Source organism: Rhizobium sp. AN73 (assembly GCF_030757975.1).
GTDB lineage: Bacteria > Pseudomonadota > Alphaproteobacteria > Rhizobiales > Rhizobiaceae > Agrobacterium > Agrobacterium arsenijevicii.
In genome coordinates this window covers 2,099,951-2,156,748 of the sequence record NZ_JARWME010000002.1, presented here as the reverse complement: position 1 = coordinate 2,156,748, position 56,798 = coordinate 2,099,951, and the positions used below count along the sequence as shown (strand labels likewise).

Sequence of the window (56,798 nt, the reverse complement as noted above, 5' to 3'; positions counted from 1 at the left end):
ACTTTTGGACGGTAGCGGCGCAACGGCTGCGCCAAGGAGTTATGACATGGCAGATGTAACGGTTGAACTGGACAATCTCGATTTAGCTGGCGACGACAAGGTTGTGCCCTTTCAGGTCGAAGGTCTGGACGTGCGCGGTCGCGCCGTACAGGTCGGACCGCTGTTAAATGCCATCCTTGAACGGCACGAATATCCCGAGGTTGTCGCCCGCCTGCTGGCGGAAGCGACGGTTCTGACGGCGCTGATCGGCACATCCCTGAAGTTTTCCGGCAAGCTGACCGTGCAGACCAAGGGCGACGGCCCGGTTGACCTTCTGGTGGCGGATTTCACCGCGCCTGAAAGCATGCGCGCCTATGCCCGTTTCGACGAGGAGCGGCTGGCGGAAGCAATCGCTGCGGGTGAGACCTCGCCCGAACAATTGCTCGGTACCGGCATTCTGGCCTTCACCATCGATCAGGGCGTCGGCATGCAGCCCTATCAGGGTATCGTGCCGCTGGACGGTTCATCGCTGGAAGAAATCGCCGGGGTTTATTTCCGCCAGTCGGAACAGCTTCCCACCCGCGTGCGCCTCGGCGTCGCCCAGTTCTTCGACCGTGATGGCGAAGGCAAACCGCGCCATGGCTGGCGTGCGGGCGGCGTGATCGCCCAGTTCCTGCCGCAGGCGCCCGAGCGTCTGCGCATGCGCGATCTGCATGGCGGCGATGGTGACGAGGGCGATTATGACGTGGCGGAGGACGATGCCTGGACCGAGGCAGTGTCGCTGCTGAACACGGTGGACACCGACGAGTTGACCGATCCGCAGGTGCCGGTGGAGCGTCTGCTTTACAGGCTTTTCCATGAGAGCGGCGTGCGCATCTACGACCCGCAGGTCATTTTCGACCGTTGCAGCTGCTCGCGGGACAAGATCAAGGGCGTATTATCAGGCTTCACCGCCGAAGAGATCAAGGCGAGCGAGGAAGACGGCGCAATCGCCGTGACCTGCGAGTTCTGCTCCACGACCTATCGCTACGATGTCGGTGAGTTTGAAAACGTCTGACAAGGAGAGCCGCGCTTGTGAATGGCGCGGCTTTTCGTCAGTTCAGCACCCGCAACAGGCCGGGTGAATCCAGTGAAAAGGCGGGAATGGTGACGTTGAACACCTCGCCTTTGTCCGTTTCCATTTCATAATGGCCGAACATAAGGCCAGACGGCGTATCCAGCGGACAGCCGGATGAATATTCGTAACTGTCGCCGGGGTTCAGGTGCGGCTTTTCGCCGACGACGCCGGGTCCATAGACCTCATCCACCTGTCCGTTCTGGTCGGTGATGTGCCAATAGCGGTTGACGAGTGTTATCGGAACATCGGAATTGTTCGAGATCACGACTTTATAGCCCCAGACGTAACGATCGTCATCCGGGTCGGATTGTTCCTCGAGATAATACGGATCGACCGTTACCTCGATATCCCTTGTCAGAGCACGATACATACGCGCCACACCTCGATATTATGCCTGCTGCCATCATCCTACACTACAGGTTCTGGCTATCGTCAAGAAAATGAACGACTTGACGGGCAGGGGCATCTTCTGTTGCGCCGTTTTCCACCGTTAGGGATAACGGTAAAGGTAAATATTGGTTGCCTGACGCCCGGACTTTGCCACGGCCCGACGTGGAAGAGGGGCCGTGGCAATGTGTCGGGTGCGTTCTCAGGCGGGAACGGCTGCGAGAGCCTTCGCCAGATCCTCCAGCAGATCGTCCGTATCCTCGATACCGCAGGAAAGGCGCAAGGTGCCGCCGGAAATACCGAGTTCGGCGCGAGCCTCATCGGTCAGGTTCTTGTGCGTCGTCGTGCCGGGATGGGTAATGAGGCTCTTGGCATCGCCGAGATTGTTGGAAATCTTCACGATTTCCAACGCGTTCTGCAACGCGAAGGCCGCATCCTTGCCGCCCTTCAGTTCAAAAGCCACCAGCGTCGAACCGCCGGTCATCTGCCGGGCGATAATATCGGCCTGCGGGTGATCGGCGCGGCCGGGATAGATGACCTTGGCGACCTTGCCGCTGTCGGCGAGGAAATCGGCGATTTTGCCGGCATTGGCCGTCTGCTGCTTGACGCGCAGCGGCAGGGTCTCGATGCCTTTCAGAAGCGTCCAGGCGTTGAACGGCGACATGGCCGGGCCGGTATGGCGGAAATAATCCTGCAGCTCTTCCTCGATCCACTTCTTGTCGGAAAGGATCACGCCGCCAAGGCAGCGGCCCTGGCCGTCAATATGCTTCGTCGCCGAATAAACGACGATATGGGCGCCGAGTTCGAGCGGCTTCTGAAAGAGCGGTGTCGCAAAAACATTGTCGACCACCAGCTTCGCGCCGATCTGGTCGGCGAGCTTCGCCACACCGGCGATGTCAACCACTTCAAGCGTCGGGTTGGTCGGGCTTTCGAGGAAAAACAGCTTGGTGTTCGGCTGGATCGCCTTTTCCCAATTTTCGAGATCGCGCCCGTCGATCAGCGTGCATTCGATGCCGTATTTGGGCGCAAGCGTCTCGACTACCCAGCGGCAGGAGCCGAAAAGAGCGCGGGCGGCGACGATATGGTCGCCAGCGCGCAGCTGGCACATGATGGCGGCGGTAACGGCGGCCATGCCGGAGGCAAGCGCCCGGGCATCTTCGGCGCCTTCCAGCAGACACATGCGCTTTTCAAACATGTTATTGGTCGGGCTTGCATAACGGGCGTAGATGAAACCATCCGTTTCGCCCTTGAAGCGCGCTTCGGCGGCTTCGGAGTTTTCGTAGACGAAACCCTGGGTCAGATAGATTGCTTCCGACGTTTCACCATAGGGTGAGCGTAGCGTACCGCCGTGAACGAGCTGGGTTGCCGGGCGCCATTTATTGCTCATGTGATCACCTTCAAAACAAAAAAACCGGCCGCAAAAGCAGACCGGTTCCTAGCACCCGGTCTTTTTAGCCACTTATTTAACGTGGCTGCAAGCCGACCGGCCAAATCACCACGGGATAAGCTTGCCATACTGCCGTTACCGGCTTGCGTCAATGCTTTCCTTTTGGTTTTGTCGCCGTAAAAAGGAATGATGATCATGACCAGAACCACGGGCATTTTGGCGGATGGCGCGATCAGGGCGCTGTTTGCGGGCGGCAAGCTGAAAAGCGAGGCCGATCTCGATGCGGATCAGGTGCAGCCCGCCAGCCTCGATCTGCGGCTGGGCTCGAAGGCCTATCGCGTACGCGCCAGTTTCATGCCCGGCCCTGGAACCCGCGTCATCGACAAGCTCAACCGTTTCAGCCTGCACGAGGTCGATCTGAGTAACGGCGCGGTGCTGGAAACCGGTTGCGTCTACATCGTTCCCCTGATGGAAAGCCTTGAACTGCCGGCGGACATGTCGGCTTCGGCCAATCCCAAAAGCTCGACAGGCCGTCTTGATATCTTCACCCGCGTCATGACCGACAATGCGCAGGAATTCGACAAGATCCCGGCGGGATATTCAGGTCCGCTCTATCTGGAAATCAGCCCACGCACCTTCCCCGTGGTGGTGCGCCGCGGCTCGCGTCTGTCGCAGATCCGCTTCCGCATCGGCCATTCGTTGCTCAACGAAAGCGAGCTTCTGAAACTGCACGAGACGGAAATGCTGGTCGCCAGCGAAACCCCGAACGTGACCGGCGGCGGCATCGCGCTTTCCATCGATCTCAAGGGGTTCGGCGAAAACGGGCTGATCGGCTATCGCGGCAAGCACCACACGGCCGTAGTGGATGTCGACAAGAAGGCTCAGCACGACGTTCTCGATTTCTGGGAGCCGCTTTATGCGCGCGGCCGCGCCGAACTGATCCTTGATCCGGATGAGTTCTATATTCTCGTCTCGCGTGAAGCCGTGCATGTGCCGCCGCTTTACGCGGCCGAAATGACGCCCTTCGATCCCCTGGTGGGCGAGTTCCGTGTGCATTATGCGGGCTTCTTCGATCCCGGTTTCGGCCACGCGCAGGCGGGCGGCACAGGCAGTCGCGCCGTTCTCGAAGTGCGCAGCCACGAGGTGCCCTTCATCCTCGAACACGGCCAGATCGTCGGCCGGCTGGTTTACGAGCACATGTTGCAGAAACCGGAAGGCCTCTATGGCACCGGCCTCGGCTCTAATTATCAGGCGCAGGGCCTGAAACTTTCCAAGCATTTCCGTGCGGAATAATGAACCTGCCGGGTGCTTGACACCCGGCGCGAACTGTCCGATGTCTTGTCCGCGCGCGGGTGTAGCTCAATGGTAGAGCAGCAGCTTCCCAAGCTGAATACGAGGGTTCGATTCCCTTCACCCGCTCCAGCTACCTTTCCAACGAGATCAATGACGTCCAGGAAGCGCTGATTTTTCAGCGTTTTTGCCTCGCGCGCGCGTAAGGTCGTGCAACGGTATGCAGTGACATCCAGCAATTTTGTCGGTAAAAATCACGGTATTCATCATCGTGGTAGGAAGCCGATACCGTAAAATGGCACTGACAGACATTCAGGTTAAGAACGCCAAGGCCGATAGCAAGCCGCGCAAGCTGTCTGATGAGAAGGGGCTTTACCTCTACATATCAGTTGCCGGCGGCAAGTCTTGGCGCTTCGACTACGATTTTTTTGGCAAGCGAAAAACACTAACGATTGGGGCATACCCGATGGTGGGGTTGGCGGACGCCCGACGGCTGCGTGATGAGGCCAAGAAAAAACTCTCTGAGGGCCTGGACCCGTCGCTGGCCAAGAAGCGTGATCAGCTTGCTGCCAAGGCCGCTGCCGGAAACACCTTCGGCGTCATTGTGGATGAGTTCATTGAAAAGCTGAAACGCGACAAGCGCGCAGAGCCCACAATCACCAAAAACAAATGGATGTTGAAGGACCTTGCCGAAAAGCTGGGGCCTTACCCGGTTACTCAGATCACGGCGCGTGACGTTCTTGCCGTGCTGACCAGTATTTGAAAAGAGCGGCCGAGTGGAAAGTGCGCTGGCAACGCGCGCTGCCATTGGTCGTGTGTTCCGATACGCCATCGCAACAGCAAGGGCCGAGAATGACCCGACGTCGGCACTACGTGGGGCTCTCCAGCGCCATGTTCCTATCAACCATGCCGCATTGACGACGAAGGCTGAAATGGGCGGTTTGATGCGGGCCATTTACGGTTACGAGGGATGGCCTTCCTTAGTCGGGGCATTAAAAATCCAAGCCCTGTGTTTTGCGCGGCCCGGCGAAACGCGCTCGATGAAATGGGTAGAGTTGGATCTAGGAAAGGCTGTATGGACGATACCCGCAGAGAAAACCAAAATGCGCCGAGAGCATCATGTGCCGCTTTCGAAACAGGCGGTGGAAGTTCTCATGGAGATGAAGGAGTTGTTTGGCGATAAGCCCTATGTCTTCCCTTCAATGATGTCAGGCAAGAAGATTCTTTCCGAGAATTCCATGAATTCAGCTCTGCGGCGCATGGGGTGACGGAGGCCCAGTATACCGCCCACGGCTTTCGGTCTTCCGCCAGCAGCATATTGAACGAGTCTGGAAAGTTCAGCATCGATGCTATCGAAGCTGAACTTGCCCATCTCGATACGCGGGCCGTTAGACGTATCTACAATCGGGCCACATATTGGGACGAGCGAGTGCGAATGATGCAGTGGTGGGCCGACTTGCTGGAGAAAGTGCGTATCCAAAGCCCAAGCTCGATTGAGACCACTGACAGAAAACTTTAAAGTCGAGGGACTTTGGCAACCGGGAGACTCCGACGGTTTCGTATTCGTTCACTGACGATTCGGAATCCGCTGTGCACGAATGAGTGCTTGCATTGCCTGAATCGGCCCAATGCTAGAGGCATTTTTAGTTTCCCTTAACTTTGGTCTTCATCTGGGTCTTGCAGAGAGATGTGCATTGCAGTAACTTCTGGTTGTTGTTTGACTCAAAGAACCGAAGGGCTTGAAATTGGCGGATCGCGCTTAAAATTCACGGATGAAAAATAATATCCATGCCATGGTGTTGGCAGGATTGATTATTACGCGAATTTTTAATGTGTACGGTTCTTTGAGCAGATGACTAGAGGCTATCGTCTCGTAAAGAAAGTTACTACTTTAACGCTTCTTGGGTCAGATGAACTGATCTATGTACCCGGTAGGGGATCGACAGCAAGGACAGCTGCAGAGTGAAGCATGGTCGGCATTGCCGCGACAAACTTCATTTCAAATGCAGGCCTCCGAAATATGCCACTTGCTGCTTTCATTCCTGGTTTCCGACGGCTAGTCCCTCCTGACTTTTGTCTCGCAATTGTGCCGGCCGCTCAAATCTTAGCCAATTCTCCGAAGAGCGCGCGAAACAGTTTCAAGGGGACCTTTTGTTGGTTTCCATGCGGAACTATGCCAACGTCTCCGAACAAAGTGGCATAGTCGCGGGCTCTGGCGGTTATAATGTCAGGGTCGGTGGTAATGTCGATCTCGCCGGTGGCGTCATAGGTTCAATAGCCGATCCCGCCAAGAATTCGCTTTCTGCCAATTCGCTGACCTGGTCGGATATAAGCAACCGCTCCGAGGCGTCGAGCTCCAGCCTGGGAGTATCCCTGACGCCTGGCGGCATTCCTGTTCCCGTGGTGGGCCAGCCAGCCAAGGAGGAGGACAAGGGTGTTGCCCGTGCCACACTGACGCCGGGTCAGTTGACGCTCACCAATCAGACACAGGATCTGGCCTCACTTAACACGGACCTCTCTAAAGCCAACACAACGGTCGACCCGTTTGACATAGAGCGCCTGAAGGCGAAACAGGAGAGTGCAGCTGCCCTCTCGGCGCTTGCCAACATCGCCGTTGGTGACATCTCCGCTAAACTCGGTTTTGCCGAAGGCAGTCCGGCGAAGATTGCCCTCCATGCTGCGGTCGGGGGCCTTGTCGCGCAGCTTGCAGGCGGCAATGCCGGATCGGGAGCGTTGGCAGGTGGATTGAGCGAAGTCGTCAATGGCGTCTTGCAGCAGGTGTTGAGCGCCAATCCGAACCTGACCGACGACCAGAAAAGCGCCATCACTCAGTGGGTGGCGGCAATAGTCGGTGCGGCGGTCGGAGGCGAAACCGGCGCAGCCGCCGGGCTAGACAACGTCAATTATAATTTCCTGACGCACAAACAGAGTGAGGATCTCGCCAAGGAACTAAAGGGCTGTGACGGCGCTGGCGATCCTGCTGCGTGTAAAGCTGCCGTGTCAGACAAATATAGCCAGATCGACTTCGATCAGGACCGTCAGCTTGATGCCTGCCGGACAAGGCAGTGTGTACAGGACCTGTTGGGTGATCTGAACGATGACCCGCGTTTTGCATACCTCGATGTGATGAGACTGCAGGAACTTGGCGTCAGTGAGTCACTGGCGCAGCGCCTGCTCTCTTATCAGGTCATGGAACGATGGCTAACGGGAGATTCCACCGTCTTCGAGCAGAAGATCATGGATGTCGCTTCTGGTGTGGGTTACTGCGAGGACCATGGTCAATCGAGCGGCTGTTTCGCAACCGGTCAAGCTCTCAAGTACGTTTCTTCGACCGTAACCGAATTCGCTTATGGCGCTATCGGATTGCGGGTTGGGCAGTTTGGAGGGGCCGCCCCAGCACATGCAACAAAAGAGGGAATTGTAAATTACTATGGCCCATTGAAAGAAGGGCCGCTGCCTGCGAAGATAGCGAATACATTTAGGAGTGGAGCCTATTATGAGGTTCTTACAACCCAGCCAACTAAGTTGTACAGAGTTTATGGCGGATCGGCGGGCGAGATAGGCGCATACTGGACGCGTACTAAGCCGTTGGGGCCAGTACAGTCGATTTCCGATAGTGCCCTTCTACCTCAATGGGGTAACAACGCTACAAAAGTTGTAGAAATTGACGTTCCAGTTGGGACGAAGTTCTATGAAGGAGTGGCGGCCCCTCAGGGAGGCCTGGTCGGTGGTGGCAATCAGATATTTTTTGATACCAAAGTTGATCCTAGTTGGAAGGTCGGTCAATGAGTTGCCATTGGGAAAAAATAGAGAGCTTTCGCTCGCAGAGCGAGTTTAATAGATTTGTCGACTGGATAGAAGCTCAAGTAACAATAGGGCGTGCAGCTGAAAGTGTGGTCGAAAGCCACTATGCCGGTGAAATGATATCGGAAAGATGGTTCGTTTGCTTGGAGTGTCATTCAAAATGGCGGCTTGTGTATCCAGACCCTGGATATTTTAGCGGGTTGTTTTGCTTGGTAAAAGACAAAGTATGATAACAAGATTTATTGTGGTCCCGGCGTGTTAAACACGACCAAGTGTTCGGTCGAGTAGATAAAGGCTGGGCCGATGTTAAGCCATTATACCGATTTAGAATCGCTCATTGCTCCTGCGGATTGCAAACAATCTGTAGAGTTGGATTACGGTTCCATAGAACTCTACACAGGCAAATCGGCAGACAGGCTTTCGGCTGCAGGTCTCCTGAATTTGGTGCTACGTGAACCGACGGGTTGTCTATTAGCATGCACTCTGGCTTCAATTAAGAATACTAATCTGACGATTAAGTATCAAGAGGCAGTAAAAGAGCCAAATACCAGCGCGGTGATTGAAATTTGGTTGGAAGGGCCGGAGCTTCGTGCCCAGCATTGGGACGGATTTACATCCCGGTTTGATAAGAAGAATATGAAACTTCTTTCACAAGAATTCACAAAATAGCCGGTCGTACACCCGGGCACCGAAACCTAGTTCGGATAACCGGAGCGGTGTCGGCTTGATTGTTCCTGCAGTCTGTCCGTTTTGACAAGAAAAGTTCAAAAGCAAATAAATGGAAATAACAGCTTCCGATTTATTCAAGAATATCGAAATGGAGTATATTCGTTATCGCAAAAATTGGGGAGAAAATGTCGATCGTTTCCCATTGGAAACGGTTCAACACGGCACTGGCGGTTACCATCTGGAATTCCATGATGACGGCAAGATGGCGCTTGTTGGAACAGATCGAGATATGGAGACGGAGAGGCGGGAGACCTATTCAATAGACGAACTGCTGTATTGGATATTTCAAGGCAATGCGAATTCCAGAGCCGGGATGTACGAGCCCTCCGAGATGAAAGATCCTCGGCAGGCTTGGTTTCCCAAGGCCCTTGACGAAATCGAAAAACTCAATCCGGCCTGGCGCAACCGGTTGGAGCGTGAGCAGCAGGAGATCTTGCGAAAGCACCCGTTTTCCAATTGATAATCGGCTCACGGAGATTGAAATATCGCAAAGTAACTCGTGATGGGGCCTAGCAGCGTCGAATTTGAAAAGATGTGATGTAGATTGCCAAGAAATAAACTCCAGTGAAAAATAAAAGATAACCTACTGGAAGAAGTAGGCCGCCGCGCACTCGGCCATTACACGGGATAGTTACGGGATGGACCATTGTGTGGGTGCCAGCGACATCAAGTTTTTCATTCTTATTGAGGATATCCACGCTATCTCCGCGTGATCGTTAGAGAGGCCACTTTTAATTAAATGACAATGTCCGAATCATTCTCAACTATTATTGTCGGTTCTCTCTTCCTGACTGGATGCACCGCATTGAACCAGACATCGTCGGCGATCAACGACGCGAATAGCGGTGTCGTCACTGCGATGCTGTCACCATACCGAAAACTTGACTCCCAATGGCGAGGCAAGACACTCGCAGACTTTCAGAGCAGGTTCGGGGCGCCGACAGGCAAGGACCAGGAAGGGAACCGTGTGTGGTCTCGCAACATTGTTGCGCATATTCCGGGACAATACGTTGAGACAGCGGACTATATGCCACATATGACGATTAGACGTCGGGAGTTCGTTCCTGCCCACGACGCGGAGAAAAGTTGCGAGATCGCCGTCAAGGTGCAAGCAGGACGGATAACAGCGATCAATGCGCGTCGTGATATCGGCATTCCAACGGACGGCAATCGAATGTTTTCAGGCATGGTGTCGACGTGCCAGCGGATATTTGGTCTGTAACCCTCTGAATTCCATCTGCCCCGCCATGCCAGGAACAATCAGAATAATCTTGCCCACTTCACTTTTGTTTGAAACTTGTGGTTCAAGGACGGCGACGTGCGTGCCACGCTGCTCACATTCGTGCGCTATGTTAAGAACGTCGCGGCCTTGGCGATCAAGTCGAGTGACAATCAATTCATCACCTTCCTGGAGAAACTCGACGATCGTTGCCAACTCGGTTCGGTCTTGGCGACTCGCACCGGCTGATCTGACAACCTTCGGCATCGAGCCATTGCTGCTGAATTTCCAAATCCTGATTAATGTACTGACGCGGGCGTATTGCTGATGATTGGCCCCATTTCGCCGGCGCATGTATGGTTTCGCGATTTAGCTTGACTACGATTTAATTGCACGTAATAGTTGATGCAGTCGTAGCATTTTGGGATGGTGTTATGAGTCGCAAGCTTCTTTCAGAATTTCTTGGAACGTTCTGGCTCGTTTTCGGAGGTTGCGGCAGTGCGGTTTTCGCCGCCGCTTTTCCTGAACTCGGCATTGGCTTTCTCGGTGTCGCTTTCGCCTTTGGTCTGACGGTTTTGACCATGGCCTATGCGGTCGGGGGCATTTCAGGCGGTCATTTCAACCCGGCCGTTTCCGTCGGCCTGTCCGTTGCCGGCAAGTTCCCGGCATCGAACCTCGTTCCGTATATAGTGTCGCAGGTTCTCGGCGCGATCGTCGCGGCGGCAGCGCTCTATGTCATCGTCACCGGCAAGGCGGGGGCCGAAATTGGTGGTTTTGCCGCCAATGGTTACGGCGAACATTCGCCGGGCGGATATTCACTGGTATCGGCGCTGCTGATCGAAGTCATTCTGACGGCATTTTTCCTGATCGTCATTCTGGGGTCGACACATGGCAGGGTTCCGTCCGGTTTTGCACCGATTGCCATCGGCCTTGCCCTCACGCTTATTCATCTGATCTCCATTCCCGTCACCAACACATCCGTCAATCCGGCCCGCTCGACGGGACAGGCGTTGTTCGTTGGCGGATGGGCGCTGCAGCAGCTCTGGCTGTTCTGGCTCGCTCCGATCCTCGGCGCCGCCATTGGCGCTTTGGTCTGGAAACTTTTCGGCGAGGAAGAGTAAGGCTCAACGCTAGCTCTCTTCGGCCCGCGCAGACATGAATGGGAAGCATTGTTTCCCCGAATGGTCGGGGAAACCTGTGAGGAGGATGACATGGATCTTACTTCGATATTGACCCAAATCGTCGGCGGTGCGGTTGGTGGCTCGGCTGGCGGAAAAATACTGAAGGATTCCGATCTCGGCTCGCTCGGTAACCTGATCGCTGGCGCCATTGGTGGCATCGGCGGAGGAACCGTGCTCGGATCGCTGCTCGGGACAGCGGGAACTGCGGCAGCCGGCGGCATGGATATCGGCGCTCTTGCCGGCCAGCTCGTTGGCGGCGGCGTCGGCGGCCTGATCGTTCAGGTCATTGTCGGCCTGATCAAGAACAAGCTCATCGCCAAATAAGGTTGCTCGGCCACTCTTGTGGTGAAGCGATGGACCTTGCCGGAGGAGAGGCCTCGTTCGGCAGGGTATTCCGGTTTATATCGTAACGACAGCGACAGCACCGCCGAAACCTGAAACCGTTTGCAAGTTGTAGCAGCGCTCGCTGAAATGGTGAGACGCCTCCTGTGTGTTGCGAAAAAGAAGCGCAGGGAGTTCGCTCTCCAGTTGCCCATGCCTCGTCAGACCGTATTCTTGACGACCGGCACGTGTGGGGTCTTGTTCCAGACGAAGGGTCTGGTTTTCAATTCCATCACGGCGCGCCAGGCCGCGACAGAGAGCATCAGCCAATAAAGCGGGATCGCCAGCCAGCGCTGCCCAATCTGACGTTTCTCGTAAGCTATCATCCTGCGTCGGCCCATCAGCACAAAGATGGCGTAGCTTCCGAAAATATTCAGCGTATCGATGAAAAACAGAAGGCCTTGCCAGGAAAGCAGCATATCCGCGCCGTTTTCCCGGATTGCCATGGCCATGAAGGCGAAGGAAACGAACAGCAGGGGGTGGGCCAGTGACGACAGAAGCATGCCGCCGATCAGCAGTTGAAAGACGATATAGGCGATCCATCCCATGTGGCGCGCTGTTGTAAAGGGCGCGCGGGTCATCACCAGCCAGCTTTGCAGCCAGCCCTTGTACCAACGTGCACGCTGGTTCAGCCAGATGGGTAGCGAAGTCGGCGCATCTTCCAGCGTCTGCCGCCGGATGACGCCGCAGCGATAACCGAGCCTGTGCAGCCTGAGACCCATATCGGCATCTTCCGTCACATTATAAGGGTCCCAGGCGCCGGAGCGGCGCAACACGGCAGTCCGGAAATGGTTGGACGTGCCGCCAAGCGGCAGCGGCAGTTTGCGTGCGGCGAGAACGGGCAACATGCAGCGGAAGAGGCCGGAATATTCCAGCGCGAAACAGGCGCTGAGCCAGGAGGAGCCCGCATTGCTGATGATAAGCGGCGCCTGCAGGCAGGCCACCTCGTCCGGTTGGTCGCGGAACGCGGCATAGGCTTCGCGCAATTGCTGCGGATGCGGGCGGTCTTCGGCGTCGTAGACGGCAAGGAATGCGCCGCGCGCACCTGAGAGCGCATAGGTAAGCGCCTTGGGTTTGGTGCGCGGCAGAGACGGTGGCACCTTGACGACCTCGATATGTGGACCGAAATTTATTCGCTGGATGGCCTCGATGGTGGCGTCGTCGTCGGCCTCGCAGACGAGCTTGATATCGAGCCGGGATCTGGGCCAGTCCAGCCGCTCCAGCGCACGAATGAGCTGCTCGACGACGGCCTCTTCGCGGTACAGCGCCACAAGAACGGTGTAGACCGGCAGGTCCCTGTCCTGTGGGAGGGGCAAAACGGTTCGCACTTCGTTTTCCATGGGCGTGTGGACGAGTGCGAACAGCCTGAAAAGCAGGGTGGAGAGATAAAGTAGCGTCAGGGTGATGTGAATATAGGTGAGGGCCGCCTGCGTATAAAACAGCAGCGACAGGATGAGCAGGGTCACGAGAATACCGCTCACAAACCCCTGCTGGCCTTGCAGCGTGATCCTGGCGGAATGGTGCGGCGCCGCGTTGAAAAGCTGCTGACGCGCCTCCCGGCAGCGGCGTGTTTCGCCCGCCTTCCAGATTGCATTGCGCATGGCCTGCGGCGTGGTCACGGCAAGTTCATCGAGAAGATGTGGATGCTCATCAAGCATGTTTTTCAGCAATTCCATCCGTCCCAGTTCCGGGACGATCAGAAGCGCTGGTTTGCTGCTTGACGCTATCAGCCGAAGTATTCGTGGTTCGGCGAGTTGCGTATCCAGATGGTTTATGTCCGCCACCCGTTCCGGATTGATTTCCGGGAGAAACGGCAGCTGCAGAGACCTGGCAAAAGCACCGAAATATGCATCCGCATCGACAAGTCCACTCGCCAGCAACTCGTCTTCCACGGTCGAGCCGTTTTCGAACGCTTGTTCTTCGAATGCGGCAATATAGGGCTTGCCGAATCCGAGTGACGAAAGAAGGCGTGCCGGCCCCGTCTCGTTTTCTTCGGACAGGGTCCAAAGCGGATTGTCGCCCAAAAGTGAGAACGCAATTTTTCGTTCCAGCGGCGTCGTGCGAAACGATTCTCGTGTATAGTGTCTAAAATAATCCATGCATCGCCGCCGCTGTCATGGTAACGCGCCACTTCCTGATACGGACAGTATAGATGAGAATTACGAATGTAACGCGGAATATAGGCTTTGTTTTTACTTTAGCTTTAGCTTTCGCTTTACAATTTGTTGGTGTTTTTGGAAAGCTTCATGCGGAAGGTCTGTCGGACGGGAACCGCATGCCGGTGCTGTTCGATGCGCAGGAGCGGTTTCCGGGTGGCGATCTTTCCTCCGTGCCCCGGATCAGATTTCTGATGTCCGTCGATTTCCCGCCCTTCAATTTTACCGATCAGGAAGGCCGGCTTGCGGGCTTTCATGTCGATCTGGTGCGCGAAATCTGCGCCCAGCTGAAGGTCGAAAGCAAATGTCAGGTGCAGGCATTGCCGTTTGACGAGCTGGAAGCGGCTCTGGAAATGGGAGAGGGTGAAGCGGTGATTTCCGGCCTCGCCACCACCGCCGACCTGCGCAAGAGTTTCACCTTCTCGCGGCCCTATCTGCTGTTGCCCGCTCGGCTTGCCGTCAACAAGGCGGCGAAATTCACCGGCTCCGGTGCTGATGCCCTGTCGGGAAAGAAGGTGGGCGTGGTCACGGGCTCACGGCATGAACAGATGCTCAAGGCATTTTTCCCAAAAGCCACGGCCGAAGGCTTTAACGGGTACGAACCCATGTACGAAGCGTTGAAGGCGGGCAAGGTGGACGCCGTTTTCGCCGATGGCCTGCGCCTGCCTTTCTGGGTTTCGGGAAGCATGTCCGAAGGCTGCTGTACGCTTTTCGGCGGCCCTTATTTGTCCGACAGATTTCTTGGAGAAGGCCTTTCCATCATGGCTGTCGATCCGGACGATGTGCTTGTGCCGGCCTTTGATCAGGCGCTGGCCGCACTTTCCCGTAATGGCCGGCTGGAGGAAATCTATCGCCGTTATTTCCCCTACGGGCTTTATTAGCGAAACCCGGTTTCGTTCAGATCGTCTCCAGCAGCAGCATTCTATTTGGCGGGCGCAAAGGCTTCTTCATTGCGTCGCAGCCGCAAAAGCGCGATCCACACGGCGGCGGCGATGGCGGCTTCCACGAAGAAATAGCTGCCGATCGTGCCCGAAATGCTGAAGGACCAGGTGAAGAAGGCAACGATGACGGAGCCGATGAGGTTGCCGCTGTTCCATATCTTGGCGCGAATATCCTGCCGTCCGGAGGCGCCGAGCGCCTCAAGCGCGGTTGCCGCAACGGCCATCGGCAGCACGACCCAGCAAAGGATGCGGGTGATGATGGGCAGCGAGACATATTCGTCGCCGAACAATAGCGGCAGGAAGGGCGCGATGATGAAGATCACCAGCGCGCTGCCGACTGCGATGACAAGCGCTGCCTTCAGCACATTATAGGCGCGCTCTATGGTCTTGGTGATGCCCTGCAGGGCGGCCGAGGCCGAACCCGGATAGATCAGCCGGTTGAGAGCCTCGACGGAGAGATAGGAGCTGTCGAGAATCCGCCGGGCAATGGAATAGCTGCCCAGAACTTCGGCGCTGGCAACGGCGCCGAGAACGAGAATATCGGCATTGCCACGCACGGCCTTGAACAGGAACTGGGTGGAAAACAGGATGCCGATGCGGATTTCGTCACGCACGATCCGGAAGACCGGCCTGCCGAGCCTGCCGATCGCTTTCAGCGAAATAACCGCCGCAATGGTATGGGCAGCCAGGTTCCAAAGGGCCCAGGCCTCCACCGTTTCCACTTTGAAGACGAGGCAGGCAACCACGGCGGCAATCGTGCGGGCGACGGCGAACATCACTTCCAGCTTGTTGGCCGAGGCGAAGTCGGAATGGGCGATGAAGCTTTGCGTGGAAAGCGAAATGACTTTCAGAAGGATGAGGTTCGTCACCAGGATTACGAAGGTGGTGATGAGGGTATGCAGCAATGTTTCCGACGTCGGGAAAAACACCGGGATCGTGACCATGCCGATGATGGTTAGCACGACGCCGGTCGCGGCGCTTAGAAGATAACTATGGCCGAGCATGACGGGAAACATGCTGCGATCCTGCGCCACGCGGCGGATCAGCGATTCCTGCGAACCGAAACCGCAAATCTGGACACCGAGATTGGTCACGGCCGTGATCGAGGCGTAAAGCGCGAATTGTTCGACGCCGAGATGGCGGGCTAGCAGGGCGAAGGTCAAAAGCTGGGCGGCGCTGGACATCAGAAGTGCCCCGCCGGATGCCATATAGGTCAATCCCAGTCTGACTAGATGGCCGAACCGCGGCGTATTCAACGACACCTCATACTCCATGCTTTCCGGCGTTGCCGGGCGAATTTAAAAAATAACTGCCCTGTTTTTAAATTTGATGAACTGAAAAACCGGCAATCGGGCAATAATTAGAAGGCCGGTGACCTGAATGAATGGCAGTTCCCCCAAGTCTTAGCCTTGTTGAGGTAAGAGAGGGTTAAAGCAATTGTATAATAATGATGATAATGACTGTTTATGGTTATTTGGACATGGCCCGGTTTCAAAAGGGTTTCGTTGTTCTTCACAAGGCAGGCCGATGATCCGATTATCCGTTTCCGATGTAGGCGATTATGCCGCCTGTTGCTGACACGCAGTCCATTCCTGTACAAAGCGATGTCATGTCCCTTTCGGGCGGTCGTCGCGACGCGATTTTTTTCGTCGCCACGATGCTCTACATCTGGATTTCCGTAGCGCCTTTCGAAAATCTTGCGGCTACACCCGTGCCGCACGCCGCCGCAAACCAGCTGACGGGGCTTGTGATCGCACTGATGTTGGGCGTTTTTGCCCTGCGTCATCGGCTGACGGGGCTTTTGCTGCGGCCGCGTCTGCCCATTCTGCTGTTGTTTTCCTGGCTGGCGATTTGCTCGGTGCTTGGCACGCAACCCGGCACTTCGCTGCAACGATTGCTCTTTACGGGCCTCCTTTGCTTCATCACCAGCGTCCTTGTCGTTATGCCGCGGAACCGTCGGCAGTTCGACCGGATGATGGCCGTCTTCGCCATCATTCTGCTCGCACTCTGTTATTTCGGGGTGATCTTCCTGCGCTCACGCGCGATCCACCAGCCCTATGATCTTGATGAAAAAGCGCTTGCGGGCGATTGGCGCGGCATCTTCAATCACAAGAACGCCGCCGCTCCGGCCATGATCATCCTTTTCATGATCGGGCTTTACCTGCGCAACGCCTGGTCGACGGTTGGCGGCATTGTGATCACGCTCCTGGCGGGGTTCTTCCTCTGGAAAACCAACGGGAAAACCGCAGCGATGCTGTTGCCCGTCACCGTCGCGCTGGTCTGGGTCATGGAAAGACATGCCGGACGGACGTTGCTGATGATCGGCGGTCTTCTGGCTTTCCTCAACGTTCTCGCGCTTGGCTCCACCTATTTTCCGAGCATAAGGGATGTGGTCGAAAGTCTGGGCATCGATTCCACCTTCACCGGTCGAACGGACATATGGCGCCTGTCCTTCGATACGTTTGCGCAATCGCCGATCTTCGGGCAGGGTTTCCAGGCATTCTGGACGAGCGACCGGCTTCTGGCGCAGGCCGATATTGCCGGCACCTGGGCGGTCACCGCCTTCCATGCCCATAACGGCTATGTCGAAAGCCTGTTGAATGGTGGCCTGCCAGCCTTTATCCTCATCGTCATATGGCTCGTCATCATACCCGCAAACGACTTTCGTATAGCTGTGAACAAGGGTACGGATCCGGGGTTGACGCGACTTTTTGCGCGAATTTGGGTGTATGCGCTGCTTTCTTCGTGTCTTGAGAGTAATTTCTTTACCGGAACCGGGCCTATCTGGTCTTCTCTACTCATCGCAATCTATTGTTTGAGGCATCAGGCATACGACATACTTGAACAGGGACAGTAGTTTGCAGACAGGCCGGGGGGCTATGCATGGCGCAAAAAATCGGGACATTTGCAGACCGGATCAATAACCGGCTGGTGCAGTACTTTCCAGGACCAGCGGCGCGGATCAAAACCTCCGAACCGATCGTCTCCTTTACATTCGATGATGTACCGGCGACCGCCTGGACAAAGGGCGCACGCATTCTGGAAGACGAGGGCGTTCGCGGGACATTTTATCTCGCAGGCATTTTCATCGACCAGCATTACGAACAGCAGGACATGATTTCCACAAAAGGCTGTTCGGAACTGGCAGCGGCCGGCCACGAGCTTGCCTGTCACACCTTTTCCCATCGCAAACTCTCGAGCTTTTCACGACGCGGGCTTGAAGAGGATCTCGATCACAACGAAACCGTGCTGGGTTCGTTCGACAAAAACCGGGACAAGCGGAATTTCTCCGTTCCTTTCGGCATGGCCTCGCCCGTCATGCAACCCCTGTTGAGGCGCAGGTTCAAGACCGCTCGGGGCATCATGCCCGGTATCAACCGGGGCAGCATCGATCCGTACAATCTTGCCGGGGTCGAGTTGCGCGCGGATCAGAACTATCTCGATGCCGCCGACCGCTGGCTCGAGGATGTTTTGCAAAATGGCGGCTGGCTCATCATTTTCACCCATGATGTTTCACAGACGCCGAGCTTTTACGGTTGCCCGGAAGGCAAACTTCAGGACCTCGTTCGCAGGGCAGCATCCGGCGGTGCGAAGATCATGACGGTCGATGCCGCCGTAACGACACTTGGTCTGTAGCGGAATATTCTAGGTGCGCGTTTCCTGGCCGTAATGGCGCGCACGGGAAGCCTGTCTCCGCAATTGCGGGGACTATTGGCTGGCCCATATGATGCGGGCGATCCATTCCACATCGGCCATGTCGAAGCTGCGGTTCGGGTGTTCGGGATTGAGCGAGAGAAGCTCGATATTCTTGGGGCTTTGCCGCGCCAGCACCTTGGCCATCACCTCGCCATCACGGCTTTTGAGCACCACGCGGTCGCCGCGCCGCACCTGCGCGCCGGGCTCCACGATCAGGATGTCGCCGTCGCGGTAAAGCGGCATCATGCTTTCGCCCTGCACTTCCAGCGCGTAGACGCCCTGCTTGCGTTCGGGAGAAGAGGGGAACTCCACCACATCCCAGCCTTGACCGGCCGGGAAACCGCCATCGTCGAAAAAGCCGCCGGAACCCGCCTGCGCAAAACCGAGCAGGGGAATGGCATTGTCTGCCCCGGAAGGCTGCATCGTCTGGGCGGCCTTGCCGAAAGCATAGCCGAAAAACTGGTCGACGCTTGCTCCCGTCGCCTCGAGCACCTTGGATACGGATTCGGTCGAAGGCCAGCGTTTGCGGCCATCCGGGCCGAAACGCTTCGATTTATTGAACGACGTAGGATCGAGACCGGCGCGCTTCGCCAAGGCCGAGGGCGTCAGCTGGTGACGCTTGGCAAGCGTATCGATGGCGCTCCAGATCGTCTCGTGTGAAAGCATGGTGAAAGCCCGCAGGTGGAGCCGGTGGCAGAAAAGCTCCTGTCGTTTACTCGACGGAATCTAGACCATATCCCGTCAGGAGTAAAGAAAAGAAAGGAATAAAATCCTTAATCACGCCACCATGGCCGATGTGTTTATCTTGGCGAGCTGGATCACCGCCTGCGTGCGACTGTCGACCTTGAGCTTCAGCAGAATGGCGGAGACATGCGCCTTGACGGTGGCTTCCGAAACATTCAGCGCATAGGCGATCTGTTTGTTCAGCAGGCCTTCGGCCAGCATGCCCAGAACCCGGCTCTGTTGCGGCGTCAGCGTTCTGAGCCGGCCGATAAGGTCCGCCACATCAGGGTCATGTTCCTTTTCGCCCTGGTAGCTTGCCGGTATCCAGACATCGCCTTCCAGAACGGCGCGGATGCCATCCCTGATGTCATCGATACCAGAGGATTTGGAAATGAAGCCGGAAGCGCCGAGTTCGATGGAACGGCGAACGGTGGTCGCGTCGTCCGTTGCCGAAACGATGACGATCGGCAGGCTGGAGAATTCCGCTCTCAGCGCCATCAGGCCTGAAAATCCGCTCACCCCCGGCATGGCGAGATCGAGAAGCAACAGATCGGCATCGTTGCGCGCCGTCGCCGCACTTCGTGCTGCCTCAAAATCCCCGGCTTCCATGATGGTCTGCTGCCCGTCGAGACCAGTTACGGCCTGTTTGAGGGCGCCGCGAAAAAGCGGGTGGTCGTCTGCTATGATAATGACAAGTTCCGACATTCTGGCCCCCTCCCAAGGGCGTTATGCGGTTCTTTAGAAGATCTGGTGCACTCCCGTTTGCCGGCAGTCTAAACGCTTCCGGCTCCTCCGCCCAAAGGTTGCTCTAATCAGTTCCGCATTACAAGAAAAAGCTTGGGAACAGCCGCAACAGTAATAAAAATGCCGTGGAAACTGTGGACAATCGACCTGCTTTGCGGCAAACCGCCCAGACTGAAAAGCCTTGGAAGCCTTCGGAGAGCCCCATGCAGGAAACGCCCGCGATCATCTATAAAATCGTGCCGGAGACGTTGTGGAGTGCGGCCAGGGCAAAAGGCGTTTTTGAAGGTGCCGCCATCGATCTGACCGACGGCTTCATTCATTTTTCGACAGCGACACAGGCCGCCGAGACCGCAGCCAGGCATTTTGCCGGCCAGACCGACCTGCTTCTGATCGCGGTCGATGGTGCAGCCCTTGGCGACAAGCTGGTCTATGAGCCTTCCAGAGGCGGCGATCTTTTCCCCCATCTCTATGCGTCTCTTCCCCTGACCGCCGTGCTTTGGGAAACGCCGCTTTCACTCGGCCATGATGGCCAGCACCAGTTTCCGGAGATTTTGTGATGAGCGGATTATTTTCCTCGATTGGCCGCAAGGGCCTGTTTCTGGTCGATCCGGAAAAGGCGCATGGCCTTTCCGTTGCGGCGCTGAAAAGCGGCTTCCTGCCCACCTGCATGGTGCCGCACGATCCGCGCCTGCAGCAGACCGTGGCGGGCCTCGTTTTTCCAAACCCGCTCGGCATGGCGGCGGGTTACGACAAGAATGCGGAAGTGCCGGGACCGCTTTTGCGGCTCGGTTTCGGATTTACCGAAATCGGCACCGTCACGCCGTTTGCGCAATCCGGCAATCCCAAACCGCGCATCTTCCGTCTGGTCGAGGATGAAGGTGTCATCAACCGCCTCGGTTTCAACAATGAAGGCCATGTCGCCGCGTTGGAGCGCCTGAAGCAGGCGCAGCTGCGTGGCATCGTCGGCGTCAATATCGGCGCCAACAAGGATAGCGAAGATCGCATCGCCGATTACGTGCGCGGCATCGAGGCCTTTTATTCGGTCGCCTCCTATTTCACCGTCAACATCTCCTCGCCCAATACGCCGGGCCTGCGCGACCTGCAGGCGCGCGAAAGCCTTGCGGCACTTCTTGCCGCCGTGCTGGAACGCCGGAAAGTGGAAGCCGAACGCTTTGGCAAACGCATTCCGGTCTTCCTCAAGATCGCGCCCGATCTGAGCGAGGAAGGGCTGGATGATGTTGCTGAAGAAGCGCTCGCCCATGATCTCGATGGCCTGATCGTGTCGAATACGACCCTTTCGCGCGAAGGCCTGCGGCCCGGCCCGCACAAAAGCGAGGCCGGTGGGCTGTCCGGCAAGCCGCTATTCGAGCTTTCGACTACGGTTCTCGCCAAGATGCGCCGGCGTGTCGGCGAGAATCTGCCCATCGTCGGTGTCGGCGGCGTTTCGTCCGCGGAAACCGCGCTGGAAAAGGTGAGGGCAGGGGCTGATCTGGTGCAGCTGTATTCCTGCATGGTCTATGAAGGCCCCGGCCTGCCGTCGTCCATCGTCAAGGGACTGTCGAAGCTGGTTTCCCGCGAGGGCGTGCAATCCATTCGTGAGCTGCGCGACAGCGCGGTCGACCGCTGGGCCGACCGCAAGCTCGGCTGAGCGTCTTAGGCTGCTGAAAAAAGGCTTCAAACCCTCAGTCGTCATCCTCGGGCTTGTCCCGAGGATCCACGCACGTTTTGCAATATTGGTCCGTTGCAGATCCCCGGGACAGGCCCGAGGATGACGTCGCGTGTGGAGGAGGCTTTTTCAGTACGGTTAGGTGGGATGGCGAAATGTATCAGCGTTCTTCACCTGAGACCCTCCGCCTATTATCTCACGCGCAGAGCACCATGGCCCAATAGGGCCGGTTGCGGCTGGCCGCATCATGGGCCACCGCAACGCCAAGGCCGTTATAAGGCCCCAGCATGTTTTCGAGATGATGCGGCGAGCCGATCCAGGCCTTGACCACGCGTTCCACGGTATCCTGCCCGGCTGCCACGTTTTCGGCCGCTGGAAGCGGCACGCTGCCGTTCTTCATGCGGATGAGGAAACTGTCGGTCAGGCCGATCAGATGCGCCATCTTCTGCGCCTTGACCATGCGGTTGGCCTGAAAAGCGGCGGCACCGCTTGCCGCGCCATTGATGGAGAGCGGCGAAAGCCCCTTGGAGCGGCGCAGCTCGTTGACCATTGGCAGGGCTGCTGCCGTCTCATCGGTTGTGCCTGACGGCATGCCCTTGTTGGTGGGCATGGTAACGCAGGCGGAAAGAACGGAACCGGCGGAAAGCAGCACGAAACCGCGCCGCGAAAGCGTTTGAAGCGATGTATCGGTCATGTCAGCGGCGAAAGTTCAGCAGGCGCAGGATGATGAAAACGGGAATGACGATCGTAGCACCGAGGATCAGATAGTCGCCAATCGCGCCGAGCGCATGGAAACCGCTGCGCCACAGATCGACCACGAAGTCGCGCGCACCATAGATGATGTTCCATGGCGTCAATCCGAAGATCGCCATCAGAAAGCCGACGAGCAGTGAAACCACCAGCAGTTTCACCACGGTACGGGCCACCGTATCACCCAGCATTTTGTTGACCTCACCGGCCATCAGCAAGTCTCCTGTTTTGTCCAGACATATGAAGCGGGCCGCTTCGATGCAAGTTTCGACGCACTATATCGCGTCATATTCGCCAATTCTACGAACGGGCCATGAAATAGGACTTGAGTTTTTTTATGGCTTGATAAATGACAACCGGCATCTTCTCAGGAAATCATGAATGGCCCCAAACCAGTTTTCTTCCGGTGACGTCATTGCCGACCGCCGGGCGGACTATGCCCGCATGTTGGCGGAGAGCGGTGATTATCCCGCCGCCGCCGAACTTATGGAACAGGCGCTTGAACTTGCGCCACGGTGGACGGCGGGCTGGTTTCGCTTCGGGGAATATCATGAAAAGGCGCAGGAGACTGCAAAAGCCGTGGTGGCTTACGAGAAAGTCGCCGAACTGGATACGGAAGGGCTGTTTGCAGCCGAACTGAAACTTGCGGTCCTCGGCGCCGCGGAGACACCCGAGCAGCCGCCGAGCCGTTATGTGGAAGGGCTGTTCGACGATTATGCCGATCGGTTCGAAACGTCGCTTGTCGAAAAGCTGGATTACAGCGTGCCGCAAAAGCTGGCGGAGCTTATCGGCAAGGCAGCGGATGGCGGCGTCTTCGATACCATTGTCGATATCGGCTGTGGCACGGGTCTCCTCGGCATCGAAATCCGCTCCCTGGCAAAGCGGCTGGAAGGTTTCGATATTTCCCAGAACATGCTCGCCAAGGCGGAAGAAAAAGGTCTCTACGATTATCTCGGGCAAGCCGACCTCTCGCTGGAAGCGGATGCCTCGGGGCTGTTCAACCCGGCAATGGCGCAACACCGCGCGGACCTCGTCGCTGCCGCCGATGTGATGATGTATCTCGGCAGTCTGGAGACCGTCATGCCCCTCGTTTCGGCCCTGCTTGCGCCCTCCGGCTTCTTCGCCTTTTCGGTGGAAGACGCACCGGATGAGGAAGGTTTCGTGCTGCGGGAATCGCTGCGCTACGCGCATTCGAAAGCTTATGTGAGCGGCCTTCTGGAGCGGTCGGGCTTTTCCCTCATCGAAATCCGCAAAACCACTATTCGCAAGGATGCCGGCAAACCCCTCGCCGGCATTCTTTTTCTTGCCCGCGCCAAAGCCTGAACATTTCGTTTCTTGCCTTTTTCACGATAGGTCAGTCGTCCTTACGTATCCGCCTTGATCCGGTGTTTGTTGCGGTGCAAAATACGCGGGAACCTGAGGGAAAAAAGCGTGAGCAGAACGAGAAGCGTTTACAGCATGTGGAGTTCGGATCCGGCTAAACATGCGCCGGTGGAAGACGTGCAGGGCATCGTCACCGGAGCCATCGTGTCGGCGCTCGGCTTTTATCTTCTGAACAAGGTCGGCCTTTTGACCGGTGGCACCGCGGGCGTCGCCTTTCTTCTTCATTATGCCTTCGGCTTGAGCTTTGGCCTCCTGTTCTTCCTCGTCAATCTACCGTTCTATTATCTGTCCTTCCGTCGCCTCGGCCTTGCCTTTTCCGCCAAGACCTTCATCGCCATTGCTCTCGTTTCGGTCCTGACGGAAGTGGAAGCACGCTGGATGGTCATCGACAGCATCAATCCGCTCTGGGCGGCGCTGCTCGGCGGTCTGCTGCTCGGCTACGGGTTGCTGGCGCTTTATCGCCATCGCGCCAGCTTGGGCGGCATCGGCATTCTGGCCATCTATATTCAGGACCGCTTCGGCATCCGCGCCGGCCTGATCCAGCTCGCCTTCGATGCCTTTGTGATGCTCTGCGCCTTCCTCGTCATTGATCCGGCCACCGTTGTCTATTCGATTGTCGGCGCCTTCGTGCTGAACATGTTTCTCGCCATCAACCATCGCTCGGACAGATACATCGTCGTACGCTGAGCGCTGTGCGCTTGAAATCCGTCGCACTTGGGCGCAATAGCTCGATAAGAGTCGGAAAATCAGGGGAAAAGGCATGGGCGATACGAGTGCGCGCAAGCGCGTGAATATTTGGGCTTCCGCGCCCGATCGTCATTCGCTGCTGGAGGATGCCCAGGGCGTTCTGGCGGGCAGCATGCTGGTCTCGCTTGGCGTGACGCTGCTTTCCGCGGCGGGCCTTCTCACCGGCGGCGTGGTGGGCATTGCCTTTCTGGCGCATTATTCGCTCGGTTTCAGCTTTGGCGCGGTGTTCTTCCTCGTCAACCTGCCGTTTTATTATCTCGCCTTCCGCCGTCTTGGCCTTGCCTTCACGGTCAAGACCTTTTGCGCCATTGCCATGACGGCGCTGCTTTCGGAATATATGCCCGGCTTTTTCGCCTTTCAGAGCATCAATCCGGTTGCCGCAGCTCTCTTTGGCGGATTGACGGTTGCGGCCGGCATGCTGGCGCTGTTCCGCCACCGCACCAGCCTCGGTGGCTTCGGCATATTGGCGCTTTATCTTCAGGATCGTTTCGGCTGGCGTGCCGGTCTCGTCCAGCTCGCCTTCGATGGCATGGTGCTGGCCTGCTCGTTTTTCATCGCGACGCCTTTCGTCATCATTTGCTCCATCCTCGGCGCGCTGGTCATGAACCTCGCGCTTGCCATCAATCACAGAAACGACCGCTACATCGCCATGTAGCGGTCGTGTTGCTCTGGTACGGCGGTTCAGGCTGCCTTGGCGGCGGCGTCGACCGGATGCTGCGAGCGGAAACCGACGGCGATGCGGTTCCATGTGTTGATGGCACCGATGGCAACGGTGATCTTCACGATGTCCTCGTCGGAGAAATGTGCCTTCAGCGCTTCGAAGGTGTCATCCGGAGCGCCGGTTTCGGCAATCTTCGTTACTGCATCCACCCAGCCGAGCAGCGCCCGTTCCTGCTCGGTATAGACAGTGGATTCCGCCATACGCTCATCAGGTTGATCCACTGTTCGGGAAGACCGTCATGGCGGCTTTCCTTCACATGCATGTCGACGCAGAAGGCGCAGCCGTTGATGATCGAGGCACGCAGCTTGATGAGGTGAACGAAGCGGCGCTCGAGGCCACTGCTCTGGACGTAGGTTTCCAGCGCCATTACGGCCTTGAAGGCTTCGGGAGATGCTTTGGCATAGTTCAAACGGGTTTTCATGGGTCTCTCTCCATTGGTTGGGTCTGTTAAGGGTATGCGTCATCGTTCCGGAAAGCGGTGTCGCTTCCGGTATTTCGGGTAATCCTGTCTTTGGGTCTCAGCGCGTTGCGGTCTTGCGCTCGTTCAGCTCCAGAAAGGCGCAGCCGCGTGCTGCAATACCGCCGTCGTCAGTGGCGGCAAGGTCGCCCGCAATGTCGGCAATGGTGGTTTTTGCAAGTTCGGCGCGGTAGACCTTCTCCGCCTTCAGCATCGCGGCATTGATGCCACAGGGCTTGGTGAAATAACGTCCCGGCAAGGGGTTCGGCCCGCGCTGGCGAATTTCCGCACAGCGGAAGGCAGGCTGCGGTCCCTCCACGGCCAGAACGATATCGAGCAGGGTAATCTTGTCGGTCGTCCGGGCGAGACGATAACCGCCCTTCGGCCCCGGCACGGTGGTGACGATCCCCGCGCCGGAAAGCGATTGCAGGTGCTTCAGGAGATAGCTCGTGGAAACACCATGGAATTCCGCCAGCGCCGCCGCCGAAAGCACGCCGCCTTCGGAAAGTCCCGCCAGCATGCTTACGCTGTGAATGGCCTGTTCAACGCCGTCGCCGAGTTTCATCCGACTTGCCCATGTTTGGTGTGCTTCAGTATTGTGGATATTATTTATCCATGATTATGCTTTCCTGTCAAGCGGTCCTGTTCGGCTCTTCTTTTTTGCAGGTTTTTCACTACCTTGAGGGTGTGAAACACGCCGAGTCTCCCACTTCCGGCACGCATGTCGGCACCTTGCCTCTTCCATTCCAGAAATGGTTTGCCGAAAAGGGGTGGTCTCCGCGCGCCCATCAGCTGGAGCTGATGGCACGGGCGCGGGGGTGGCGAGAACATGCTGCTGATTGCGCCGACGGGCGCCGGCAAGACGCTGGGCGGCTTCATGGCGTCGCTCACCGATCTGGCAGAGCGTGGCAAGGTGCCGCCGGGCTCCGGTTTTGTCGGTGTGCACACGCTCTATATCTCGCCGCTGAAGGCGCTTGCGGTGGATATCGAACGCAATCTCACCAAACCCGTTTCCGAAATGGGCCTGCCGATTTCCATCGAGACCCGCACAGGCGATACGCCGCAGGGCAAACGCCAGCGTCAGAAGATCAAGCCGCCCGATATTCTCCTGACGACGCCGGAGCAGGTGTCGCTGCTGCTTGCCAACAAGGAGGCCGAACGCTTTTTCCGCGACCTCAAATATGTGGTGCTGGATGAGCTGCATTCGCTCGTCACCTCCAAGCGTGGCCATCTGCTGTCGCTAGCGCTCGCCCGGGTGCGCAGGCACGCGCCGCATGTGCGCTTTATCGGCCTTTCGGCCACCGTGGCGGAACCGATGGACTTGCGCCGTTACCTTGCGCCGCAGGGGCGGGGTGAGCCGCCTGCCGGCCTCATCACCGTCGAGGGCGGAGCAAAACCGGATATCTCCATTCTGCACACGGAAGACCGTATTCCGTGGTCCGGCCATTCGGCGCGTTACGCCATGAAGGATTTATATGCGGCGCTGAAGGAGCATCAGACGACGCTGATCTTCGTCAACACCCGCTCGCAGGCGGAGCTGATCTTTCAGGAGCTCTGGACCATCAATGACGACAATCTGCCAATTGCGCTGCATCACGGCTCGCTGGATACGAACCAGCGCCGCCGGGTGGAGGCCGCGATGGCCGAAAACCGGCTGCGCGCCGTCGTTGCCACCTCCACGCTCGATCTCGGCATAGACTGGGGCGATGTCGATCTGGTTGCGCATGTCGGTGCGCCAAAAGGGGCGAGCCGTCTTGCCCAGCGTATCGGCCGCGCCAATCACCGCATGGACGAACCGTCAAAGGCGATCCTCGTTCCCGCCAACCGGTTCGAGGTGATGGAGTGCCGCGCCGCGCTGGATGCCAACTATATCGGTGCTCAGGATACGCCGCCGATTGCCGAAGGCGCGCTCGATGTTCTGGCCCAGCATGTACTTGGCATGGCCTGCGCCGAGCCCTTCGATGCGGACGACCTCTACCGCGAAGTGACCAACGCTTCGCCTTACGCCGATCTGCCACGCGAAACCTTTGACCGTATCGTGGATTTCACCGCCACCGGCGGTTACGCGCTACGCACCTATGAACGTTACGCCCGCATCCGCCAGATGAAGGACGGCCGCTGGCGCGTTTCCAATCCGGCAGTCGCACAGCAATATCGCCTCAACCTCGGCACCATTGTCGAGGCGGCGGAACTCAATGTCCGCATGGTCAAACGCAATGCCAAGGGCTCGGTCGGGCGCGGCGGTATGTCGCTTGGCAAGGTCGAGGAATATTTCCTCGAACAGCTGGTGCAGGGCGATACCTTCCTGTTTGCGGGCAAGGTGCTGCGGTTCGAGGGTATTCGGGAGAGCGAATGCCTGGTGTCGCAGGCCTTTTCGATGGACCCGAAGATACCCTCCTATGCAGGCGGCAAGTTTCCGCTTTCCACCTACCTTGCGGATCAAGTGCGCTCCATGCTCTCCGATCCCGCCCGCTGGCAGTCACTGCCGGATCAGGTGCGCGACTGGCTGGCGATCCAGAAGGAAAAGTCGATCATTCCCAAGCGCGACGAGCTGCTGGTCGAAACCTTTCCCTTCCGCAAACGCTTCTTCATGGTCATGTATCCCTTCGAAGGGCGGCTGGCACACCAGACGCTCGGCATGCTTCTGACCCGGCGGCTGGAACGGGCGGGCGCAAAGCCGATGGGCTTCGTCGCCACCGATTATTCGCTCGCCATCTGGGCCATGGACGATATCGGCAGCCGATTGAAATCCCGCCGCCTGTCACTGGCGGACCTCCTCGATGAGGATATGCTGGGCGACGATCTGGAGGCATGGCTGGACGAATCCTTCATGCTGAAGCGTACCTTCCGCAACTGCGCCGTCATTTCCGGCCTCATCGAACGCCGCCATCCGGGCAAGGAGAAGACCGGCCGTCAGGTCACTGTCTCGGCCGATCTTATTTATGACGTTCTTCGCAGCCATGAGCCGGACCATATTCTGCTGGAAGCCACGCGGCGCGATGCGGCGACGGGACTTTTGGATATTGGCCGTCTTGGCGATATGCTGAGGCGAATCAAGGGGCACACCACCCACCGCGCGCTGGAGCATGTCTCGCCGCTTGCCGTACCGGTCATGCTGGAAATCGGTCGCGAGATGGTGGCGGGCGAAGCGATGGACACCGTGCTGGCCGAGGCCGCAGACGAGCTGATCGCCGAAGCGATGTCGTGAAACATCGGGTTGGAATAAAGGAACGAAGGTAAAAGTGCTGAGCCGGCTGACATTGAGCGACAGGTTTTCTAACGGCTTCGAATGCCTCGGCAGCGAAACCGCCGTGAACGGCGTCGCCGCCTGGTGCGATCCGCTCGGCGGGCTTTACCTGCCGGACCTGTCCCTGCTCGTCGTCTCCGACCTGCATCTGGAAAAAGGTGCGGCCTTTGCCCGGCGTGGGCGCATGTTGCCGCCCTACGACACCATTGCCACGCTTAAAATCCTGTCTTCGCTCGTCAGCCGCTACGATCCGAAGATCGTCGTCAGCCTCGGCGACAATTTCCACGACCGCGTCGGCTCCGAGCATCTGCCGCTGATGCTGCGCGAACTCATCCGCGAGATGGCCCGTGGCCGCGAATGGATATGGATCAACGGCAACCACGATCCGGATGGTACCGTCGATCTGCCGGGCTCTTCGGTGGATGAGATGTTTTACGGCAATCTCGTCTTCCGCCATGAGCCGAAGGTGGGAGATGCCGCCGGCGAGATCGCGGGTCACCTGCATCCCTCCGCCACGGTTCGCCGCCGCGAAAAGACGGTTCGGCGGCCCTGTTTCGCCACCGATGGTTCGCGGCTTCTGATGCCGGCCTTCGGGGTCATGAGCGGCGGGCTGGATTTGCGGCACAAGGCCATGCGCGGTCTCTTCGATCACACGGCACTCGTTGCGCATCTGATGGGGAGGGACCGCATCTATTCGGTGCGGTTTTCAAATCTGCTCGGCTGAGCGTATCTCGTCGCCACAGCCGCCTATTGGCGATAGACCAGCACCGGTATCTTCGAGTTTTTCAGCACCTTGGCCGTGACGCTGCCGAGCAGCATCTCAATGAAGCTTCTGCGCCGGTGCGAAGCCATGGCAATGAGATCGCAGCCGGTCCTGTTGGCAATTTCGATAATCGCCTCATCCGGCCGCCCGGCCCGCGCCAGCAGGGCTTCACAATCCAGCCCCATCGACGCAGCGTGCGCCTGTGTGTCTCTCAGAAAATGCTCCGCTTCCTCGCAACGGTGGAATTCCTCTTCGGCAATGGCGGCAATGTCCTCGACATCGCTGGCAATGACGTGAAAGGGTTCGGATACCGTCACGACGGTCACCTTTGCGCCTGCCTCTCTGGCGAGAGCGAACCCTTGGTCGATTGCGATCTGCGCCAGCGGCGAGCCATCGGTGGGAATGAGAATGTGCTTGAACATGACATTTCTCCTTTTCATCCCAGTCACAACCGCACTTGCCGCCATTGGCTGCGTGCGTGGTTGTAACGCCTTGAATTTTACAGCAAACCTTGGAAGGAAGCGAACGCTATCTTTTCCCGTGCGGGTAGCACACGCGCACGTTTACGGGATGAAAAGCTGTCAGTCCTTGCGGAAAATAATGCTCGCACCCCAGCCGGTGACGACGGCAAGGAGAACGCACAGCGCGCCATAGGCAAGCGGCGTCTGATGCGCCGCATCGGTGATCGCCTGTTCCATGCCGGTCTTGACGACGCGCAGTTTCAGCTCGCGCTGGGCGATGAAGTTGCCGCTTTTGAAGAGGTAGGCGCGGGCGGTGTGCACACCGTTCGGCACGTTGGCGGGCAGGCGCAGGGTTGCCCAGAACAGGCCGGTACGCTCCAGCCGCACGCCGGTCGTGTCATTGCGATAGATGCCGCTTGAAAGCCTCAGGCGTCGGTAGGCCTCCTGAAAATCGAAGACATTGTCGGGCACGCCCGAGAACACCGCGCTTTTGAGCGACAGGTGTTCGACACCCAGTCCCATTGCCCGCAAGGTGCCGGGTGAGGCGACGGCGCTGATATCGCGTGTGCTGGCCATGGAATAGGATTCCGGCAGCGGTGTGAAGGTGATGGCGCTGGTATTGATCCAGATGCCGGCCACACGCTCCTTCTTGCGCACGGTCATGTAGTCGCTGGGGCCTTCGAGGGTTACGACGATATCATATTGCCCGATGGCCAGCAGCAGCTGGTCGGTATTGTTGAGAGCGCCGAAGAGTGTGAAATCCGCTCCGCGAAAATCGGAGGTGATCGGAATTTCGGTCGTCGATGCGCCAATTTCAATATTTTCCTGCAGGGACCGCTGCTGCGTGCCGGGAGGCAGGGCAAGCGGCGGCGTCTGCGCTAAAGCCGTAAAGCCAAGGCAGGAACTGACAAGCAGAAATGCGCAAAGCAGCAGGCGGCGGGTCAATAGCCTAACCCTCCAACGGCGACCGAAAACAGGTCTTCCGGGTGCACCACCAGCGCTACGGCAAGGCGAAGGGCAACCGCAAGCACCAGCAGCGCCAGAAGTGCGCGCAACTGTTCGCCGCGCAATTTCTGCCCCACGCGCACGCCATATTGCGCACCGATGACACCAGCCACCATCAGGATGAAGGCCAGCACCACATCGACCGAATAGTTCGTCGCGGCCTGAACGATGGTCGTATAGGCGGTCACGAAAATGATCTGGAACAGCGAGGTTCCAACAACGACATTGGTCGGAATACGCAGGAGATAGATCATGGCCGGCACCATGATGAAGCCGCCGCCGACACCCATGATCGAGGTGAGGATGCCGATGCCGAAACCCAGCGTGACGATGGGAATGACGCTGAGATAGATCTTCGATTTCTTGAACCGCATTTTCAGCGGCAGGCGGTGAACCCAGTTGTGATGTCCGGGACGGCGCAGCGTCACGGTTTCATTGCGGGCGGCGCGGCGAAGAGCGGAAATGCTTTCCTTCAGCATCAGCGTGCCGACGGTGCCGAGCAGGATGACATAGAGCAGCGAAACAATGAGATCGAGCTGGCCGATGCTGCGCAGGAACGAGAATATCCAGACGCCGACCGTGGCGCCGAGGAGACCGCCGACAAGCAGCACGCTGCCGAGCTTTACATCCAGCGTTCCGCGCCGGAAATGCGTGATCGAGCCGGAGACGGAGGAGGCAACCACCTGGTTTGCGCCCGTCGCCACCGCCACTACCGGCGGAATATTGTAGAAAATCAACAGCGGAGTGATGAGAAAGCCGCCGCCCACGCCGAACATGCCGGAAAGAAAACCGACGGCCGCGCCCATGCCGAGAATGATGAAAATATTCACCGACAGTTCTGCGATCGGCAGATAGACAGTCACGGCTCGGACCTCGGGCAAATGGTTCCGGGCGACGGGGCTTGTCCGGGTGAGGGGCCGCGCCGCGATTTACACTTTCTGTCTGAAAAGACCGGGCATGCCCGGCCTTCACCCGTCATGCCCGCGAGGGCCCGACGTGTCAACATTCAACGGTAAATACGTTGATAATTTGGAAAGATAGAGGCTAGGCAGCAGATGCGGCGCCACATTCCGGCGCCAAAGTGTAAGGAAGCGGCCGGTGTGGCCGCTTCATGTGTTGCGAAACGGTTATTTGTTGCGAGCGAGCAGTGCGGTCACCAGCTCGTTGGTGATGCGCCCGTCAGGCGTCTGGCCCACGGACTTCTGGAAGTCCTTGATGGCGGTCACGGTGTTCTTGCCGAGCTTGCCGTCGGGCTGGCCTGCGTCGAAACCGTTCTTGTTCAGGATAGCCTGAATGTTGCGGATCGCCTTTTCCATGTCGACGGAAGCGGTCTTCACGCCTTCCTTGCCAGCCCATTCTTCCGGCGGGTTGACGCTGTTGGCGTCTTCCGAAAGCGGCTTGACCTTCCATGCATCGGCTTTGGTGCGTGCGCTCTGAAGCTGCTGCGGGTTCATTGCTCCGGCAACTTCATCACGCTTCTGGGCGGCGTCGGTATCGCCGTCCTTGGCCGCAATCGCGAACCACTTGTAGGATTCTTCGATATCCTGCTTCACGCCGCTTCCGCGTGCGTAAAGAATGGCGAGGTTGAACTGGCTGTCACGGACGCCGAGTTCGGAAGCCTTGATGAACCATTGCGCGGCGGCGGTGAAATCCGGCTGGCCGGCCGCGTCGGAGGCGAGCAGGACGGCGAGATTGTGCATGGCGCCCGCATTGCCTTGATCAGCAGCCAGCGTGTAGTAGCGCTTCGCTTCGGAAAGGTTGCGCTCGACGCCATTTGCCTTCTCGTAAAGGTTGGCGAGACGATATTGCGCGGGGGCGAGGCCGCGATCCGCCGCCAGCTTGTACCACTTTGCGGCTTCCGCACGATCGGCGGCAAGGCCACGACCTTCGGTGTAGCGTGCTGCGATCTCGTACAGCGCCTGCGTGTCGCCCTTTACTGCCGCTTCCGCCAGCGATGCCGGTTCGATACCGGCGGGAACTGCGATCGCATCATGGGCCGGGGTGGCTGGAGCAGCGGCTTCCACCGGTGCCTGCGGCTGGTTCTGCGCAACAGCGCCGGATGACGCATCCACGGCGGGTGCATCGGCAACCGGCGGTTCGTTGGTCAGTGGTGCACCGCCGATCGTACGCGGATCGATGGTGTTTTCCGTCGGTGCGGCGTTTTCGATGCTGTCGGCGGATGCAGCCTGCTGCGGATCGATAGTGAGTTCGGACGGGATGGTCACGGCCTTGTCGCCGGTCTCGGGAAGTGCGGAGACCGGAGCATTGTCCATCTTCTGTTCGATGACCGGTGCCGGAGCTTCCGCGCCGCCGATCATCGTCTTGACGAGCGGCATGGCCATCATGGCGAGAAGAATGGCACCGATGCCGAGCAGCAGCGGGCGGCGATAACGTGAAAGCGCCGAAGCGTCGGGCTTGCGGTTTTTCTTGCCGGTTTCAAGCTTCTCCGGCGATGTTTCCATGGCAGCAGCCTGTGCTGCGCGACGGGCGGCGGCGATGAAATCCGTCCGTCCCTCGGCATCTGCGGCCTTGCCGCTGGCGGCGACCTGGCTGGCGCGCACGCGTTCCAGAATCTTCTTGATATCAGGCGCGCCCGAACCGGGCTCGAGAAGTTCGTTTTCCTGGCCGGCGGGCAGAACGTCGATCGGGTCGAGCGAGGGGGCGGGCTCGACCTGCGTGCGCGTGGTGGTGGCAGATACCGGTTCCTCTGCCGATTTGGCGGTCTTTGCCGTGCCGGTCTTGAAACGCTTGGTCAGGCCGGCAAGCAGGCTCTTTTTCTCTGCTTTTGCGGGTTTTGCAGCGGCGGGCGGTACAATCGTATCCGCTTCGTTTTCGCCTGCATCCCGCGTGTCGTCGAGAATGAGCTGCTCTTCGGCGATGTAGCCCTCTTGCGGGAAAATGGCGGCCGGCATGGCCACATCTTCGCGAGCGGTAGCGACCATATGCTGTGCGACGTTGCGCGCAGTGGCCTCTTGGCGATAGGCGGGAGCGGCCTCACGATTGTCAAGGCTGTCCAGCCGGCCGGCGATCTGCACCAGCGTCTCGTGCAGCGCCTCGAAGGTGCGGTGCGTGCGTTCTTCGGTGTTGCGGCTCAGTGCCTCGAGGCTGCGCAGATCGGTGGCGAGATCGGTCAGCATCGTCATGTCGGCAAGGTTGGCGCCGGAGGAGACATTGTTGCGCGTAAAGGCATCCAGAACAGCCTCGGCCGCCTGTCGTGCCGCCTCGATGATATATTCGTCGTTCGACGCCATGTAGTCCTCGATCGCCGACATGCGGGCGTCGAGTTCAGGCGACATGCCTGCCTGCTGGTGATGGACCGGGTGGCTGATCAGTGAGGAGAGATGGGCGATCTGGTTTTCGAGGCTCGTCAGCGCACCGCTATCGGCCGGTGCGGCATGGGCGGTCTCATCCAGGCGGGCGGCGATATTGCCGAGCCGCTCTTCCAGACGCGAAAAGGCGCTTTCGTTGAAACCGGCTACCGGCTGCGGCTGGCTATAACGATAATCGAGGTCTTCGATGCGTCGCGAAAGCATATCGAGCCGTTCCGCCAGACCGTCGTTGACGGCACCGTGATCCAACGCGTCGATCTTGCGGGAAATGTCGCTTAGGAAGGATGTCAGTTCCGCCTGCTGCGAGGGGCGCTGCGACCGTTCTAGAAGCAGAGAAAGCTGGTCCAGCCTCTCATGCAGCTGGGCGGCATCGCGAGCGGTGCTCAGCTCGTCGATCTTGCCGGCCAGCGTTTCAAGGCGCGCGGTAAGATCCTCAGTCGGATCAGGCTTGACGGCGGCGAGGCGGTTGATGTCGCCCAACTGTTCGGCAAGGCCGTTCAGGCGGGTTTCAAGCCGCTGCGCCAGCGCATTGTCCGTCGCCTGTGTATTGGAGCGGGTGCTGGCAGCGGCAATGGCGCGGCTGATTTCATCGAGCCGCTGATCCAGACCGGAAAACTGCTCGGTAAAGGCCGCTTCGTTCGGCTGCATATGCTTGCCGAGCTGTTCCACGGCGCTCGCAATGGCAATCAGCTTTTCTTCAAGCACGCGCACGGCGGGGTTGTTGCTCATGCCGCCGAGCTGGGTCTTGATGTCGTCGAGACGATAGGCGAGCGAGACGATTTCGTCCTGCAGCGAGGCCGCATCGAAACCGCGCAACGTGTCTTCCACCGTGTTCCAGCGGCTTTCGATCCGGTGCACACTGTCTTCGCGTGCAAGCTGGTCGATGGTGACGCGCAGGTCGTCGAATTCGTTGCGCAGCCCGTAGGCATCCGGAGATGCAAGATTGCCGAGCTGGTCGATGCTGCCGGCAAGCCTTGCAATATCATCGCGCAGATCGCCGATGAAATGCTGGTCTTCCGCAATCGTGCGGATATTGCGGATTTCGGCACGCAGCCCCTGCGCTTCGCGCGCCACGCCTTCGGAAATATCGTGCTTCAGTTCGTGCCGCAGGTTAACGAGCGCCTGCGCGATCTCCTGCAGGGCCGCGTCGTTTCGCTGCTGTTCCTGATGGGGCGGGATGGAACGCGCGCGCGGTGCGGGATTGGGCGCCGCGTTCTGCACGTCGTTCGGCCGGTATTCCGGCGCGAGCGGTCTGGTAATGGTTCGTTCCGGGCGCGCAACGGGCTCCTGCGGGCGCTGGAAGCTGGCCTCGAGAAGGCGCTGGCGCTGGCGGATTTCGTTGACGGGGTCGAGCTGTGGCGGGGTGACAGTGGCGCGCGGCTCACGCGGCGCGGCGTAAGCCTCGGTTTTCGGTTCAGGGGCAGGGTTCGTGGCCCGAGGATCGCGCGGGAATTTCTGGCTCATCAGCCCTTCGATGCGGGCTTCAAGGCCTTCAATAGTGCGATTGAGAGCATCAAGAGACGACCTGTCGCTTGGCGGTTGGGTTTTCGATCGCAATCCGTTCATCTTCTCGCTCGCTTCGCTTCCGTCCGGCGTGCCCGGTTGTTGTCGTCACGGTTGGCCTCTCTGGCCATGCCGTCGCAGCAACATGCAGCAATTCTAGAGCCGGTATTTGCCCCCTTGGAGGAAAATGCGCCGAGTGACGAAGCAGTTACCTCTTGTCGGAGAATCCGCGAAACGTGGTAAATAAGTGGTTAACTATAGTTGGAATTTTTTAACTTTTGTGGCGCATGGCGATTTCGCGCGGGGCGGGCCATCCATTCAGCGGAAAAAGGAGAGGCGATATTCCGTTGGAATTTATTTGACGTTTACGCGCACGTCAAATATTGTCATCCCATATTGGCCGGATCGGCTCCGGCTTTCACGATGCGGAGGAACATCGGTAATGCCTGTTTACAAGGCCCCAGTCAAAGACACGCTTTTTATTCTGAACGACGTTCTTGGCCTCGAGCGGTATAACAACCTGCCCGGCTTCGAGGATGCGACCCCTGATATGATCGAGGCGATCACCGGTGAGGCGGCGAAGGTGGCCGAGGAGCGGCTTTTCCCGCTCAATCTTTCCGGCGACCAGCAGGGCTGCAAGCGTGCAGACGACGGTTCTGTCTCCGTGCCTGATGGTTTCAAGGAGGCCTACGACGCCTATTGTGAAGGCGGTTGGATCGGCCTTGCCGTTCCGCCGGAATTCGGTGGGCAGGGCCTGCCCTACACGCTGCATGCCGCAATCGGCGAATACATGTCGTCCGCCAACCTGTCCTTGATGATGTATCCCGGCCTGACGCAGGGCGCCATCGCCGCCGTTCTGGTGCATGGAACGCAGGAGCAGAAGGAAACCTATCTGCCGAAGATGGTCGAAGGCACATGGTCCGGCACCATGAACCTCACCGAACCCCATTGCGGCACCGATCTCGGCCTGCTGCGCACCAAGGCAGTTCCGCAGGACGACGGCAGCTACAGGATTTCCGGCCAGAAGATATTCATTTCGGCCGGCGAACATTCCATGACTGATAATATCGTCCATCTGGTGCTCGCCCGCATCGAAGGTGCACCAGAAGGCACCAAGGGCATCTCGCTATTCATCGTGCCGAAATTCCTCGTGAAGGAAGATGGCGCGCTCGGCGAACGCAACGGCGTCACCTGCGGCGCGATCGAACACAAGATGGGCATTCACGGCAACGCCACCTGCGTCATGAATTATGACGATGCCACGGGTTATCTGCTGGGTGCGGAGAACAAGGGTCTCTCCGCCATGTTCGTGATGATGAACGAAGCCCGCCTCGGCGTCGGCCTGCAGGGCCTTTCCGTTGGCGAGATCGCCTATCAGAACGCCGTCGAATATGCCCGCGATCGCATTCAGGGCCGCTCGCTGTCGGGCGTCAAGTTCCCCGACAAGAAGGCCGATCCGATCATCGTGCATCCCGATATCCGCCGCACGCTGATGACCATCAAGGCTTACAACGAGGCCGGCCGTGCCTTCCTTCTGTGGACGGCGCTGCAATCCGACATCGCCCATCGCTCGACCGACGAGAAAGAGCGGCAGGCGGCAGACGATCTGCTCGGCCTCGTCACGCCGATCCTGAAAGGCGTGCTGACCGACAAGGGCTTTGACCACGCCGTCATGGCGCAGCAGGTTTTCGGTGGTCACGGCTACATCGAGGAACATGGCATGAGCCAATATGTCCGCGATGCCCGCATCACCATGATCTATGAGGGCGCCAACGGCATTCAGGCGCTCGATCTGGTCGGCCGCAAGCTCGGCATGAATGGCGGCCGCGCCGTCATGGCACTGTTCAAGGAAATCGGCGATTTCTGCGAGGAAAACCGCGCCGACGAAAAGCTTGCCCTTTACACCAAGGGCCTGAAGAAGGGCTTGAACGACCTGCAGGCCGCAACCATGTGGTTCATGCAGAACGCGATGGCCAAGCCCGACAATGCCGGTGCCGGCTCGACCGACTATATGCATCTCTTCGGCATCGTGGTGCTGGGTTACATGCAGGCCCGCATGGCCAAGGCTGCCAATGACGCGCTTGCGACCGGTGCCGCTTCGGACGAGGATTACCTCAAGACCAAGCTCGTCACGGCAAAGTTTTATATGGAGCGCATCATGCCGGAAACGGCGCTGCGCAAGGCCCGCATCGAAACCGGCGCGGACACCACGATGGAACTGGCTGCGGAAGCATTCTGACAACGAAGGTTTTTGATGGTTACCAAGGCAGATTTAACAGATTGGGTAGTTGAGGCGCTTAAGGCGAATAATGGCGAAGGATCGATTCTGTACGTAGCGAAGTACATTTGGGACCATCACCAAACTGACCTGCATGGGCACGATCTTTTTTATTCGTGGCAATATGACATGCGGTGGGCGGCGACAGAATTGAGGAAAAAGGGGCGCCTTGTTGCCGCTGATGACGATCGTCGCGGAAAATGGACGCTTAAATGAGCTTGGTGCACTGAGAATACGGTGCAAGGGAGAGAGTTAATGACCGACGTTTATATTTATGACCATGTCCGCACCCCGCGCGGACGCGGCAAGAAGGATGGCAGCCTGCATGAGGTGCCCTCCGTTCGCCTTGCCGCCAAGACGCTGGAAGCCATCCGCGACCGCAACGGGCTCGATACGTCTGCTGTCGATGACATCATCATGGGCTGCGTCGATCCTGTCATGGACGCCGGCGCGGTGATCCCGAAAGCCGCCGCCTTCGAGGCCGGTTATTCCAACAAGGCGCCGGGCATGCAGATCTCGCGCTTCTGCGCTTCGGGTCTTGATGCCATCAACTTCGCGGCCGGCAAGGTCAAGGCCGGTTCGGACGATATCGTCATCGCCGGCGGCGTGGAAAGCATGTCCCGCGTCGGCATGGGCATGTCGGGCGGCGCCTGGTACATGGACCCCTCGGTCAACTTCCCCGCCTTCTTCATGCCGCAGGGCGTTTCCGCTGATCTCATCGCCACCAAATACGGTTTTTCCCGTGACGATGTCGACGCCTATGCCGTCGAAAGCCAGAAGCGTGCGGCACATGCCTGGGAAAAGGGCTATTTCAACAGGTCCGTCATTCCGGTGAAGGACCGCAACGGCCTGACGATCCTTGATCGCGACGAGCATATGCGTCCGGGCACGGACATGCAGGCACTCGCTTCCCTCAACCCCTCCTTCCAGATGCCGGGTGAAATGGGCGGCTTCGAAGCTGTCGGCATCATGGCTCACCCGGAAGTGGAGCGCATCAACTACGTGCACCATGCGGGCAATTCGTCCGGTATCGTCGATGGCGCCGCCGCCGTGCTGATCGGTTCCAAGGCTGGCGGCGACGCGATGGGCGTGAAACCGCGTGCCCGCATCAAGGCTTTCGCCAATATCGGTTCCGACCCGGCACTCATGCTGACCGGCCCGGTGGACGTGACCGAAAAGCTCCTGAAAAAGACCGGCATGAAGCTTGCGGATATCGATCTCTTCGAACTCAACGAAGCCTTCGCCGCCGTGGTGCTGCGTTACATGCAGGCCTTCGATATCAGCCACGACAGGATGAACGTCAACGGCGGCGCGATCGCCATGGGCCATCCGCTGGGTGCCACGGGGGCGATGATCCTCGGCACGGTGCTGGACGAGCTGGAGCGGCGCGATCTGAACACCGCACTGGTCACGCTCTGCATCGGCGCGGGCATGGGCACGGCGACGGTTATCGAGCGGGTTTGAGAGGCTGGTCATGAGGCGCGAGGTTTACGAGCGACCCAAGAACGAGATCGAACAGCAACTGGCTAGGCACAATCTGGAAAAGGACATGGCGCAGGATCATAGGGCGTTCGTCAGCCCCGTTTCTTCTGCACATGTCCGCCGCCTCCGAGCCGAACGTTGGGGTTTGATTGTGTTTCTCGTTCTCGTGGTCGGTTCTCTCAGCCTCGCCATCGGCCTGTCATAACCTCAGGGAAATTCAGGGAAGAGGAATCCCAAAATGAGCACTTATACCAATTTCACCATCGAGACGGACGCAGACGGCATCGCCCTTGTCACCTGGGACATGCCGGAAAAGTCCATGAACGTCTTCACGTCAGAAGTGATGGACGAGTTGAACGCCATCGTTGACGCGACTGTCGCCGATAGCGCCGTCAAGGGCGTTGTCTTTACCTCCGGCAAGAGCACATTTTCCGGTGGCGCGGATCTTTCGATGATCAAGTCGATGTTCTCCTTCTACAATGACGAGAAGGCGAAGGATCCGGATCAGGCAGCCGCTAAGCTGTTCGAACTGGTTGGCCGCATGACCGGTCTGTTCCGCAAGCTGGAAACCAATGGCAAGCCGTGGGTCTCGGCCATCAACGGCACCTGCATGGGCGGCGCTTTCGAGCTGTCGCTGGCTTGCCACGGCCGTGTTGCTTCGAGTGCTAAGAGCCTCAAGATCGCCCTGCCGGAAGTCAAGGTCGGTATCTTCCCCGGTGCCGGTGGCACCCAGCGCGTGCCGCGTCTCACCGATGCGCAATCGGCGTTGCAGATGATGACCACCGGCCAGTCACTGACCGGCGCGCGCGCCAAGGCCATGGGACTGGTGCATCAGGTGGTGGAGCCGGATCAGCTCATTTCCGCTGCCAAGCAGATGATCAAGGACGGCCTGAAGCCGGTCGCTCCATGGGATGAAAAGGGCTTCAAGGCCCCCGGCGGCGGCATCTGGACGCCGGCCGCTGCCCAGCTCTGGCCGGCCGCTCCGGCGATCCTGCGCCGTGAAAGCGCCGGCAACTATCCGGCAGCACTTGCCATTCTGAAATGCGTCTATGAGGGCCTGCAATTGCCTTTCGATACGGCGCTGAAGGTGGAGCAGCGTTATTTCACCGAAATCCTTCGCTCGAAGGAAGCCTTCGGCATGATCCGCTCACTGTTCGTTTCCATGCAGGAACTGGGCAAGGGCGCGCGCCGCCCGGCAGGCCAGCCGAAGACGGAGTTCAGGAAGGTCGGCGTCGTCGGCGCCGGCTTCATGGGCGCTGCAGTCGCTTATGTCACCGCCGCAGCCGGTATCCCCGTTGTGCTGGTCGATCGCGATCAGGAAGCGGCAGACAAGGGCAAGGGCCATTGCGAGGAAAGCGTCAAGGCCGCCATCGGCAAGGGCAGGCTGACGCAGGACGAAGGTAAGGTGTTGCTCGACCTCGTCATCCCGACCTCCGATTACGCAGCGCTTTCCGATGCTGATCTCGTCATCGAAGCCGTCTTCGAAGACCGGGACGTGAAAAAAGCCGTCATCGAGGCCGTGGAAGCCGTCCTGCCGCAGGGCGCGATCTTCGCCTCCAACACCTCTACCCTGCCCATTACCGGGCTTGCGAAAAACTCCAAACGCCCGGCGGATTTCATCGGCATCCATTTCTTCTCGCCGGTCGAGAAGATGATGTTGACGGAAGTGATCCTCGGCAAGGAAACCGGCGACAAGGCGCTTGCGGTCGCGCTGGATTATGTGGCCAAGATCAAGAAAACGCCGATCGTCGTCAACGATACGCGCGGCTTCTTCGTCAATCGCTGCGTGCTGCGCTACATGGCGGAAAGCTACGATATGCTGATCGAGGGTGTGCCGCCCGCCATGATCGAGAATGCCGCGAAATTCGCCGGCATGCCGGTCGGTCCGCTGGCGCTGAACGACGAGGTGGCGATCGATCTTTCCTACAAGATCCTGAAAGCTACCGTTGCCGATCTCGGTGAAAAGGCGGTCGATCCGCGCCATATGGAGCTGGTGAAGAAGCTGGTGGAAGGCGAGGGTCGCTTCGGCCGCAAGAACGCCAAGGGCTTCTATGACTACCCGCCAAAGCCCGCCAAGAAGTCCCTCTGGCCCGGCCTGAAGGGTCTCTATCCGCAGCAGAAGCCTGAGGATGTGGATATGGAGGTGCTGAAACAGCGCTTCCTCGTCACTGTTGCTCTGGAGGCAGCCCGCACGGTGGAAGAAGGCATCGTCACCGATCCGCGTGAGGCCGATGTCGGCTCCATCCTCGGTTTCGGCTTTGCGCCCTACACCGGCGGTGCACTGTCTTACATCGACGGCATGGGCGTGAAGACCTTCGTGGCGCTCGCCGAGAAGCTGAGCGAGGCATATGGCCCGCGCTTCAAGCCGACACCGCTGCTTAAGGACATGGCCGCCAAGGGCGAGACCTTCTACGGTCGTTTCGATCCCTATGCCAGCACCGCAAAAGCGGCATAAGCCTTCAAGACAGACAAATGAACAGGCCCTCCGGGGCCTGTTTTTTTATGGGCCGATTGCGCTGATGTTGCCGCTTTATGTGCATCCTTTGCCCGGCTGAGACGTTGAAAAGGCGAGATCGGGTAAGAATGCCCGTCGCCGCAATTCAGAACGCCTCAGGAGACAGCGATGAAAGCACCACTGCGATCCCATGGTTTCGACAAGCCAACGGACCTTGACGACCATCTGGCTGAGCTGGACGAAGAGGCCGTGGAGAAAAAGGCCGAAAAACCAGCTGCCGAACATGCGCGTGCTGCTGCAACGGCCGACCCGTCGATACGTGCGGAACTGGATGATCTTCGCAAGCAACTGGAAAAGCTCCGCCGTGATGTAAAAAAACTGGAGACCGCTTTCCACCCGACCCGCCATAAACCTGTAGATGTCAGGCATGATAAAGACCACGAGAATTCGCGCCTGATGATGGTGGTGCGCTCCGTTGCCGTTACCTCGCTCGCCAGCCGCATCTTCGCTTCCTCTCCCGTCATGGCGGCGCTGGTGACCGTGGTGCCTTTCGCCCTCGGCCTTGCCGCACGGCGCAGCGAAGGGGCTTGAGCGGCCAGCCCCGCCCCGTCGCCGCGGAGCGATCGATCCTGTAGCGGAAAGCACCGACTGGGCCGCTGAGAGATAGATCGGGCTTCAACGGTTGACCAACAGCGTGCTCTCGGTGCGCGATTTGCCCTCCGCTGAGCCCACATTCCAGCCATCCACAGGCACCGTGAAAAAACTGTCAAAAAACTTCGTTATGGCGCTTGCCATGTCCGAACAAGATGTTATAACCCCGCTCACTTTCGGGGCACCAAAACGGCCCCGCCCGCTAAAAGCGGAGGTTCTTCAAGGACCTGAAGTGCCCGGATAGCTCAGTTGGTAGAGCAGCGGATTGAAAATCCGCGTGTCGGTGGTTCAAATCCGCCTCCGGGCACCATTTTTCTGAAAATAAATCATATCTTCAGATGGGCAAGTAATTCCAATGTCGGGATTTTTGTCCGGACGATACTTTCATCGCGATATTGATAAACACGACAGCCACTTTAGCGCTATTCATTGTAGTGCATTCCCAGCAAACTCACCGCATCATTTTTCTTCTTTCATGCTACCGAAATCAGGATCGAAAATTCCGTACGTTCGGGTATGGTTTGAAACGAGCCAATCGGAGAGTTAACATGTCCAAGCAATATGATGTTGCTCTGTCATTTGCCGGGGAAGATAGGCCGTATGTCGAAAAGGTAGCTGAGATACTAAAAGGGCGTGGCATAAAGCTATTTTATGATGAATACGAAAAGCATGATTTGTGGGGGAAAAATTTATACGATCATCTTTCCTCGGTTTATAAGGATCAATGTCAGTATGTAATCATGTTTGTATCCAAATATTACGCCAATAAAGTTTGGACAAACCTTGAGCGTGAAAGTGCGCAGGCAGCTGCATTTAGGGAACGGAAAGAATATATTTTACCCGTTCGCTTTGATGATACCGAAATACCAGGTGTCTTTGACACGATAGGGTATCTAAAAGCCCCCGAGATCTCACCTGCCGATCTCGTAAGGCTATTTGAGAGAAAGCTGGGAACTAGGGTACAATACTGGCTTAGACAGGCCGAAGAGGCGGCAAACTTCGCGAACCGTGTCTTGTTTGAAGCTCATCGTGGAGCGTTTTTGTGGAGAGGAAAAGCCGTAGCCGTCTTTGCAAATGTGGGGCCTTCTGATCGTAGCGAAGTGTATGCACAAAAGATGATAGAGGGTCTTGATCAAAAACGAATACTATCATCTGCGCTGTCAGATGATGGGTATACGTGGGTTGTTATGTATGATGATGGAGACCCAAATTATTTGACTGATTTAATATGGAAAAGATTTTTAGAGGAAAATCCGGACAAGGGTGTGTACGTCTCTATTGAGCACAAAACGGCAAGGGCGGCTCTTAGAAACTATTTGTACATAACGGCCATGGAGTAGCATCAAAAAATCTACTCCCACGGGGGCATTGTGAGCATGTGAGCTCGTCGACCATATTTTAGTTCTAGACCCACAACATGTTGCTACAAATGCTCCCGGTTATCCGAATTCTGCTCCGCCCGGTCCCGATAAAGCGCGGCGCGGCCGAGTAGCATCAGGGAAACCGGTGTCGTCACCGTCACGAAGATGCCGATGAAGATCTCGTGGAAGGCGAAGCGGTCGCCGGAGACGGAGAAATAGATGATCGAGGCCATCACGATGCCGCCGGTGCCCCAGCTGGTGCCGAGCGTCGGCGCGTGCAGGCGCTCGTAGAAGCTGTTGAGCTTGGCAAAGCCGATGGTGCCGATCAGCGTCAGCGAAGCGCCCAGCAGGACGAAGAACGCCACCAGAATGGCAGCCCAGAGCGGGAATTCTGCAGCATTGTTCATTCGATCACCTCGCCGCGCATCATGAACTTGGAAAGGGCGACGGTGGAGACGAAGCCGAGGATCGCAATCAGGAGCGATGCCTCAAAATAGATGTCATTGCCGGTGCGCAGGCCGAATGTCAGCAATAGCAGCATGGCGTTGACATAGAGCGTATCGACGCCCAGCACCCGGTCCTGGGCGCGCGGGCCGATGGCGATGCGGTAGACGGAGATCGTCATGGCGATGGCCAGCATCAGCTGCGCGAGCGAAAAGGACCAGAAAAGGATAATCGAACTCATTCGAATATCTCCATCAGCAGTTTTTCATATCGGTTCTTGATGAGGCTGATCCAGGCAGCCTCATCCACATCGTCGAGAACATGAAGGAGAAGTGTGCCCTGGCTGGAATTATATTCAAGCCATGCGCTTCCGGGCGTCGAGGTCAGGATCGTCGCCAGAATGGCAAGTCCCATCGGATCGCGAATATCGAGCGGCACCGCGAGGAAGCCGGATTTGCGGTCTCTTTCACGCTGGAACAGAATGATTTTCACGACCGAAATATTCGACCGGATGATGTCGTAAAGCACGATCATGATCAGCTGGACGAGCTTGTGCCAGTTGCGGATGCGCGGTTTCGCTGGCCTGAGCGACGCCATCGCCCAGGAGGCGATGAGGGCCACAACGGTGCCGAGCAGCAGATGACCGGGCGAAAAACTGTTGATCGTCATCCAGAAGAAGATCAGCGAAACCGTCAGCAGCGGATAGGGCAGGACACGGTTTATCATGGCTGTGCCTCCGGGCTCGTTCCGGCTCTCGGGGCGGAAATGACGCCCTGAATGTAGCTTGCCGGCAAGTCCAGAATGCGCGCCGTCTCCTGCATGTAACTCATCACCGGCCCGGCCTGTATGGTCATGGCGAGCGTCAGCCCAAGCAGCAGCATGATGGGGGCGATTTCGATGACGAGGACGCGTGGCACGGTTCCTTCGATGGAGGCCCAGAAGGTGCGGATGCCGGCGCGGGTCATCGAGATCAGCGAGGCGAAACCGGCAAAGACGATCAGGAAAACCAGCCACCAGGACAGGGTGGAGACGTTGTCATTGGCACCCAGCCCCGAAGGGTTGAGAATGGCGGTCAGCATGGAGAATTTGGCGATGAAGCCGGAAAGGGGCGGCAGGCCGGCCAGGAGAATGCCGCAGGCCGCAAAACACGCGCCGAGCACCGCCATGGTGCCGGGCATGGTCACGCCGACTTCCTCTTCTTCTTCCTCATCCTCGCCCTCACCATAGGCTTCCATGGTCACGGCAAGAACGTTCGCACCCGCATCCTGCCCGCGCTCCACCAGTTCGATCAGCATGAAGAAGGCGCTGATGGTGAGTGTGGAGCTGATGAGATAATAGAGCGCGCCGGCTGCCACGGTCGGGTTGCCGGTGCCCATGGCGGCGAGAAGCGTTCCCGAGGACACCAGAACCGAAAACCCAGCCAGCCGGCCGAGCGCCTGCGATGCGAGAACGCCGATCGCCCCGAAGATGATGGTGGCGATGCCGCCGACGAGCAGGGCATCATGGCCAAACCCGGCGGATTCGCCCGCCGTCTGTCCGAAAAGCAGGAAGGACAGGCGGGCAATGACGTAGATGCCGACCTTGCTCATGATCGCAAACAGTCCGCCGACGGGTGCGGAAGCGGTGCCATAGGCGGAAGGCAGCCAGAAATTGAGCGGCCACATGCCAGCCTTGACAAGAAACGCGATGCCAAGCACCGCAGCGCCGGTTTCCAGCAACATGCGCTGGTCCGGGTTAAGGCCATCGATGCGATGGGCAAGGTCGCCCATGTTCAGCGTGCCGGTGACGCCATAGATGAGGCTGACGCCGATCAGGAAGAACAGCGCCGCGACGAGGTTGATGGCGATGTAATGCAGCCCGGCCTTGACGCGCTGCTGGCCGGAACCATGCAGCAGCAAGCCGTAGGAGGCAGCGAGCATCACCTCGAAGAAAACGAAGAGGTTGAAGAGGTCACCGGTCAGAAACGCGCCGTTGACGCCCATCAGCATCATCTGGAACAGCGAATGGAAATGCGCGCCCGCCTTGTGCCATTTCGCCAGCGAATAGATCAGCGAGGGGATGGCAAGCAGCGCCGTCAAAAGCACCATCAGCCCGGAGAGACGGTCGGCAACGAGCACGATACCGAAAGGGGCTGGCCAGTTGCCGAGCAGATAGACGCCGCTCGAAACCACCGCCGCGATCTCGGTATTGACCGTTGAGTTCACCTCGCGGAACAGCAGGATGGCGACGACAAGCAATATAACGGTCGAGGCAAGACTGATGGCGGCTTTCGCCACACGCTGGCGCTCATCGAAGAACAACAGGAGTGCTGCGGTGATCAGCGGCACCAGAATGGGGGCGATGACGATGTGGAAGGGGAACGACATCATTTCGTCTCCCTCCCGTCCACATGGTCAGTGCCGGTCAGGCCGCGGGCGGCAAGCAGCACAACGAGGAACAGCGCCGTCGTTGCAAAGCCGATGACGATTGCCGTCAGCACCAGAGCCTGAGGCACGGGGTCGGCAAGGGTGGAACTGTCGACGCCGTTGACCAGAACCGGTGGTGCATTGGTCTTGATGCCGCCGACGCCGAAGATGAACAGGTTGACAGCATAGGACAGCAGCGAAAGCCCGACGATGACCTGATAGGTGCGCGGGCGCAGGATCAGCCAGACGCCGGAGCCGGTCATGATGCCGATGCCGATTGCAAGAATGAGTTCCATTACACGTCCTCCGCTTTTGCGGCTTCAGGCGTGCGAACGCGGTAGTTACGCAACGATTGGTGTGCCAGTGCTATAAGAATAAGTACGGTGGAGCCGACTACCGTCGAAAAGACGCCAAGGTCGAACAGCAGGGCGGATGCCGTCGGCATTTTGCCGATATAGGGTATCTCCGTATATTGGAAATAGGTGGTCAGGAACGGGTAGCCGAAGTACCACGAGCCGATACCGGTTGCCGCCGCCATCAACAGGCCGAAGCCCATCCAGCGCAGCGGCAGGATGCGGATGCGATCTTCCGCCCAACGTGCGCCGCCGGCGAGATATTGCAGCAGGAAGGCGATTGCCATGGTGATGCCGGCCGCAAAGCCGCCGCCGGGCAGGTCGTGGCCGCGTATGAACAGGAAGATCGAAAAGGTGACGATAACAGGGAACATCCACTGCATCACGATGGACGGGACATAGAGATAGTCGCGGACGGTGTCGCCCTTGCTGCGGTCGGGCCGCTCCGCATCGAAGGCGTTCTGCATCTGCTGCTGTTCCGGTACCCCGATGCTTTCATGCGCGGGGCGGAAACGGCGAAGCAGCGCAAAGACGGTGAGTGCCACGATGGCCAGCACCGCGATTTCGCCGAAGGTGTCGAAGCCGCGGAAGTCGACCAGGATGACGTTGACGACATTGGTGCCGCCGCCTTCGGAATAGGCGCGCTCGAGGAAGTAGGTGGCAATGGCGTTCGGCACGGGCAGGGTCATCACCGCATAGGCGATGACCGACATGCCGATGCCGCTTGCGGCGGCCAGCAGAAAGTCACGGGCGCGGCGAAGCTGCGCGGGCAACTCGTCGCTGCTGTCGACCTTCTCGAAACGTTTCGGCAGCCATCTGAGACCAAGCAGGATCAGAACCGTGGTGACGATTTCGACCAGCAGCTGGGTGATCGCGAGATCCGGCGCGGAAAGCCAGACGAAGGTGAGGCAGGTGACAAGCCCGGAGACGCCGAGCATGATGAGGGCGGCGAGGCGGTGATATTTCGCCTGCCAGGCGGCACCCAATGCGGCGATCATGCCGATCATCCACAGGATGGCGAAGATCGGATCGAAGGTCGTCACGCGCGGCAGCGACAGTGAAACTTCCGAAAGGAAGAGCGGTGAAAAACCGGCAAGAAGTGCCACAAGGATCAGAAGTCGCAGCTGCGGCTGCAGGCGCCGCGTGCCGAGCCTGCTTTCCAGCCACCGTGCCCACTTCCAGGACACGGTGACGAGAATGCGCTCGAAGATGCGCTGGCCCCGCAGATGCCGGAAGACCGGCGGCCCGTCGTCGCAGCGCGAGAAATAGCCGCCGAGCAGGGCATAGATGGTAACGCCGCCGCCGAGTGCCGCAATACTCATGATGAGCGGCAGGTTGAAACCGTGCCAGATCGACAGGCTGTAGACCGGCGTTTGCGGGCCGAGAACGGAAAGCACGGCGGAGTGCAGGAACGGACCTATCGACAGGCTCGGAACGATGCCGACGATCAGGCAGGCAAAGACGAGGAACTCGATCGGGAAGCGCATCCAGCGTGGCGGCTCATGCGGATTGGGGTTCGGCAGGTCAACCGGCTTGGGACCGAAGAATACCGTGTGGATGAAGCGCAGTGAATAGGCGACGGCAAATGCGCCGGACAGCGTCGCGACATAGGGCAGTGCGCGGTCCAGCAGCGAGTCTGCGTGGGTTTCGACGGACTCGGCAAAGAACATTTCCTTGGAGAGGAAGCCGTTGAACAGGGGCACGCCCGCCATTGCAGCGCTCGCCGCCATGGCGAGCGTCGCGGTTGCCGGCATATAGGTATAAAGCCCGCTAAGTCGCCGCATGTCGCGGGTGCCGGTTTCATGGTCGATGATGCCCGCCGCCATGAAAAGCGATGCCTTGAAGGTGGCGTGGTTGACCATGTGGAAGATGGCCGCAACCGCCGCAAGCGGGCTGCCGAGGCTGAGAAGTGTGGTGATGAGGCCGAGATGGCTGATGGTCGAGTAGGCCAGCAGCCCTTTCAGGTCCTGCTGGAACATGGCGAAATAGGCGCCGAGCAGCAGCGTGATGATACCCGCCGCACCCAAAAGCCAGAACCATTCCGGCGTGCCCGCCAGCACCGGCCAGAACCGTGCGAGCAGAAATACGCCGGCCTTCACCATGGTGGCCGAATGCAGATAGGCGGAAACGGGCGTGGGCGCTGCCATGGCATTGGGCAGCCAGAAATGGAACGGAAACTGCGCGCTCTTCGTCAGCGCGCCGCCAAGGATGAGGATAAGCGCCGGCAGATACAGGGAATGGGCGCGGATATCGGCGCCGGCCGCAATGATCTTGTCCAGATCATAACTTCCTGCCATGTGGCCGAGGATCAGAAGTCCGGCCAGAAGGCTGAAGCCGCCGATGCCCGTCACCGTCAGCGCCATGCGGGCGCCATCGCGTGCGCCGGCGTTCTGGTGCCAGTAGCCGATCAGCAGGAACGAGAAGATGCTGGTCATTTCCCAGAAGATCGACAGCAAAATGACGTTGCCGGATAGCACTATGCCGAGCATCGAGCCCATGAAGGCGAGCAGAAAGGCGAAAAACCGTGGAATAGGATCCTGGGCCGACATGTAATATCGGGCGTAGAGGACCACGAGCAGGCCGATGCCGGTAATGAGGATCGCGAAAATCCAGGCAAATCCGTCCAGCCGCAGGGTGAAATTCAAGCCCAGCTGCGGCAGCCATTCCACATCGTATTTCAGGACGCCGCCGCCACTGACGTTCGGATAAAGAATAATGCTGCCGATGAGACCGAAGAGTGCGACGGCGCTTGCGAGGTAGGCCGGGCCTGCGGCCGCGCCTTCGCGCGGCATGAAAGCCGTTATGAGAGCGCCGACGAACGGCAATGCGACAATAAATGGTAGAACGGTTGCAAGTGTCATATGCGGCGGCGGTTTTCTCTCTGGAATTGGAGCCTACGGCGGGTTTCCGACGACTCCGATCCCTCAAGGCTCACAAGGAACCGAATGATGAGGACCGCCGGAATGACTAAGAGATAATATGCGGAGGCGCTCTTGGAACCACGCTCGCAAAGTCTCGGAAAGCTTGTGGCACGATGGCAACAGGTGTGACGGCCGGTTTGGCGTCAGCCACGATCAGCAGGACGGTCGAGGGATAGATGCCGGGGCGAAGCCCTGAAGCAGCGTCTGGGGCCTTGCAGCCGTGATCGTCGCCGGTCTTGCAATCCCTGTCGCGAAGAGAAGGGGAGTGGCTGAGGTCGGCCGTCTGCAACCGCTCAAGACGGCTGGTCTTGGATATTGCCTTGATACTGGCAGGAGCCTGAAAACCAATGATGACGAGCAGACTCGCGACCACAAGACCGATCAACACTTGCGGATGGCGCCTTGAACAGCGGCATGTCTCCATCCATAACAAGTTGGCATCTCCTTGATCGTAAAGGTCTCTTTAAAGCATCACCGCTGAGCGAATATCCCGTTGATTTGTTTTAGGGGAAGCCGGACATGCTTGTCCAGCGCACAGGCCGGAAAAACCGCCCGCAGCGCCCGATCCTTTTCGTTTTTGCCCGTTTGCGGCAAAGTAAGGGCGGCAACGGCTAAAAGCTTTTACAAATTTTACCGTTTGACGCCGGTGCCGATGTTTCTTAACTTTCAAGCAAGGAATTAACCATAAAGATTGATGGTATTTCCACGGCGGAATGGGGTTCTCTCCCCTTCCAGGCATGACGCCGCACTGCCGTACCGGGCCCGATCCGGTATTTCGTTTCTTGGTTCAAGAAGGTCAGGCAAGCGTCGATGCCGCATCGTCCGCGATGGGTATGTTCGTTCAAAAATCCCCCTTAAGGGTGCTGGCGTTCTGAACCTTGCCATTTGGCCGGGTTTTACCGGCCGTCATGTTATTGGGGTCGTCGGTTGGGGCAGGACTTGCCATCAGATCAAGCGCGGAGACCGGCAGGCGCAAGCCTGGCGGGGCGGCTGCGTTTTGCCGGCTTGGACGAGACGCAATCCGATTTCCTGCGCAATTATCGCAGCATGCTGGAGCCTTACGTCAAGGCCGGTCTGCGCGACGTAATGAACCGTTTCCAGTCCATGCCGGACTGTACGCCGTCTTTCGAAAGCGAAAACCAGCTCGACCGTCTGCATGATCTGCAATCCTCGCACTGGAGCGTGCTGACCGATGCGCGTTTCGATGGGCTTTATGCCGAGCGGGTGAAGGTTCTGTCCGACAATGCCGGCCGCATGGGGCTTGATCCGCGCTGGCAGATCGCCAGCCACGCGGTCGTTCTGGAGCATCTGCTCGGCGGGCTTATGGCCGAACACGCGCCGCGCTCCATCCTGCCCGGCAGCCGCAAGAAGAGCCGCGAACTGGCGGAAGCCGTGAAGAACGTCGTCCGTCTGGTGATGGTCGACACCGAGATCGCCGTATCGCTGCGCTTTAATGAATTGCGCCTGCGCCATGGCCGCGAGCTGGCGGAACAGCGCGACAATGACCGCTCGGAAGCCGCGAAATTGCTGGGCGAAGCGCTGACATCTTTTGCCGCGGGGAATTTGCAGGCCCGCATTGGCGGCGATGTGCCCGACGCCTACCGGGACGTCGCAGCTACTTTCAACGCAGCACTTGAGACGATCGGCGCGTCGCTGATATCCGCGCAAAACGGTATCGGCGAGGCCGAGGCACTGAGTGCGCGGTTTGCGGATATCGGTCGTTCCATGGCGGAGCGCTCCCGCGAGCAGGCTGCAGCCCTTGCCGAAACCTCCCGTGCGATCCAGGCGATGATCGGAGATGTGGCTGAAAACGGCGTCCGCATTTCGGCGGCGGAGACGGCGGTTTCCCGTGCCCGTGAGGCGGCGGTCGAAAGCGGCAAGGCAATCGGCGAGGCGATAAACGCCATGTCGGATATCGAGCAATCCGCCGAGCAGATCGGCCGGATCATCGGCACGATCGACGAGATCGCTTTCCAGACCAACCTTCTGGCCCTCAATGCCGGCATCGAGGCGGCACGCGCCGGTGACAGCGGACGCGGTTTTGCCGTCGTTGCGCAGGAAGTCCGGGCACTGGCCCAGCGTTCCGCCGACGCCGCAAGAGAGATCAAAAGCCTCGTCGGCTCCACGAAAAAGCAGGTCGAAGGCGGTGTGCACATGGTCAACCGCACGCAGGAAGCAATCGGCGGGGTCGTCCGGCAGGTGTCCGGCATCAACGACATGATCACCGAGGTCTCCCGGCATTCGGCAGAGCACGCCGGCGAATTGCGATCGGTCGCCGCCGATATCGGCGAGCAGCAAAAACAGGCCGGACGGAACGTCGCCGACATGGGCGATGGCTCCTCGGAGGCCGACGCGCTTCATACCGTCATTCTGGAACTCGGCCGCACCATTCGCGAATTCCGCATCGCCCGCCAGGGGCAGGCGGCAGCGGCCGCCGGTGCGGATCGGCAGAACACATCATTTTTGGCCCGTGGGGATAGCCGCACGGATTACGGCCAGGATTACCAACAATTCAGACGCCAAGGAGTCATGTAATGGCAGCCAGAAAAGCAGCTGAGGCGACGCTGAAACTGTCACCGGTGCTGGATCTCAACGAAGCATCGGCGCTGCACGGCAAGCTGATGACGCTGAGAGGAGCACCATTGTCGGTGGATGCGTCCGAGGTGGAACGTATCGGTGCACTTTGCGCCCAGGTCCTCATGGCCGGCGCGAAGTCCTGGGAGGAGGACGGCAAACCGTTCGGTTTTGCCAGAGTGTCCGATGCATTCGACAAGACCATGAAACTGATAGGCGTCGAAATCGATCATTTGCTCCTGAAGGAGATAAAGAAGTGAAGAAAAAAGTTCTTACTGTGGATGATTCCAGAACGATCAGGAACATGCTCCTGGTCACCCTCAACAATGCCGGTTTCGAGACCATTCAGGCCGAAGACGGCATCGAAGGCCTCGAAGTGCTCGAGCAGAGCAACCCCGATGTCATCGTGACTGATATCAATATGCCCCGTCTCGACGGTTTCGGCTTCATCGAGGGCGTGCGGCGCAACGAGAAGTACCGCGCCATACCGATCCTCGTTCTGACGACCGAAAGCGACGCAGAGAAGAAGAACCGTGCCCGTCAGGCCGGTGCGACCGGCTGGATCGTCAAGCCGTTCGATCCTGCGAAACTCATCGATGCCATTGAACGCGTAACTGCCTGATACGGGACACTTCACGATGGATATGAACGAAATCAAGGAAATCTTTTTCCAGGAATGCGAGGAACAACTCGCGGAACTGGAATCGGGGCTTCTTAAATTGAATGACGGCGACCGTGATCCGGAAACCGTCAACGCCGTTTTCCGTGCCGTTCATTCCATCAAGGGCGGGGCGGGTGCCTTCGGTCTCGATGATCTCGTGGCCTTCGCCCACGTTTTTGAAACGACCCTGGACTGCGTTCGCTCCAACAAGCTGGAGCCGACGCAGGACGTGCTGAAAGTCATGCTGCGCTCCGCCGATGTGCTGGCGGACCTGACCAATGCGGCGAGAGACGGCGGCAGCGTCGACGAAAGCCGCAGCCGTGGTCTCGTCAAGGAACTGGAAGCGCTGGCAAACGGCGAGACCGCGCCGGTGGCAGCGCCAGCTGCTGCGAAGATGCCGGAACCCGTCGCACCCAAGCCGACGGACGACAGCGGTTTCGAGCCGATCCCGTTCTCCTTCTCGGACTTTGCCGACGAAACCACGCCGTTGATGGAAGTGCCGTCCTTCCAGATCACCTTTAAGCCGCATGCATCGCTTTATTCGAAAGGCAATGAAGCAGCCCTTCTCCTGCGCGATCTGTCGCGCATCGGCGAGATGAGCGTTCATTGCGACCTGTCGGAACTGCCCTCGCTCGACAAGCTCGATCCTGAAGCGTCCTATTGCTCGTGGACGGTTTCGATCGCGACCGACAAGGGTGAAGAGGGTATTCGCAGCGTCTTCGAATTCGCCGAATGGGATTGCGATCTCGAAATCACACCGGTTCTTTCGGGTGCCGCTTCGGACGAAGAAGAACTTCCGATGATCCCGGTTCCGTTCGACCTGTCGGCTCTCGACGGTGATGCGGAAGAGGAACCCGCCGTCGTGACCGCCGCGGTGGAAGAGCCTTACGTTGCCGCGACCGTCGAGGCTGCCGTCGCAACGACGCAGATCGCCCAGAGCGTCAATGCCGCCATCGAAAAGCGCGAGGCGGCAGCAGCGCCCGCAGCAGCCCAGGCGAATGCCAATGCGGCGGCCAATGCGAGCGCCGGCCAGACCATCCGTGTCGATCTCGACCGTGTCGACCGCCTCATCAACCTCGTCGGCGAGCTTGTCATCAATCAGGCGATGCTGTCGCAGAGCGTCATCGAAAACGATGCGAGCGGAACGTCTGCCGTCAATATGGGCCTGGACGAGCTTCAGCAATTGACGCGCGAAATCCAGGACAGCGTGATGGCGATCCGTGCGCAGCCGGTCAAGCCGGTCTTCCAGCGCATGTCCCGTATCGTTCGCGAAGTCGCCGATATGATCGGCAAGCAGATCCGCCTCGTTACCGAAGGCGAGAACACGGAAGTCGACAAGACGGTCATCGACAAGCTGGCCGAACCCTTGACGCACATGATCCGCAATGCCGTCGACCACGGCATCGAAACGCCGGAAAAACGCGAAGCCGCGGGCAAGAACCCCGAAGGCACCATCAAGCTGTCGGCCAAGCATCGCTCAGGTCGTATCCTGATCGAGCTTCAGGACGATGGCGCGGGCATCAACCGCGAACGCGTTCGCCAGAAGGCGATCGACAACGATCTCATCGCTGCCGATGCGAACCTGACCGATGAGGAGATCGACAATCTGATCTTCGCTCCGGGCTTTTCCACGGCCGACAAGATTTCCGACATTTCCGGCCGCGGCGTCGGCATGGATGTGGTCAAGCGTTCCATTCAGGCGCTCGGCGGCCGCATCAACATCTCGTCACGCCCCGGTCTCGGCTCGACCTTCACCATGAGCCTGCCGCTGACGCTTGCCGTTCTCGACGGCATGGTGGTGACGGTGGCCGGACAGACGCTTGTCGTTCCATTGACGGCAATCGTGGAAACCCTGCAGCCGGAAGCGAAGAACATTCACTCCTTCGGCGCCAACCAGCGGCTGATCTCCATCCGCAACTCCTTCTGCCCGCTGGTCGATGTCGGACGCGTTCTGAACTTCCGTCCGACCCAGGCCGATCCGGTCGAAGGTGTGGCGCTTCTGGTGGAGTCAGAAGGCGGCGGCCAGCGTGCTTTGATGGTCGATGCGATCCAGGGCCAGCGCCAGGTCGTCATCAAGTCGTTGGAAGCCAACTATACCCATGTTCAGGGCATTGCCGCCGCCACCATTCTGGGTGACGGCCGTGTTGCTCTCATTCTGGATGTCGATGCCATCGTCAGCGTCTCACGCGGGCAGCCACTGAAGCAGGAAATGTCCCTCGCGGCGACGGGTTGAAAGTAGATCATTCATGGCATCACTCAATCTCAGCGACCAGCGCCAGTCATCAGATGACGTCCTTGCCAGCGGTGAATATCCGCTGACGAGGCGCGATCTGTCGGAGATCGCTGCGATGATCTACGCCGATGCGGGCATCTATCTCAACGACACCAAGGCGTCGCTGGTCTATTCCCGCCTGTCGAAACATATCCGCAATCTCGGCCTGTCCGGGTTCCGGGAATATTGCGCACTGGTGTCCTCACCGGAAGGCGCGCCGGCGCGCCGCGAAATGCTGTCGCACCTGACGACGAATTTCACCCGCTTCTTCCGCGAGAACCACCACTTCGAACATCTGCGCGACGAAGTCCTGCCGGGCCTCATCGCAAGGGCAAAGACAGGCGGGCGCGTCCGCATCTGGTCGGCGGCCTGTTCCGACGGGCAGGAGCCCTATTCGATCGCGCTCACCGTGCTCGCAATGTTCCCGAATGCGGCGGATTATGACTTCAAGATTCTCGCGACGGATATCGACCCGAAAATACTGACGCAGGCCCGCGCCGGCGTTTACGACGACAACGCGCTTGAAACCGTCTCTCCCGCCATGCGCAAGCAATGGTTCACGGAGGTGGATGCCGGTGGTCGCCGCAAATTCCGCATCGACGACAAGGTCAAGCGCCTCATCACCTTCAACGAGCTGAACCTGATGACGCAATGGCCCTTCAAGGGCAATTTCGACGTCATCTTCTGCCGCAACGTCGTCATCTATTTCGACGAGCCGACGCAGACGCGCATCTGGTCGCGGTTCGCCGGGCTGCTGCCGGAGGGTGGCCACCTCTATATCGGGCATTCCGAAAGAGTGTCCGGCGATGCCAAGAACCTGTTCGATAATACGGGTATCACCACCTACCGTTACATTGGTCACACGTCCGGGAGGAAGGCATGAGCGCGCTGGCACGGGTACTCGTCGTTGATGATTCCCCCACCATGCGGGGCCTGATTTCTGCCGTCCTCAAGGCCGATCCGGAGGTCGAGGTGGTGGGGCAGGCCGGCAACGCCATGGAAGCGCGAGCCGCGATCAAGCAGCTCAACCCCGATGTCGTGACGCTCGACATCGAGATGCCGGAAATGAACGGCCTCGAATTCCTCGAAAAAATCATGCGCCTGCGGCCGATGCCGGTCATCATGGTCTCGTCGCTGACACATCGCGGCGCCGATGCCTCGCTTGCCGCACTGGA

General features: G+C 58.6%; 53 protein-coding genes, 2 tRNA genes, 2 pseudogenes and 1 riboswitch (1 of these 58 cut by a window edge). Of the genes and pseudogenes, 35 read left to right on the top strand and 22 right to left on the bottom strand.

Translation table 11 applies throughout. The features are described from left to right. The first annotated feature begins 46 nt into the window (after positions 1-46). Positions 47-1,036, top strand: a complete 990-nt coding sequence (locus tag RBH10_RS20560; RefSeq protein ID WP_281038096.1) for an Hsp33 family molecular chaperone — start codon at positions 47-49, stop codon at positions 1,034-1,036. 37 nt (positions 1,037-1,073) lie between these two features. On the opposite strand, the gene apaG is transcribed toward RBH10_RS20560, so the two are convergent. Together apaG and RBH10_RS20550 are read right to left on the bottom strand one after the other, a co-directional pair. Further along, complete coding sequence (gene apaG, locus RBH10_RS20555) at positions 1,074-1,466, bottom strand: Co2+/Mg2+ efflux protein ApaG (protein ID WP_003514932.1); 393 nt, start codon at positions 1,464-1,466, stop codon at positions 1,074-1,076. 219 nt (positions 1,467-1,685) lie between these two features. Continuing rightward, complete coding sequence (locus tag RBH10_RS20550; protein ID WP_045015175.1) at positions 1,686-2,870, bottom strand: O-succinylhomoserine sulfhydrylase; 1,185 nt, start codon at positions 2,868-2,870, stop codon at positions 1,686-1,688. A 43-nt stretch (positions 2,871-2,913) separates the two neighbouring features. Continuing rightward, positions 2,914-2,992, bottom strand: a riboswitch (SAM riboswitch). A gap of 73 nt (positions 2,993-3,065) precedes the next feature. On the opposite strand from RBH10_RS20550, the gene RBH10_RS20545 reads away from it, so the two are divergent. From RBH10_RS20545 to RBH10_RS20510, 8 genes are all read left to right on the top strand, one after another. Continuing rightward, entirely contained in the window at positions 3,066-4,163 is a 1,098-nt protein-coding gene (locus RBH10_RS20545; protein WP_281038097.1) for a 2'-deoxycytidine 5'-triphosphate deaminase, read from the top strand. Between the two features lie 55 nt (positions 4,164-4,218). Beyond that, positions 4,219-4,292: transfer RNA gene (locus RBH10_RS20540), tRNA-Gly, on the top strand. A 163-nt stretch (positions 4,293-4,455) separates the two neighbouring features. Continuing rightward, positions 4,456-4,923 (top strand): Arm DNA-binding domain-containing protein, encoded by a 468-nt coding sequence (locus tag RBH10_RS20535; protein WP_281038099.1) that lies wholly within the window; start codon positions 4,456-4,458, stop codon positions 4,921-4,923. Between the two features lie 13 nt (positions 4,924-4,936). Further along, on the top strand, positions 4,937-5,428 hold the full coding sequence (locus RBH10_RS20530; RefSeq protein ID WP_281038100.1) for a tyrosine-type recombinase/integrase: 492 nt from the start codon (positions 4,937-4,939) through the stop codon (positions 5,426-5,428). Positions 5,429-6,311: 883 nt separating this feature from the next. After that, positions 6,312-7,949: a hypothetical protein gene (locus RBH10_RS20525; protein WP_281038101.1), complete on the top strand. Its 1,638-nt coding sequence runs from the start codon at positions 6,312-6,314 to the stop codon at positions 7,947-7,949. A 318-nt stretch (positions 7,950-8,267) separates the two neighbouring features. Beyond that, positions 8,268-8,633, top strand: a complete 366-nt coding sequence (locus RBH10_RS20520; RefSeq protein ID WP_139020780.1) for a hypothetical protein — start codon at positions 8,268-8,270, stop codon at positions 8,631-8,633. A 109-nt stretch (positions 8,634-8,742) separates the two neighbouring features. Then, complete coding sequence (locus tag RBH10_RS20515) at positions 8,743-9,153, top strand: Imm63 family immunity protein (RefSeq protein ID WP_045015173.1); 411 nt, start codon at positions 8,743-8,745, stop codon at positions 9,151-9,153. A gap of 345 nt (positions 9,154-9,498) precedes the next feature. Next, a complete protein-coding gene (locus RBH10_RS20510) occupies positions 9,499-9,915 on the top strand; it encodes a hypothetical protein (protein WP_281038154.1) in 417 nt (138 codons plus the stop codon). On the opposite strand, the gene RBH10_RS20505 is transcribed toward RBH10_RS20510, so the two are convergent. Then, positions 9,874-10,179, bottom strand: a complete 306-nt coding sequence (locus RBH10_RS20505; RefSeq protein ID WP_281038151.1) for a recombinase family protein — start codon at positions 10,177-10,179, stop codon at positions 9,874-9,876. The two genes, RBH10_RS20510 and RBH10_RS20505, sit on opposite strands and share 42 nt — an antisense overlap. 167 nt (positions 10,180-10,346) lie before the next feature. Between RBH10_RS20505 and aqpZ the strand changes: the two genes are divergently transcribed. Next, entirely contained in the window at positions 10,347-11,033 is a 687-nt protein-coding gene (gene aqpZ / locus RBH10_RS20500) for an aquaporin Z (RefSeq protein ID WP_281038102.1), read from the top strand. 90 nt (positions 11,034-11,123) lie between these two features. Beyond that, positions 11,124-11,417: a hypothetical protein gene (locus RBH10_RS20495; RefSeq protein WP_281038103.1), complete on the top strand. Its 294-nt coding sequence runs from the start codon at positions 11,124-11,126 to the stop codon at positions 11,415-11,417. Positions 11,418-11,635: 218 nt separating this feature from the next. Here RBH10_RS20495 and RBH10_RS20490 read toward each other — a convergent pair whose 3' ends face one another. Beyond that, positions 11,636-13,573: a glycosyltransferase family 2 protein gene (locus RBH10_RS20490; RefSeq protein ID WP_281038104.1), complete on the bottom strand. Its 1,938-nt coding sequence runs from the start codon at positions 13,571-13,573 to the stop codon at positions 11,636-11,638. A gap of 176 nt (positions 13,574-13,749) precedes the next feature. Between RBH10_RS20490 and RBH10_RS20485 the strand changes: the two genes are divergently transcribed. Beyond that, a complete protein-coding gene (locus RBH10_RS20485; RefSeq protein WP_045015168.1) occupies positions 13,750-14,511 on the top strand; it encodes a transporter substrate-binding domain-containing protein in 762 nt (253 codons plus the stop codon). A 41-nt stretch (positions 14,512-14,552) separates the two neighbouring features. Here the strand turns inward: RBH10_RS20485 and uppX are convergent, their stop codons facing one another. Beyond that, positions 14,553-15,845: a Wzx-type polysaccharide biosynthesis protein UppX gene (uppX, locus tag RBH10_RS20480; protein WP_045015480.1), complete on the bottom strand. Its 1,293-nt coding sequence runs from the start codon at positions 15,843-15,845 to the stop codon at positions 14,553-14,555. Positions 15,846-16,132: 287 nt separating this feature from the next. Here uppX and uppY point away from each other — a divergent pair, with 287 nt between their 5' ends. Together uppY and RBH10_RS20470 are read left to right on the top strand one after the other, a co-directional pair. Next, on the top strand, positions 16,133-17,428 hold the full coding sequence (uppY, locus tag RBH10_RS20475) for a Wzy-type polysaccharide biosynthesis protein UppY (RefSeq protein ID WP_281038106.1): 1,296 nt from the start codon (positions 16,133-16,135) through the stop codon (positions 17,426-17,428). Between the two features lie 26 nt (positions 17,429-17,454). Then, positions 17,455-18,207, top strand: a complete 753-nt coding sequence (locus RBH10_RS20470; RefSeq protein WP_045015166.1) for a polysaccharide deacetylase family protein — start codon at positions 17,455-17,457, stop codon at positions 18,205-18,207. 72 nt (positions 18,208-18,279) lie between these two features. On the opposite strand, the gene RBH10_RS20465 is transcribed toward RBH10_RS20470, so the two are convergent. Together RBH10_RS20465 and RBH10_RS20460 are read right to left on the bottom strand one after the other, a co-directional pair. Next, a complete protein-coding gene (locus RBH10_RS20465) occupies positions 18,280-18,933 on the bottom strand; it encodes a helix-turn-helix transcriptional regulator (protein ID WP_045015165.1) in 654 nt (217 codons plus the stop codon). A gap of 111 nt (positions 18,934-19,044) precedes the next feature. Then, a complete protein-coding gene (locus tag RBH10_RS20460; protein WP_281038107.1) occupies positions 19,045-19,695 on the bottom strand; it encodes a response regulator transcription factor in 651 nt (216 codons plus the stop codon). A gap of 242 nt (positions 19,696-19,937) precedes the next feature. On the opposite strand from RBH10_RS20460, the gene RBH10_RS20455 reads away from it, so the two are divergent. Beyond that, complete coding sequence (locus RBH10_RS20455; protein WP_281038108.1) at positions 19,938-20,291, top strand: DUF952 domain-containing protein; 354 nt, start codon at positions 19,938-19,940, stop codon at positions 20,289-20,291. Beyond that, complete coding sequence (locus RBH10_RS20450) at positions 20,291-21,382, top strand: quinone-dependent dihydroorotate dehydrogenase (protein WP_281038109.1); 1,092 nt, start codon at positions 20,291-20,293, stop codon at positions 21,380-21,382. Before RBH10_RS20455 ends, RBH10_RS20450 begins: the two co-directional genes overlap by 1 nt. A gap of 214 nt (positions 21,383-21,596) precedes the next feature. On the opposite strand, the gene RBH10_RS20445 is transcribed toward RBH10_RS20450, so the two are convergent. Together RBH10_RS20445 and RBH10_RS20440 are read right to left on the bottom strand one after the other, a co-directional pair. Then, entirely contained in the window at positions 21,597-22,094 is a 498-nt protein-coding gene (locus tag RBH10_RS20445; protein WP_281038110.1) for a CAP domain-containing protein, read from the bottom strand. Between the two features lies 1 nt (position 22,095). Then, positions 22,096-22,362 carry a DUF6460 domain-containing protein gene (locus RBH10_RS20440; protein ID WP_045015160.1) on the bottom strand — a complete coding sequence of 89 codons (267 nt, stop codon included), beginning with the start codon at positions 22,360-22,362 and terminating at the stop codon, positions 22,096-22,098. Positions 22,363-22,531: 169 nt separating this feature from the next. On the opposite strand from RBH10_RS20440, the gene RBH10_RS20435 reads away from it, so the two are divergent. The 3 genes from RBH10_RS20435 (at position 22,532) to RBH10_RS20425 (ending at position 24,935) form a co-directional block, all read left to right on the top strand. Continuing rightward, complete coding sequence (locus RBH10_RS20435; protein ID WP_281038111.1) at positions 22,532-23,473, top strand: class I SAM-dependent methyltransferase; 942 nt, start codon at positions 22,532-22,534, stop codon at positions 23,471-23,473. A gap of 135 nt (positions 23,474-23,608) precedes the next feature. Next, on the top strand, positions 23,609-24,220 hold the full coding sequence (locus RBH10_RS20430) for a YitT family protein (RefSeq protein ID WP_281038152.1): 612 nt from the start codon (positions 23,609-23,611) through the stop codon (positions 24,218-24,220). 73 nt (positions 24,221-24,293) lie between these two features. Further along, positions 24,294-24,935 (top strand): YitT family protein, encoded by a 642-nt coding sequence (locus tag RBH10_RS20425; RefSeq protein ID WP_281038112.1) that lies wholly within the window; start codon positions 24,294-24,296, stop codon positions 24,933-24,935. Positions 24,936-24,961: 26 nt separating this feature from the next. Here RBH10_RS20425 and RBH10_RS20420 read toward each other — a convergent pair. After that, a pseudogene (locus RBH10_RS20420) lies at positions 24,962-25,422 on the bottom strand (carboxymuconolactone decarboxylase family protein). Positions 25,423-25,519: 97 nt separating this feature from the next. Beyond that, complete coding sequence (locus RBH10_RS20415) at positions 25,520-26,023, bottom strand: Rrf2 family transcriptional regulator (protein WP_045015155.1); 504 nt, start codon at positions 26,021-26,023, stop codon at positions 25,520-25,522. A gap of 50 nt (positions 26,024-26,073) precedes the next feature. Here RBH10_RS20415 and RBH10_RS20410 point away from each other — a divergent pair. Continuing rightward, a pseudogene (locus RBH10_RS20410) lies at positions 26,074-28,666 on the top strand (ligase-associated DNA damage response DEXH box helicase). A 34-nt stretch (positions 28,667-28,700) separates the two neighbouring features. Next, positions 28,701-29,429 (top strand): ligase-associated DNA damage response endonuclease PdeM, encoded by a 729-nt coding sequence (pdeM, locus tag RBH10_RS20405; protein ID WP_281038114.1) that lies wholly within the window; start codon positions 28,701-28,703, stop codon positions 29,427-29,429. A 23-nt stretch (positions 29,430-29,452) separates the two neighbouring features. Here pdeM and RBH10_RS20400 read toward each other — a convergent pair whose 3' ends face one another. From RBH10_RS20400 to podJ, 4 genes are all read right to left on the bottom strand, one after another. Continuing rightward, positions 29,453-29,890, bottom strand: coding sequence for a universal stress protein (locus RBH10_RS20400; RefSeq protein ID WP_045015153.1), 438 nt, complete (start codon positions 29,888-29,890; stop codon positions 29,453-29,455). A gap of 159 nt (positions 29,891-30,049) precedes the next feature. Further along, positions 30,050-30,874 carry a TIGR02186 family protein gene (locus RBH10_RS20395; protein WP_281038115.1) on the bottom strand — a complete coding sequence of 275 codons (825 nt, stop codon included), beginning with the start codon at positions 30,872-30,874 and terminating at the stop codon, positions 30,050-30,052. After that, positions 30,871-31,797 carry a sulfite exporter TauE/SafE family protein gene (locus RBH10_RS20390; protein WP_045015478.1) on the bottom strand — a complete coding sequence of 309 codons (927 nt, stop codon included), beginning with the start codon at positions 31,795-31,797 and terminating at the stop codon, positions 30,871-30,873. Before RBH10_RS20390 ends, RBH10_RS20395 begins: the two co-directional genes overlap by 4 nt. Positions 31,798-32,061: 264 nt before the next feature. Continuing rightward, the gene (gene podJ, locus RBH10_RS20385) at positions 32,062-35,829 is read right to left on the bottom strand and encodes a cell division protein PodJ (RefSeq protein WP_281038116.1); all 3,768 of its coding nucleotides are present in this window, start codon (positions 35,827-35,829) and stop codon (positions 32,062-32,064) included. 379 nt (positions 35,830-36,208) lie between these two features. On the opposite strand from podJ, the gene RBH10_RS20380 reads away from it, so the two are divergent. The 8 genes from RBH10_RS20380 to RBH10_RS20345 all read left to right on the top strand — a co-directional run bounded on the left by RBH10_RS20380 (position 36,209) and on the right by RBH10_RS20345 (position 43,972). After that, positions 36,209-38,005, top strand: a complete 1,797-nt coding sequence (locus tag RBH10_RS20380; protein ID WP_281038117.1) for an acyl-CoA dehydrogenase C-terminal domain-containing protein — start codon at positions 36,209-36,211, stop codon at positions 38,003-38,005. A gap of 15 nt (positions 38,006-38,020) precedes the next feature. Further along, positions 38,021-38,260 carry a hypothetical protein gene (locus RBH10_RS20375; protein WP_281038118.1) on the top strand — a complete coding sequence of 80 codons (240 nt, stop codon included), beginning with the start codon at positions 38,021-38,023 and terminating at the stop codon, positions 38,258-38,260. 39 nt (positions 38,261-38,299) lie between these two features. Continuing rightward, positions 38,300-39,508: an acetyl-CoA C-acetyltransferase gene (locus tag RBH10_RS20370; protein ID WP_281038119.1), complete on the top strand. Its 1,209-nt coding sequence runs from the start codon at positions 38,300-38,302 to the stop codon at positions 39,506-39,508. Between the two features lie 10 nt (positions 39,509-39,518). Continuing rightward, the gene (locus RBH10_RS20365; RefSeq protein ID WP_281038120.1) at positions 39,519-39,731 is read left to right on the top strand and encodes a hypothetical protein; all 213 of its coding nucleotides are present in this window, start codon (positions 39,519-39,521) and stop codon (positions 39,729-39,731) included. Positions 39,732-39,764: 33 nt separating this feature from the next. Then, complete coding sequence (locus tag RBH10_RS20360) at positions 39,765-41,981, top strand: 3-hydroxyacyl-CoA dehydrogenase NAD-binding domain-containing protein (RefSeq protein ID WP_281038121.1); 2,217 nt, start codon at positions 39,765-39,767, stop codon at positions 41,979-41,981. Between the two features lie 168 nt (positions 41,982-42,149). Then, positions 42,150-42,572 carry a hypothetical protein gene (locus RBH10_RS20355; RefSeq protein WP_281038122.1) on the top strand — a complete coding sequence of 141 codons (423 nt, stop codon included), beginning with the start codon at positions 42,150-42,152 and terminating at the stop codon, positions 42,570-42,572. A gap of 294 nt (positions 42,573-42,866) precedes the next feature. Beyond that, positions 42,867-42,942: transfer RNA gene (locus RBH10_RS20350), tRNA-Phe, on the top strand. Positions 42,943-43,180: 238 nt separating this feature from the next. Further along, positions 43,181-43,972, top strand: coding sequence for a toll/interleukin-1 receptor domain-containing protein (locus tag RBH10_RS20345; protein ID WP_281038123.1), 792 nt, complete (start codon positions 43,181-43,183; stop codon positions 43,970-43,972). 83 nt (positions 43,973-44,055) lie between these two features. Here the strand turns inward: RBH10_RS20345 and mnhG are convergent, their stop codons facing one another. From mnhG to RBH10_RS20310, 7 genes are all read right to left on the bottom strand, one after another. Continuing rightward, a complete protein-coding gene (mnhG, locus tag RBH10_RS20340) occupies positions 44,056-44,400 on the bottom strand; it encodes a monovalent cation/H(+) antiporter subunit G (RefSeq protein ID WP_025592428.1) in 345 nt (114 codons plus the stop codon). After that, positions 44,397-44,678 carry a K+/H+ antiporter subunit F gene (locus RBH10_RS20335; protein ID WP_003514989.1) on the bottom strand — a complete coding sequence of 94 codons (282 nt, stop codon included), beginning with the start codon at positions 44,676-44,678 and terminating at the stop codon, positions 44,397-44,399. The genes mnhG and RBH10_RS20335 overlap by 4 nt, the downstream gene beginning before the upstream one ends. Continuing rightward, entirely contained in the window at positions 44,675-45,163 is a 489-nt protein-coding gene (locus RBH10_RS20330; protein ID WP_281038124.1) for a Na+/H+ antiporter subunit E, read from the bottom strand. Before RBH10_RS20330 ends, RBH10_RS20335 begins: the two co-directional genes overlap by 4 nt. After that, on the bottom strand, positions 45,160-46,806 hold the full coding sequence (locus RBH10_RS20325; RefSeq protein ID WP_281038125.1) for a monovalent cation/H+ antiporter subunit D: 1,647 nt from the start codon (positions 46,804-46,806) through the stop codon (positions 45,160-45,162). The genes RBH10_RS20330 and RBH10_RS20325 overlap by 4 nt, the downstream gene beginning before the upstream one ends. After that, complete coding sequence (locus RBH10_RS20320; RefSeq protein ID WP_045015144.1) at positions 46,803-47,138, bottom strand: Na+/H+ antiporter subunit C; 336 nt, start codon at positions 47,136-47,138, stop codon at positions 46,803-46,805. The genes RBH10_RS20325 and RBH10_RS20320 overlap by 4 nt, the downstream gene beginning before the upstream one ends. Continuing rightward, positions 47,138-50,056 (bottom strand): monovalent cation/H+ antiporter subunit A, encoded by a 2,919-nt coding sequence (locus RBH10_RS20315; protein ID WP_281038126.1) that lies wholly within the window; start codon positions 50,054-50,056, stop codon positions 47,138-47,140. Before RBH10_RS20315 ends, RBH10_RS20320 begins: the two co-directional genes overlap by 1 nt. A 106-nt stretch (positions 50,057-50,162) precedes the next feature. Further along, entirely contained in the window at positions 50,163-50,540 is a 378-nt protein-coding gene (locus RBH10_RS20310) for a hypothetical protein (RefSeq protein WP_281038153.1), read from the bottom strand. Positions 50,541-51,055: 515 nt separating this feature from the next. On the opposite strand from RBH10_RS20310, the gene RBH10_RS20305 reads away from it, so the two are divergent. The 6 genes in view from RBH10_RS20305 to cheB are tightly spaced (at most 16 nt apart) and all read left to right on the top strand, a layout consistent with a single transcriptional unit that may run on beyond the window. After that, on the top strand, positions 51,056-52,651 hold the full coding sequence (locus RBH10_RS20305; RefSeq protein ID WP_281038127.1) for a globin-coupled sensor protein: 1,596 nt from the start codon (positions 51,056-51,058) through the stop codon (positions 52,649-52,651). Further along, positions 52,651-52,950, top strand: coding sequence for an STAS domain-containing protein (locus RBH10_RS20300; RefSeq protein ID WP_013635450.1), 300 nt, complete (start codon positions 52,651-52,653; stop codon positions 52,948-52,950). The genes RBH10_RS20305 and RBH10_RS20300 overlap by 1 nt, the downstream gene beginning before the upstream one ends. Beyond that, entirely contained in the window at positions 52,947-53,312 is a 366-nt protein-coding gene (cheY1, locus tag RBH10_RS20295; RefSeq protein ID WP_003493773.1) for a chemotaxis response regulator CheY1, read from the top strand. The genes RBH10_RS20300 and cheY1 overlap by 4 nt, the downstream gene beginning before the upstream one ends. Positions 53,313-53,328: 16 nt before the next feature. Continuing rightward, the gene (locus RBH10_RS20290) at positions 53,329-55,584 is read left to right on the top strand and encodes a chemotaxis protein CheA (protein WP_281038128.1); all 2,256 of its coding nucleotides are present in this window, start codon (positions 53,329-53,331) and stop codon (positions 55,582-55,584) included. Between the two features lie 13 nt (positions 55,585-55,597). Further along, positions 55,598-56,506, top strand: coding sequence for a protein-glutamate O-methyltransferase CheR (gene cheR / locus RBH10_RS20285; protein ID WP_045015140.1), 909 nt, complete (start codon positions 55,598-55,600; stop codon positions 56,504-56,506). After that, a protein-coding gene (gene cheB / locus RBH10_RS20280) for a protein-glutamate O-methylesterase CheB (RefSeq protein ID WP_045015139.1) crosses the window boundary here: on the top strand, positions 56,503-56,798 show its beginning. The gene runs 760 nt beyond the window's last position; only the first 296 of its 1,056 coding nucleotides appear in the window; it begins with the start codon at positions 56,503-56,505; its stop codon lies off the right edge, out of view. The genes cheR and cheB overlap by 4 nt, the downstream gene beginning before the upstream one ends.

Excerpts from the sequence above, each read along its gene's own strand:
- RBH10_RS20435 (WP_281038111.1), top strand. The coding sequence starts at position 22,532 with ATGGCCCCAAACCAGTTTTCTTCCGGTGACGTCATTGCCGACCGCCGG.
- RBH10_RS20330 (WP_281038124.1), bottom strand. The coding sequence starts at position 45,163 with ATGATAAACCGTGTCCTGCCCTATCCGCTGCTGACGGTTTCGCTGATC.
- RBH10_RS20315 (WP_281038126.1), bottom strand. The coding sequence starts at position 50,056 with ATGACACTTGCAACCGTTCTACCATTTATTGTCGCATTGCCGTTCGTC.
- RBH10_RS20375 (WP_281038118.1), top strand. The coding sequence starts at position 38,021 with ATGGTTACCAAGGCAGATTTAACAGATTGGGTAGTTGAGGCGCTTAAG.
- RBH10_RS20545 (WP_281038097.1), top strand. The coding sequence starts at position 3,066 with ATGACCAGAACCACGGGCATTTTGGCGGATGGCGCGATCAGGGCGCTG.
- RBH10_RS20440 (WP_045015160.1), bottom strand. The coding sequence starts at position 22,362 with ATGGCCGGTGAGGTCAACAAAATGCTGGGTGATACGGTGGCCCGTACC.
- RBH10_RS20550 (WP_045015175.1), bottom strand. The coding sequence starts at position 2,870 with ATGAGCAATAAATGGCGCCCGGCAACCCAGCTCGTTCACGGCGGTACG.
- apaG (WP_003514932.1), bottom strand. The coding sequence starts at position 1,466 with ATGTATCGTGCTCTGACAAGGGATATCGAGGTAACGGTCGATCCGTAT.
- RBH10_RS20495 (WP_281038103.1), top strand. The coding sequence starts at position 11,124 with ATGGATCTTACTTCGATATTGACCCAAATCGTCGGCGGTGCGGTTGGT.
- RBH10_RS20445 (WP_281038110.1), bottom strand. The coding sequence starts at position 22,094 with ATGACCGATACATCGCTTCAAACGCTTTCGCGGCGCGGTTTCGTGCTG.
- RBH10_RS20365 (WP_281038120.1), top strand. The coding sequence starts at position 39,519 with ATGAGGCGCGAGGTTTACGAGCGACCCAAGAACGAGATCGAACAGCAA.
- aqpZ (WP_281038102.1), top strand. The coding sequence starts at position 10,347 with ATGAGTCGCAAGCTTCTTTCAGAATTTCTTGGAACGTTCTGGCTCGTT.
- RBH10_RS20490 (WP_281038104.1), bottom strand. The coding sequence starts at position 13,573 with ATGGATTATTTTAGACACTATACACGAGAATCGTTTCGCACGACGCCG.
- RBH10_RS20505 (WP_281038151.1), bottom strand. The coding sequence starts at position 10,179 with ATGCCGAAGGTTGTCAGATCAGCCGGTGCGAGTCGCCAAGACCGAACC.
- RBH10_RS20400 (WP_045015153.1), bottom strand. The coding sequence starts at position 29,890 with ATGTTCAAGCACATTCTCATTCCCACCGATGGCTCGCCGCTGGCGCAG.
- RBH10_RS20535 (WP_281038099.1), top strand. The coding sequence starts at position 4,456 with ATGGCACTGACAGACATTCAGGTTAAGAACGCCAAGGCCGATAGCAAG.
- uppY (WP_281038106.1), top strand. The coding sequence starts at position 16,133 with ATGCCGCCTGTTGCTGACACGCAGTCCATTCCTGTACAAAGCGATGTC.
- RBH10_RS20335 (WP_003514989.1), bottom strand. The coding sequence starts at position 44,678 with ATGAGTTCGATTATCCTTTTCTGGTCCTTTTCGCTCGCGCAGCTGATG.
- uppX (WP_045015480.1), bottom strand. The coding sequence starts at position 15,845 with ATGGAGTATGAGGTGTCGTTGAATACGCCGCGGTTCGGCCATCTAGTC.
- RBH10_RS20465 (WP_045015165.1), bottom strand. The coding sequence starts at position 18,933 with ATGCTTTCACACGAGACGATCTGGAGCGCCATCGATACGCTTGCCAAG.
- RBH10_RS20380 (WP_281038117.1), top strand. The coding sequence starts at position 36,209 with ATGCCTGTTTACAAGGCCCCAGTCAAAGACACGCTTTTTATTCTGAAC.
- podJ (WP_281038116.1), bottom strand. The coding sequence starts at position 35,829 with ATGAACGGATTGCGATCGAAAACCCAACCGCCAAGCGACAGGTCGTCT.
- RBH10_RS20325 (WP_281038125.1), bottom strand. The coding sequence starts at position 46,806 with ATGATGTCGTTCCCCTTCCACATCGTCATCGCCCCCATTCTGGTGCCG.
- cheR (WP_045015140.1), top strand. The coding sequence starts at position 55,598 with ATGGCATCACTCAATCTCAGCGACCAGCGCCAGTCATCAGATGACGTC.
- mnhG (WP_025592428.1), bottom strand. The coding sequence starts at position 44,400 with ATGAACAATGCTGCAGAATTCCCGCTCTGGGCTGCCATTCTGGTGGCG.
- RBH10_RS20310 (WP_281038153.1), bottom strand. The coding sequence starts at position 50,540 with ATGGAGACATGCCGCTGTTCAAGGCGCCATCCGCAAGTGTTGATCGGT.
- RBH10_RS20415 (WP_045015155.1), bottom strand. The coding sequence starts at position 26,023 with ATGAAACTCGGCGACGGCGTTGAACAGGCCATTCACAGCGTAAGCATG.
- RBH10_RS20430 (WP_281038152.1), top strand. The coding sequence starts at position 23,609 with ATGTGGAGTTCGGATCCGGCTAAACATGCGCCGGTGGAAGACGTGCAG.
- RBH10_RS20450 (WP_281038109.1), top strand. The coding sequence starts at position 20,291 with ATGAGCGGATTATTTTCCTCGATTGGCCGCAAGGGCCTGTTTCTGGTC.
- RBH10_RS20455 (WP_281038108.1), top strand. The coding sequence starts at position 19,938 with ATGCAGGAAACGCCCGCGATCATCTATAAAATCGTGCCGGAGACGTTG.
- RBH10_RS20520 (WP_139020780.1), top strand. The coding sequence starts at position 8,268 with ATGTTAAGCCATTATACCGATTTAGAATCGCTCATTGCTCCTGCGGAT.
- RBH10_RS20290 (WP_281038128.1), top strand. The coding sequence starts at position 53,329 with ATGGATATGAACGAAATCAAGGAAATCTTTTTCCAGGAATGCGAGGAA.
- RBH10_RS20320 (WP_045015144.1), bottom strand. The coding sequence starts at position 47,138 with ATGGAACTCATTCTTGCAATCGGCATCGGCATCATGACCGGCTCCGGC.
- RBH10_RS20360 (WP_281038121.1), top strand. The coding sequence starts at position 39,765 with ATGAGCACTTATACCAATTTCACCATCGAGACGGACGCAGACGGCATC.
- RBH10_RS20355 (WP_281038122.1), top strand. The coding sequence starts at position 42,150 with ATGAAAGCACCACTGCGATCCCATGGTTTCGACAAGCCAACGGACCTT.
- RBH10_RS20460 (WP_281038107.1), bottom strand. The coding sequence starts at position 19,695 with ATGTCGGAACTTGTCATTATCATAGCAGACGACCACCCGCTTTTTCGC.
- RBH10_RS20560 (WP_281038096.1), top strand. The coding sequence starts at position 47 with ATGGCAGATGTAACGGTTGAACTGGACAATCTCGATTTAGCTGGCGAC.
- RBH10_RS20470 (WP_045015166.1), top strand. The coding sequence starts at position 17,455 with ATGGCGCAAAAAATCGGGACATTTGCAGACCGGATCAATAACCGGCTG.
- RBH10_RS20485 (WP_045015168.1), top strand. The coding sequence starts at position 13,750 with ATGCCGGTGCTGTTCGATGCGCAGGAGCGGTTTCCGGGTGGCGATCTT.
- RBH10_RS20425 (WP_281038112.1), top strand. The coding sequence starts at position 24,294 with ATGGGCGATACGAGTGCGCGCAAGCGCGTGAATATTTGGGCTTCCGCG.
- RBH10_RS20515 (WP_045015173.1), top strand. The coding sequence starts at position 8,743 with ATGGAAATAACAGCTTCCGATTTATTCAAGAATATCGAAATGGAGTAT.
- RBH10_RS20345 (WP_281038123.1), top strand. The coding sequence starts at position 43,181 with ATGTCCAAGCAATATGATGTTGCTCTGTCATTTGCCGGGGAAGATAGG.
- RBH10_RS20300 (WP_013635450.1), top strand. The coding sequence starts at position 52,651 with ATGGCAGCCAGAAAAGCAGCTGAGGCGACGCTGAAACTGTCACCGGTG.
- RBH10_RS20370 (WP_281038119.1), top strand. The coding sequence starts at position 38,300 with ATGACCGACGTTTATATTTATGACCATGTCCGCACCCCGCGCGGACGC.